Source organism: Desulfotomaculum copahuensis, assembly GCF_001655685.1.
Taxonomy (GTDB): Bacteria; Bacillota; Desulfotomaculia; order Desulfotomaculales; family Desulfovirgulaceae; genus Desulfotomaculum_G; species Desulfotomaculum_G copahuensis.
On sequence record NZ_LYVF01000158.1, the window covers coordinates 1 to 57,671 of the forward strand.

The following is a 57,671-nucleotide window of genomic DNA, read 5'->3' on the forward strand; positions in this document are numbered from 1 at the left end:
GCGGGGTACGGTCCGGTACCCGCCCCGCGGGTAAAAAAATTGAACTGCCAGGTATCATTATGAGCGTAATAAATGCCCGCCCCCCGCCGGCCCAACTGTCCGGCCGCGGCCGCCAGGGCGTTGATCGTCCGTACCGTCTGTCCGCCCTGGCGGTAACGCTGCAGGCCGAAGCCCACCCAGATGGCGGCCGGGCACCGGGAGACCAAAAGGCGGGCCAGTTGTCTGATATCCTCCTCCGCCACCCCGGTTTCCGCCGACGCCCAGGCTACTGTTACCTGTTCCAGAAGATATTTTTTCAATTCCGGCCAGCCGCAGGTGCGCCGGACAAGCAAATCCTCATTCAAAAGGCCTTCATCAACCAGACAGCGGATGGCGCCCAGAGCCAGCGCGCCGTCGGTGCCCGGCCGCACCCGCAGATACAGATCCGCCCGGGCGGCGGTGGCCGAAAGAAGCGGATCCACACAAACCACCAGCCCGCCCCGCTCTTTGGCCTGCTGAATGAAATGCCAGCTGTGCATGGAATTCCAGACCGGGTTGACACCCCAGAGAACGATCAGCCGGGAACAGCTCAAATCCTCGGGATCCGGACAGCGGGGGGAGCCGAAGTCATATTTCAAGGCATCCAGCCCGGCCGACCAGCAGGGGGAGCCGATGGCCCGGGTGGTATCGCCCAGGGAGGAAAAGAAACTTTCCACGGCATTATGCAACAGGCCAAAATTGCCTGAATATTTGTTCAAAGCAACCGCCAAAGTATTCCCGTAACATTCCTTCAATTGCAGGATCTGTCCGGCTATCTGCTCCAGCACCTCCTCCCAGCTGACACGCTGCCAGTTGCCAGAACCGCGCGGGTACTGGCGCAGGGGATAGAGCAGTCTTTCCGGACTGTATACCTGCTGCACATACGAGTAGGCCTTCGGGCAAAGACAGCTGCGGGAAAAACCGTGCCGGGGATCTCCGCTGATTTTTTTGAGCACGCCTTTTTCCACATAGGACAATATGCCGCAAGCATCATAACAATTGCGGGGACAGGCATGACGCCGGATGGTGTAGCGGCTTTCAGTCACATTTCCTCCCGCCTTCCGGCAGTAAAGTGGGAAAGCAAATTCAGCCGGATCAAAACCGCCGCCGTTAAACCAAAACCGGTATAACCGGCTTAATAATATTTTAACATTGAACTTTTCCCGTGACAAGCCCGGAAGGTTTTCCCGGTACCGACACAAGCTCACCCGGGACGGCTCCGGGATATGTGTTAGCATGAATATGAACAGGGGTCTGTCCCTGAAGCATGCTCATACCACCGGCCAATTGTCCGGTTTAACCCGGTTTTTCGCCATTCTTGCAAACTGCACCCGGCTTTCGGAGCAAAAGGCGTGTTTTAGCCGATCAGTCCGGCATACCATCCGGCATATCCCCGCCTGGGTGCCACTTGAATCTGATCGACGGCCGGGTCAGCCGGGGATCGGGAAATCCGCGGGGCGGTTTTGACAAACCGTATATTTCCTCCGGATATTCCTCCAGGTCGATCATTTCCAGCGCCCCCGTGACACAGGCCTCTACACAGGCCGGCTTGAGGCCCGCATCCAGCCGCTCGCAACAAAAACGGCACTTCTCCACCCTCTTTTTCTCCGCACTGAACCGGGGCGACCCGTAGGGGCAGGCGCTGACACACTGCCGGCAACCGCGGCAGCGTTTGACATCGTGTACCACAATACCGTCACGGCGTTTGTAGAAAGCCCCCTGCGGACAAACCCGCAGGCATTCGGGGTTGACGCAGTGATGACAGGAAACGGACAAAAAGAGCAGCCCGCCCTTGCCCGGCAAGGAGGCGACCCGCCGCCAGCGGGGCGGGTCATCTGCATTGTACCTGCCGGCATCCGCCGCCGCGCGCTCATTTTTGCAGGCCATTTCGCAAGCGCGACAGCCCAGGCAACGGTAAAGGTGAATTAAAAAACCCCGCTGCATAATCCACACCTCCCGGCTAACGAAGACCTGGTCAAGATGATTATATAACCGCCGGCGGCGGATGTCACGCTATAGTAAAGCCCGGGCCATGAATGGCAGTACGGCAAGTACATTCTTTCGGGCGGACGGAAGGCATGCCGCCTTTCCCGTACGCCCCGCCGGAGCGGGTACCACTTATCCTGGGTAACCGGGCCCGTAGATTGTAAATATTGTTAAACTGCTCAACCAACCACTAAAGAACCTTCTCCATGCTGTTTTACGGCGCCCCCCCGCCCGGTCACCCGCCCGCGCTCCAGCTTGATCACCCGGTCGCCTAGAAAGGCGGCTTCGTCCAGATCATGGGTGACCAGAATAAACGGTATCCCCCAGCGCCGTTGCAACGATTTCAAGTCGCCCCGCACTTTTAGCCGGGTTTCATGATCCAGTGCAGAGAGGGGTTCGTCCAGAAGCAGCAACTCCGGACCGGCCAGCAGCGCCCGGGCCAGGGCGGTGCGCTGCCGCTCGCCGCCGGAAATCTGCCCCGGGTAGCGTCCGGCCAGATGGGTGATCTGCAGCATTTCCAGCACTTCATGCAGTCCAACCTCCCCGGCCCGTCCGGTCCGGCCGCCCGTTATCCCGTAGGCGGCATTTTGTTCCACCGTCATGTGCGGGAACAGGGCATAATCCTGGAACACATAACCCACCCGCCGGCAACGGGGGGGCAGGTTTGTACGTGAGACGCTGGAATAAAGCACCCGGCCGTTTAGAATGATTTCCCCCTGCTGCGGTCTTTGCAAACCGGACAGGCACTGCAAAAGGGTGGTCTTCCCGGCCCCGGACGGTCCGAGCACGGCCAGAATTTCGTTTTCCACAGTCAGCTCAACCTGCAGCGTAAATACAGGCAATCTTTTTACCACATTAACGGCGAGCAAATTCTTCATCGGCAATCGTCCACCTTTTCAATCTGCGTTTGCTCCACAGATTGACCCAGAAGATAACAGCGAAACTGAGCACGGTCATTATGCCCACCAGCACCAGGGCGGTGCGGTTTTCGCCGGACTCGGTGGCCACGTAAATGGCCAGGGGCACCGTCTGGGTGCGGCCGGGGATGTTGCCGGCCACCATCAGGGTGGCTCCGAACTCCCCCAGGGCGCGGGCGAAGGCCATCACCACTCCGGCCACCAGCCCGGGCCAGGCCAGGGGCAGGCTGATCGTCCAGAAAACCCGCCACTCGCCGGCGCCCAGGGTACGGGCGGCATTTTCAATGTTTCTGTCCACCCCCTGGAAGGAAGCACGCACCGTCTGGTAAAGGAGGGGGAAGGCCACCACTGTGGAAGCGAGCACCGCCCCCCACCAGTTGAAGACCACCGACACACCCCACAAGTAATGCAGTAAGCGGCCCAGAGGACCCTCCTTGCCGAACAGGAGCAAAAGACCGAAACCGACCACCGTGGGCGGCAGGACCAGGGGCAGGGTAAGTACCGACTCCACCGCATCCTTGCCGGGAAAGTCGCGTCCGGCCATCAGCCTGGCCGCGAGCACCCCGGTGAAAAAAACAATCACCACTGCCAGCCCGGCCACCCGCAGGGATAATAGCACCGGCACCATTACTTCGTTACTGTACATTTTCCAACCACCACCATAACCCGTAACCGGCACCCGGACATACGGGAATCGCCGGAGGGGCAATCACCCCGGCAAATGTCAGTACCGGCCGGCCGTGCAAGGGCCGGTATTTTACCGCAATCTGATGCCTGACGCAAACAAATGGCTTCTGCACCGGCGGACGGTACTGACACAGATGGTCCCGGCGCTTCAGCCCGCCCGCATGGACAGATCGTGCAGGACATAGCTTCTTCCCGGACATAACATTGGTTTTCAGCCTTACCGGAGGGTAGAATATGCACCGGCAGGCCGGTTTTTCGCAAGTTTTACTTTTTCCCCGGCTTCAGGCCGTATTGCTCGAATACCTGCATCCCCGGGGGCGAGGCCAGGTAGTTTAAAAATTCCCGCGCGACGTCCTTTTGCCGGGCGTTTTTGACCACCGCCGCCGGATAGACGATGGGCTTGTGCAGGTTGTCCGGCACAGTCAGGGCCACCTTGATGTTTTTACCCATCATGGCGTCGGAACGGTAGACAAAACCGGCGTCCACATTACCCGTCTCCACATAAGTAAGCACCTGGCGCACATCGTTGGCCGTAACCAGTTTGGGCTGCAGTTTATCCCATAGCTTCAGGCTGTCCAGGGTTTCCTGGGCGTACTTGCCGGCCGGTACGGTCTTGGGCAGTCCCAGGCCGATTTTCTTCACCGCCGGTCCGGCCAAAGCGGAAAAATCTTTGATCTGCGGACCGTTTTGCGGTGTTACCAGTACCAGGTCATTGCTTAAAAGGTTCACCCGGGTGGCCGGATCGATCAGTCCCTCTTTGGCCAGCTGATCCATCTGGCTGGCACCGGCGGAAATAAACAGATCCACCGGTGCTCCCTGTTCGATCTGCTGTTGCAGCGCGCCGGAAGCTCCCAGGTTGTAGGTGATTTTTACATCCGGATGTGCCTTTTCGTAATCCGCCTTGATTTTACCGAGAGCGTCCTTCAGACTGATCGCCGCCGAAACGGTGACTTCCTTCTGCGCCCCCGCGCCCCGACCGGACTTTCCAGGCGTCTGGCCGCAGCCGGCCGCCAGGGCGGCCACCAGGAATAAAAGCAATACTCCCGCAGCCAACTTTTTCATCCTTTCCCACTCCATTTCTTATATAGAATTTGTTTTTACCGCCCGGTTCATTCCCGGGCAACAACATACACCATTTCCGCACACCCCGGCGATTTTTCCAACCCAAAAAGCCAGGCATGCGCGAAAAGGCACACCTGGCCGCTCTGGGTCACGTCATCGTAACACCATCTCCTTTCCGCACGGGAGGCGTACCGGTTTCCCCATACACCCTGTCGGCCCTGGCACCGTGGCGACTGCTTTAGGTAACCGGGCTCGGAGATCGATATTTTTTTTGTTTATTTCTCTTTCCAGGGAGGTTATTCCTTCCCGGACAAAAAAATTATTGTCTGCCGGCCGTTTAAAATCATTCCATGATAACTTTTTTCGCCACCGGGCAGGAAATAAATTGCCAGAAAAAGAAATAATAATGAATGCCGGGGCTCCAAAAAACCTGATCCCGGATCAAAAACGAATCAGCGCGGTTCCTTGAACACGAATTGTTTTATATTTCGAAAATGAGGTGGAAAATTTGGTTAAACTCTACGCTTTAAGCACCTGCCCCTGGTGCAAGAAAGTCAAGCAGCTGCTCAATGAGAAGGAGATCCCTTATGAATGCGTGGACGTGGATCTTTTAAAGGGAGCGGAACAGGAGCAGGCGCTGGTTGAAGTGGACCGGTTGACCGGTAAGAGGGCTTTCCCGGTCACAGTCATCAACGGCAAGGCAATCCAGGGTTACCGGGCGGATGAAATACTGGAGGCGGCACGGAATGAAAAGTAAGGTTTTTTGTCCGGTCTGCCGGGTGTCTTTCCTTGTTCAAGAACCGGTGCAGCCGGGGGATGCACTGATCTGCCCGGTCTGCGGCGCCAAGCTGGAGGTCACGGAAACCGGCGCAGAAATCAAGGCACGCCGCTTCCCGCAGGAACCGCTGGTGGAAATAACTGAACGGGTGGATACATTCGCCCGCTTGAAGAGCTACGTGTTCAATGAAAACAAGTCACTGGTGCTGGAAGGGCTGATGCAGAAGTTTGAAACATACGGCGACTTCTACTGCCCCTGCCGCTTTGACAATGTACCGGAAAACATCTGCCCCTGCCTGGAAACCCGCATGAACCAGGTACGCAAGGAAGGCAGTTGCCTCTGAGGGCTTTTTTACCTGCCGGAGTAAGTTTTACTCCGTTAACAACCAAAGAGGTTCTCTTTACCGGTCGGGTTGCCGCCATAACCCGGCCGGTTAAATTATTGCCGCAGGTTCACGAGGAAACTAATAAATTGGCGGGCGTACCGTTTCAGGCACCCCCGCCTTTTTATTCCGGCCATTCAGACAGGCCTGGTTACTTTACAGTGCAGGCGGCCGGCTGTCCGGCATCCCCCCGCTTTCCGTAAATCGCTCCACCTTGACGGCGGCCACCTTGTACTCGCCGGTTTTGCTGATTGGATCGAAGGCCGATACAGTCAGCACATTGGTCGGTGACTCTTTGTAGTGGAAGCTCATCCAGATCATCCCCGGCGGCACCCGGTCGGTCACCTGGACTTTGGTGAGCAGCGAACCGCGGCGGGAAGTCACCCGCACCCGCTCGCCCGTTGCCACACCCAGATGCGAGGCGTCGGCCGGGTTGAGCTGGGCCATCTCCTCGGGCCGGTAGGCGTCCAGGCCGGCCGAATGGCGGGTGGTGATATTGTAGTGATAGAGTATCCGCCCGGTGGAAAGCAGGAAAGGATACTCCGCGTCGGGCATTTCCGCCGGCGGCACATGGTCGATACCCTTGAACAGCCCCTTGCCGCGGGTGAACTTGTCGGCGTGCAGCACGCAGGTACCCGGATGTTCGCAGTCCGGACAGGGCCACTGAATACCGCAGGCATCAATGCGCTGATAGTTGATACCGGCATAACTGGGGGTCAGGGAGGCCATTTCGTCAAAAATATCCCCCGGCCAGCCGTAAGTCATTGGATAACCCATGCGGCCGGCCACTGCACAGATAATCTGCCAGTCGGCCCGGGTATCGCCGATCGGCTCGATGGCCTTGCGCACCCGCTGCACCCGCCGCTCCGAATTGGTAAAGGTACCGTCCTTCTCGGCAAAGCTGGCGCCGGGCAGGATGACGTCCGCATACCGGGCGGTCTCGGTCATGAAGATCTCCTGCACCACCAGGAAATCCAGGCTTTCCAGAGCGTGCCGGATGTGGTTGGCGTCCGGATCGGTGAGCACCGGATCCTCGCCCATGATGTACATGGCCTTCACTTTGCCCTCCACCGCCGCTTCCATCATGTCCGGAATGGTCAGGCCCACCTTGTCTGACAGGCTTACTCCCCAGGCCTTTTCAAACTTGGCCCGCGCATCGGGGTTGTTCACCGCCTGGTAGCCGGGGTAGACGTTGGGTAACGCACCCATGTCGCAGGCGCCCTGCACATTGTTCTGCCCCCGCTGCGGGTTCACCCCGGAACCGGGGCGCCCGATGTGCCCGGTGAGCATGGCCAGGTTGGCGGTGCTCATCACGTTAAACACGCCACAGACATGCTCGGTAATGCCCAGGGTGTAACAAATCAAGGCGTTGTAGCTGGTAGCATACAGCCGGGCTACGGCATACAGCGTCTCTACCGGTATACCGGTCATTGCCGCCACTTTTTCCGGAGTATAATTCTCCACTGTAGCTTTAAGTTCTTCAAAGCCTTCGGTGCGTTCCGCCACAAACTTCTTGTCGTAAAGATCCTCTTTGATAATAATGTGCATCAAGCCGTTGAGAAGCGGAATGTCCGTACCCGGCTTGAGCTGCAGCCAGTAGTCCGCCCGATCGGCCAGCTCAATGCGCCGGGGGTCGGCCACCACCAGTTTGGTGCCCTTTTCCACCGCCCGCATCATCATCGCCCCGGCCACCGGGTGCGCCTCGGTGGCATTGGCTCCGATGACAAACAATAGATCCGTCTGCTCAATGTCGGCAAAAGAGTTGGTCATCGCGCCGCTGCCGAAGGAAGTGGCCAGACCGGCCACTGTCGGCGCGTGTCAGGTACGGGCGCAGTGATCGACGTTATTGGTGCCGATCACCGCGCGCATGAACTTCTGCATCAGGTAGTTGTCCTCATTGGTGCAGCGGGCCGAGGACAAGGCTGCTAAAGCGTCGCTGCCGTATGCCGCCTTCACCTCGCCCAGTTTTTTGGCCACCAGATCCAGGGCTTCGTCCCAGCTGGCTTCGACGAACTCCCCGTTTTTCTTGATCAACGGGGTGGTCAGCCGGTCCGGGCTGTGGATGAAATCGGTGCCGAAACGTCCTTTGATGCACAGGTCGCGGCCGTTCACCGGGCTGTCCGGGTTCGAGGTGACGCCGATCACACGGCCGTCCTTGACGTTTAGATCAAAGTTGCAGCCCACGCCGCAGAAGGGACAGGTGGTACGTACTTTCTTCACTTCCCAGCGGCGGGCCTTGCCGAGCATGGCCTTTTCCACCAGTGCGCCGGTGGGGCAGACCGATACGCAGCTGCCGCAGAAGGTGCAGTCCGACTGGGACAGGGGCAGATCCATGGCCGGTGCGACTTTGGTGTTGAAGCCCCGGTAGGTGTAGTCGATGATGTGCCGGGCCTGTTTTTCCGCACAGGCGCGCACGCACTTGCCGCACAGGATGCACTTGTTCATATCCCGCACGATAAAGTGATTGTCGTCTTCAATGGGGAAGGCATGCTTGTCCCCGGGGAAGGCGCCGCCCCGCACCCCGTACAGGTAGGCGTAATCCTGCAGCCGGCAGTCGCCGTTTTTATGGCAGGTCAGACAATCTTCAGGGTGGTTGGCCAGCAACAATTCCAGAATGGTTTTGCGGGCTTCCACCACCGCCGGGGAAGCGGTTTGCACCACCATGCCCTCAGTGGCGGTGGTCACGCAGGAAGCCGGCAGGTTACGCATCTTTTCAATTTCCACCACGCACAAACGGCAGCCGCCCCAGGCCGAAAGCATCGGATCGTGGCACAAAGTCGGAATGGGGATGCCCGCCTGCCGGGCCGCATCCAGCACAGTGGTCCCGGCCGGCACCGTCACCAGGCGCCCGTCTATGGTTAAAGTAACATCAGCCACTTAACGTTCCCCCTTTATGCGTTATAATCAAATATCAACCGAATAACCGGAGCTCCGGATAAAGTCACCAAACAGCCGTGCTACGCCTTCTCCACCGCGCCGAACTTGCATTTCTGCATGCAGTTGCCGCACTTGATGCAGAGCGAGGCGTCGATGACGTGGGGCTGTTTCTTTTCGCCGCTGATCGCGCCGGCCGGGCAGGAACGGGCGCAGGCGCCGCAGCCGGTGCATTTTTCGGCATTGATGGTGTAAACCAGCAGCGCCGGACAGACGTGCGCCGGGCAGCGCTTGTCCCGGATGTGCGCCTCGTACTCGTCCCGGAAGTAGCGCAGGGTGGACAGGATCGGGTTCGGACAGGTCTGTCCCAGACCGCACAGGGCGGTGTTTTTGACTACCCGGGCCAGCCGCTCCAGCGTGTCGATATCTTCCATTTCACCCTTGCCCTCGCAAATGCGGGTGAGGATCTCGAGCATGCGCTTGGTGCCCTCCCGGCAGGGGGTGCACTTGCCGCAGGACTCGGCCTGGGTGAAGTTTAGGAAGAAACGGGCCACATCCACCATACAGGTGGTCTCGTCCATCACCACCAGGCCGCCGGAGCCCATGATGGCACCGGCCGCGGTCAGCGAGTCGTAGTCCACCGGCAGATCCAGCTGTTCGTCGGGCAGGCAGCCGCCGGAGGGACCACCGATCTGCACGGCTTTGAATTTCTTGCCACCCTGGATGCCGCCGCCCACGTCGAAAATGATCGAGCGCATGGTGATGCCCATGGGCACTTCCACCAGACCGGTGTTGTTCACTTTGCCGGTGAGGGCGAAGATTTTGGTGCCCTTGCTCTTTTCCGTACCCATAGACGCGTACCAGGCGCCGCCGTTGCGGATGATCTGAGGCACATTGGCGTAGGTTTCCACGTTGTTCAGGTTGGTGGGCTTGCCCCACAGCCCCTTTTGGGCCGGAAAGGGCGGCCGCACCCGGGGCATCCCGCGGTTGCCCTCAATCGAAGTGAGCAGGGCGGTTTCCTCGCCACAGACGAAAGCGCCGGCGCCGGCCTTGATCTTGACCCGGAAGTTGAAGCCGGAATTGAAAATATTTTCCCCCAAAATGCCGCATTCTTCGGCCTGGGCGATGGCAATCTTCAAACGCTGGATGGCCAGCGGGTATTCGGCGCGCACATAAATATAGCCTTCATCGGCGCCCACGGCGTAACCGCAGACCATCATGCCTTCCAGCACCGCATGCGGATCGCCTTCCAGCACGCTGCGGTCCATGAAAGCGCCCGGGTCGCCCTCGTCGGCATTGCAGACCACATATTTTTTGTCTCCCTCCGCCGCCCGCACGAAGCTCCACTTCATGCCGGTGGGGAAACCGGCGCCGCCGCGACCGCGCAGGCCGGAGGTTTTGACTTCTTCAATCACCTGTTCCGGGGTCATTTCAAACAAGGCTTTGGTCAAAGCCAGATAACCGTCGTTGGCGATATAATCGGCGATATTTTCCGGGTTGATGTGCCCGCAGTTGTGCAGCACCAGTCGCTTTTGCCGGGCGTAAAAGGGCACCGTTTCATAGGTCTGCGCCTTCTCACCGCTGATCGGATCGACATAAAGCAGCCGCTCCACCACCTGATTATTGATCAGGTGGCTTTCCACGATTTCCGGTACATCCGCCGCTTCCACCCGGGTATAAAAGATTTTCTGCGGTTCGATGATCATCAGCGGCCCCTGCTCGCAAAAGCCGTGGCAGCCGGTGATTTTAACCTTGATTTTATCTTCCAGTCCGTGTTCTTTGAGCGAAGCCTGCAGGGCATCCACCAGCCCGCGGGAACCGGACGAACTGCAGCCAGTTCCGGCACAGATCAGGATCTGACGCCGGCCGGAATCTTCGGACAGATGAATGGTATTTAAAACCTCCTGACGCTGCCGGCGGCAGTTTTCATCATCATGGCAAATCGGCCCCGTTTTGCGGCAGAGAATATAATCCTTGCAGGGGCTAGCCGGAGAATGGGTACACTGGTCGCAACACTTGTCCATCAAAGTCTGCACTGGTTTTACGCCCCCCTTACTCGTACTTTTCCAGAATTTCGGCCGCCCGGCCGGGTGTTAAACGGCCGTGTGTATCCTCATTGACCATCATCACCGGGGCCAGGCCGCAGGCGCCCAGGCAGGCCACTGTTTCCAGTGTGTAGCGCAGGTCCGCCGTGGTTTCGTTTTTACCCACACCCAGTTTCTCGGAAACCGATTCGAACACCCGCGCACCTCCCCGCACGTGGCAGGCCGTACCCTGGCAGACGCGGATGATATTCCGGCCGCGGGGCTTGAGGTGAAATTGGGCATAAAAAGTGGCCACGCCGAAAGTTTTGCTGAAAGGAATTCTCAACTCGCTGGAAATCCTTTGCATCACTTCCCCCGGCAGGTAGCCGTAAATCTCCTGCGCCTCCTGCAACAGCGGGATCAGCGCTCCCTTGACACCCCGGTAATGTGCAAAAACTTCAGCCAGGGCCTGCTGCCGTTTTTGTTCCTCCTGTTCGCATTGACACGCCAAAATGATAACCCCCTCTCATTTTCTCTCCCCGTTAAACAACTACATGACTCTGCAAACGCCAACCGGAAACCAACCCCCGGGAGGCAATACCGCCGGTGGTCAAACGGAACCGCCGCCCGGCCATGCCGGGATGCAAGCCGCCGCGCATGCGCTTGAGGCCCGGAGCCGGTTCACGTCACGCCGTCTTGGCGGTGCTGCCGGGACCACAGCGTTTAGCCGGCCGCTCCGCCCCGCGCGTCAATCACCCGTTTCTCGGTTGCCACCAGGTGCATTGGACAATCGTGGAGATCAGGATAAACCTCCGGCCGGATCTGCAACTCGAAGGCAGGTGCCAGGTAAACCGTATCCGGCCTGGTACGCGGCAGAAAGCGGTCGTAAAAACCACCGCCGTAACCCAACCGGTTGCCCTTGAGATCGAAAGCCACCCCCGGCACAATGACCAGGTCCAGCTCCGCCGGGTCCAGCGGCCTTAAACGGTCTGGCGCCGGCTCCAGGATGCCCCAGGTGCCGGGAATCAGATCCCCCGGGTAATCAAGCAGCAAGGACGGCGTCAACCGTTTGTTGGCCACATCGGTAACCGGCACGGCCACCCGTTTGCCGGCGGACAGGGCGGCCTGAATCAGTCCGGCCGTCTGCACTTCCTGGCGGAAATCCACATAGGCCATCAGCGTACGGCTGCGCCGGTACTCCTCCCGTTCCAGGATGCGCCGGACAACGGCCGCGCTCTTTTCCGCCACCTCCCGCGGGCTCAAACTTTGTCGTGCTTTCAAGACATCTTTTCTTATTTCGCTTTTGGTCACGAAAATTCCTCCAAAAGTCTGATTTTATTAACAAAATTCCTTTATCCTAACAGAATCAACGGTTGCGGAGCATCAAAAATCCACTTTGATCTTGTTTTGATCTTACAGTGTCTCTGTCCATCATTTCTATCATTTCTAAAAATTTAGTGTTTCCAAAACCATTACAGCTTCTTTCCGGCTGTCCGGCAGCAGATGGCTATACATATCAGTCATGGTTAAGGTTTCATGCCCCAGCCGCTCCAAAACCACATTTGGATAACTTCTCCCAGGCGCTGCTTCTTGTATAGCCGGATCAATACCGCTGTACGACCGTCCAGGAGGATGCGACGGGTACTCCGTTTTGTCTCAGGTTCATGGAACCCACTTTTTCCAGGCATCTCAGCCATAGTTTGCATAAATGATTTTCCCTCCCCGGACCGGGCAAAGGATAAGCAAGGTATTCTCCCCGTCCGGCTGATTTTCCTTGTTTTTTAAAAATCCCGGCTCACGAAACTTTTTAGACGCCCAAATATCTTACATTATTGCCAGTCGTCTTGAGTATGACTTACCTGTTCTACCGGGATAACGATTATTATTAATCTCTTTACCCACGCGATCTAGTGAAGAGCCTCCTAATCTGCCATCGGTATGATGGCAGAAGGTATCAACATCTTGCCGGAAGCCACACCGAAAGAGATTTGTCCGAAAAAAAAGCGACCCTGTTAAGGGCGCTGAAAGGTGAAACAACGTTATACCTGTGTTAAAAGTTTGTTTTTGGCTTGGAAATCCTCAAATACTTTTAATATCTGCGGATTATTTTTAAGAAAAGCCGTCAGATTTGCAAGTTTTTGTAGAGTATCTACGCCAATTGTATGTTCTATCTTCTCAGTTTCTTCCAGAATATTTTCAGTAACTCCGATTAATTTTAAGAATTCCTCTACCATCATATGCCTGTGCAGCAAAGCATCACCAACTTCTTTCCCCTTTTGACTTAAAGTGATAATTCCGTATTTTTCATAGTTCACGAGCCCCAACTCAGACATCCTTTGTATCATCCTGGTAGTTGACGGCGGCTGCACGTTAAGTGCGACTGCCAGATCATGGGTTCTGGTGTAACCCTTTTCAGCGGACAGACGGTAAATCATTTCCAGGTAGTCCTCCATAGAAGCGGTCAGCCTATTATCCTTATTCATATATCCCCGGAAGGTAAAAAAGCCCTTATCATCCAATTTCATCATCCACCTGTCGGACAGCATTTAAAAATATATGTCTTTTTTTTATAAATATGCTTCACCCTTTAAAATTTCTCTTCATACATTACAGAAGTAAAACAAAATTAGCCGCGGCTAATTTTGTTAGTTATGTAAAAGGGAAGGTGTTTTGACTTGCTCAGGGAGGCAAAAATTCAAGGGGCGTCAGCCCAAACAGTGGATGTTGGTTTCGGCAGGATTGTAACCTATGATCGCTCCCGGGTTTTCAACCGTTTAAGGCAATTTCTGATGTATCTCGGTCCTGCCTTTATTGTTAGTGTGGCCTATATTGATCCGGGCAACTTTGCCACCAATATCAGCGGCGGATCAAAATTTAATTACAGCCTTCTATGGGTTATCTTGTGGAGCAATTTAATGGCCATCTTTCTGCAGTCTATTTCCGCCAAACTTGGAATAGCCACAGGTGCCAATCTGCCGGAAATGTGCGCCAGACTTTTTACCCAAAAAACAAATTGGTTTTTTTGGATCGGCGCGGAGATTGCTGCAATGGCAACGGACCTGGCGGAATTTCTTGGCGGCGCTCTGGGTTTATACCTGTTGTTCAAGATCCCGCTAGTCTATGCTGGTGCCTTAACCGGCGTTTTAACCTTTTTCATCATTTTTCTGGAAAGATACGGCCAGAGGGTAGTTGAAGCCGTGATCACAGGAATGGTGGCGGTGATCACTGTTGCTTATACCATAGAATTATTCCTGGCGAAGCCGGATTGGGCACAGGTTGGACTGCATACACTGGTGCCTTCCCTTCCAAACGGCGAGGCAGTCTTAATTGCCGTAGGAATGTTGGGTGCCACGGTGATGCCCCATGTGATTTACCTTCATTCCCAGTTGGTGCAATGCCGTAAAACAATCCAGACGGATATACAGAAATTGAAACATTTTAAACTGGAGATGATGGATATAATTCTGGCCATGAACATTGCTTTTCTGGTTAATGCCGCAATGGTAGTGGTTTCGGCATCAGTGTTTTTTACCCGGAGTATGGCGGTGGAGTCAATTGAACAGGCCCACCAGTCCCTAACCCCTTTGCTTGGTTCCCTGTCCAGTGGCGCCTTTGCTATAGCCCTGCTGGCCTCCGGCCTTTCTTCATCGGCGGTTGGGACACTGGCCGGGCAGACTATCATGAAAGGCTTTGTTAACTTAAACATTCCCCTGACCGTCAGAAGGTTGGTAACGATGGTCCCGGCCATGGTTATAATAAGTTTGGGCATTGACCCTATAAAGGCGCTGGTCATGAGCCAGGTGGTTTTAAGTTTTGCCCTGCCGTTGGCCATCGTCCCCTTAATGTTGATAACAAAACGCAAAGATATCATGGGGGCACTTGTAAATAAGCCGCTAACAAATGTAATCGGCTGGGTCATAACTATGATTATTGTCTCAATCAATGCTGTTTTACTCTACCTGACATTCACGGGAAATGCTTAAAACAAAGGAACAGGTTAAACTATCCCCCGTCTAATAAGGTGGGATAGTTTAATTCTGCCCACTTTCCTCCGGTTGGCTGTATGCCGGCCGTTTTGTTGCCTGAGAGTGGCGTAGCGGGGCAAGCGCGGGCAAAATCCGAAAAGCGGCACGTTAACAAATAAGTGTTGCGGTTTCGCGAATAAAATATGAAAAAAGGAACCGGGAAGAATACCCCGGTTTTCCAAGCATATTACTTTGCATTTATTGATTTGAATCTGTGCCGCCGCCTTCCAGTTTCTGTTGCATGGCCTGCAACCTTTGCAGGATCTTATCGGCCTGCTGCTGTGTCATTTTCCCGCTGCTCACATTCTGCTGAATAGCCTGTTCTCTGAGTGTGAGCATTTTTTCCCGGAACTGCTGCATGCTCATCCCTTGTGCCTGGACAATATCTGCAAGCTTTTTACCGCCGTGCAATTGCGATTGCAGATCGCTTACGTTCATGCCCAGGGCCTGGGCAACCAGGTTGAGGTTGGCCTTGCCGCCGGGCCTTCCCGGACCGCGATGGCCGAAAAAGGGAAGCATTCCCGGATGCTTTTGCAGGTATGCTTCCATTTTGTTTGCCTGGTCCTGCGTGATGGCGCCCTGCTGAACGGCGTTGTCAATCATTTGCTGTTCCGTCTTGGTCATGGCGGCAGTCAGCGTGGACTGGTCAATTCCCAGGTTCGTTGCAAGACCGGAAACAAAAGTTTGGTAGAGATTGATTCCTGGTTTTGGAGCATTTGTTGCGGGCGCCGTCTGCGCGAAAGCGGATCCCGCAACGGCGGTCACGGCGAGTGCCGCCGTCACTATCCCGACAGCGATGCTCTTTTTGTTGATTTTGAACATTTAAGTCACCTCGTAATATTTTTTGTTGGGATGATTCGGGCCTGGCTCATGACTCCCTACATGATCCATCCCTCCTTCCGGTTTTCAAGGATTATTTTAGCCGCCATTTGTTTCAATGTCGTGGAAAAATCTTTTCTGAACCTTGAACTTTTTGTGAACAACCCCCAATAATTTATTCGCCACGTTGAAACCTCGTTGAAGGCTTTTCCGCCTCCGGAATTAACGGAGAAAAACGGGCAATAGTTGATTTCCCGGGCGTTCAAAATTCGTTCAAATAGCGATTCCCCCGCCCGCCGGTTTCCCTTTCCCCAAAAGAAAAGCGCGGTTTTCAACCGCGCTTCCAGTCGCCGGCCGGTATCAGCTGCACTGCATCATCAATTGCCGGCCGTCAACCTTGATTTTTCCGTTTTCCCGTATTCATCAAACAGGGCCGGCTTCGCCCAGCACCCGGTTCATATTCCGCACGGCGCACATTTTGCCGCACATGGTGCAGGAATCCTCGTTCTCCGGCCGGGACTCGGCGCGGTAACGCCGTGCCTTTTCCGGATCAACGGCCAGCGCAAACATTTTCTCCCAGTCCAGGTTGCGCCTGGCCTCGCTCATCTGATCATCCCACTGCCGCGCCCCTGCTATGCCTTTGGCCAGGTCGGCCGCATGTGCCGCGATGCGTGAGGCGATGATGCCCTCCTTCATATCCTCCAGGGTGGGCAGGCGCAGATGCTCGGCCGGCGTGACGTAGCACAGGAAGTCGGCGCCGTGAGCGGCCGCAATGGCGCCGCCGATGGCGCTGGTGATGTGGTCGTAGCCCGGCGCCACATCGGTCACCAGCGGGCCGAGGACATAAAAAGGCGCGCCGTGGCAGAGTTTCTTTTCCAGCAGCATGTTCGGGATGATTTCGTTGAGCGACATGTGGCCGGGACCTTCGATGATTACCTGCACATCTTTCTCCCAGGCTCTTTGGGTCAGTTCGCCCAGCACGATCAGTTCCTGGATCTGCGCCGCGTCGGTGGCGTCCTTGATACTGCCCGGCCGGCAGGCGTCACCCAGGCTGATCGTTACGTCATAACGCCGGCAGATCTCCAGTAGTTGATCGAAATATTCAAAAAACGGGTTTTCCCGGTCATTCAGTTCCATCCAGGCAAACAACAGGGAACCCCCGCGGGAGACAATATTGGTCAAGCGGGGATTTTTCTTGAACCGGGCCGCGGTCTCCCGGTTGATCCCGGCATGGATGGTCATAAAGTCCACGCCGTCTTCGGCGTGTTTTTCCACCACCGCGAGGAATTCGGCGGCCGAAATGTCCTGCAAATCCTTATCATAAAAGCCCACGGCGTCATACACCGGCACGGTCCCCACCGCCGCCGGGGAAATGTCAATCAGTTTCCGCCGGAATGACTCGGTCTTGCCATAGCAACTGAGATCCATGATCGCGTCTGTTTTCAACTCAATAGCCCGGCGCACTTTTTCCAGCTCTGTTTCCATGCTGCAGCAGTCCTGGGAAACGCCGAGGTTGACATTGATTTTTGTGCTCTGGCCCCGGCCGATGCCGCAGGGATCCAGGGAGGAGTGATTCCGGTTGGCCGGGATGACCACCTGGCCGGCCGCAACCAGCTCTCGCAGCGCTTCGGGGGGCATGTACTCCTTGCGCGCCACGGCCTCCATTTCTTTTGTGATCACGCCCCGGCGGGCGGCGTCCATCTGTGTGGTGTAATTCATAATTTCCCTCCTCATGGCCGGACTGCCCGTAAGGCGCCGGGCGCCGGCGGCGGTGATATATTCTGTGGCGTCACTACTGCCGCTGCAAAAAATAACTCAACACAATATCCGCTTGCTTGGCGGCGGCTATAACCACCCGCGGGGCCATCGGCGGACACAGGGGGGAAACTTCCGATTCCATATCCCCGACCAGATAAAAATTATCTCTGATCCGGCGGGTGACAATCCCGTCGCTGCCGCCCCATCCGGCCAAACCGGAAGCGGCGACCAGAAGCTTGCCGGAATACAGATAGGCTCCCACCACCATTTTTTTATCATCCGGCCGGTCCAGCGCCTCCACAACCGCATCGCAATGATCAAACAATGTTGATACATTGTTTTCAGCAATCTTTTCGGTCAAAACTTCTATTTCCAGCTCCGGATTGATCTGCAGCAGGTTTTCCTGCAACGCCAGCACCTTCAGCCGGCCCACCTGCTTGGCGAAAAAGAACTGCCGGTTCAGGTTGCTTTGCTCCACCCGGTCGAAGTCCACAATTTTAAACCTTTTAAATCCGCTGCGCACCAAAAACTGCGCGCAATTCGACCCCAGCCCCCCGGCGCCGGCCAGGCCGATCCTGACCCGGCTGATTTTTGCCAGGTTCTCCGCCCCGAGCAGGGAGGCCAGCGCCCTTTTAAAACCGTCCGGGGAAGTCGTTTCCTTGCCCATGCCTTTTGGCCTCCGTCCGTCAGAGCATCTGCCAGTCCTTGAAAACCGGCTGGTATCCCTGACTGTAAATCATGCCGGTCATTTCGGTCACGCCCCGTTCGTCCGAGATGTCGAACTGGCCGGTGGCGCCGTCCGCAGCGGTGCGGCCGCCCACCGCCGTGCACGACCCGGCCGACATTTTGGTCACCCCCAGTTTGACCAGGCGGTCACGCAGTTCCGCCCGCTCGCGGGTGGAGACGGTAATCCCGCCCCGGGGCATGAACAGGCGGAAGGCAAGGATGTACTGGACCAGATTTTTATCGGATACGTCGACTCGGGGCTGGAAGCCGCCCAGTTGCGGGCGCATGCGGGGCGGCGATATGCTCACTTCCACAGCCGGGTATTTGTTTTGCAGATAGTCGGCGTGCAGGCCGGTGAAGAAGGCTTCACTGCGCCACTCGTGCAGGCCGAGGAGCGCGCCCAGGTTTACCGCCCGCATGCCGGCCCGGCAGCCCCGTTCGGGCGCATCCAGACGGAAACGGTAGTTACGCTTCGGCCCGGCCGGGTGCAGTTCGGCATAGGCTTCTTCGTTGTAGGTTTCCTGGTAGATGGTCAGCCCGTCCACGCCGGCGGCGATCAGCGCAGCGTATTCTTCCTCTTCCAGGGGATAGACCTCGATGCTGATGGAGGTGAAGTATTTTTTTAATACTTCAACGCACTCCTGCATGTAGGAAACCGGCGACTCCCGCCTGGATTCGCCGGTCAGGATCAGGATGTGCTTCAATCCGGACGCGGCAATGACCCCGGCTTCGGCTTCCACTTCGGCCGGGGATAGTTTTTTCCGCTCCAGCCGGTTGTGCGCTTGAAACCCGCAGTACAGGCAATGGTTTACGCAATAGTTGGCCACGTACAGGGGGGTAAACAAAAAGATCACGCGGCCGAATTGCTGCACAGTGAGGCGGTGTGCTTTCAAAGCCATTTCCTCGAGAAAATTTTCCGCCCGCGGTGAAAGCAGCGCCAGGTAATCCAGTCCGGTCAAGCGGTCCTTGGCGATAATCCGCCTGATCTCCGGATCAGTGAGGCGGTCAAAAAAACGCTGGCAATCAAATTGCTTGTAGGAGCTGTATACTTCTTCGTAAAAACTCATTTGCGCCACCCTTTTCATTCATCCCTTAAGAATCCGGTCAGCGGTGAAGATGCGCTGGCATATTGCCGGGTTTCCCCCGGACCGGCCAGGTAAGCCGTCCGGCCGGCCTCCACTGCCCGGCCGAAGGCGCGGGCCATGGCCACCGGGTCGGATGCCGTGGCGATGGCCGTATTCACCAGCACCGCCGCGGCGCCCATCTCCATCGCCGCAGCTGCTTCGGAAGGACGGCCGATACCGGCGTCCACAATCACGGGCAGGGAAATTTCTTCGATCAAAATGCGGATCATTTCTTTTGTCCGCAGCCCGCGGTTGCTGCCGATCGGTGCGCCCAGCGGCATCACGGCCGCCGCTCCCGCCTCCGCCAGCCTCTTGGCCGCCATCAAATCGGGGCTCATGTAGGGCAGGACCGTAAAACCTTCGGCGGCCAGTATTTCAGTGGCCTTGATGGTCTCATAGTTGTCCGGCAGGAGGTATCTGTTGTCCGTGATCACCTCAATCTTCACCCAGTTGCCGCAACCGGCCGCTTTGGCCAGCCTGGCGATGCGCACGGCCTCTTCGGCGTTGCGGGCGCCGGAGGTGTTGGGCATCAGAATGCAATCCCCGGGTACATAAGCGGCAATGTTCTCTTCTTCAAAATCAAGATCTACCCTCCGAAGGGCTACCGTCACCACCTGCACTCCGGAAGCCGCCACCACCTCCGGGATCAACCGGTTGGAAGGAAATTTCCCGGTGCCTAAAAACAGGCGGCTGGATATTTCCCTGCCCCCGATCACCAAGGAATCAATCACCGGACCTACCCCCCTCCGACAAACTTCAAAATTTCCAACCTGTCATTTTCCTTTAAAATAATACTTGGCCACGCATCTTTTTTAGCTAATTGATTATTGTATTCGACAATAAGAGAACCTTGATTCCACTTTTTCCTTTTGACTAGATCATTGATAGTAATGCAACCGTTTGGAAGTTTTGTTATTTTTCCATTTAAAATAATGAACAAATATACCCACCTCCATTTTGGATATTGCATTATGTTTTGAATTGTCAGAATTATTTAAAGTCAATAATATTATAGGTAAATATATTTCCTTCTTACTCCCCCGCTATTCTTCCGGCGATTGTAAGCTCATAAACTACATCATTAACTGTTAAATGATATTTTCTAACTATCTTTTGATGTGGCAAGTTGGTGGAAACAGAAAATCCCTTACTCAAATCTGTTTGATTCTTAGCAAGAAAATTAGTAGTAACCCGGCCAGATTGAAAGTCTTGGTGTTGTAAAATCATTTGATGAAAAGGTATAGTTGTCTTAACTCCTTCTATAACAAAATCATTTAATGCCCTTTGCATGCGTGCAACGGCTTCCTGCCGGTCCCGGCCCCATGAGATGAGCTTGGCAATCATGGAATCATACAGGTTTGGGATGGTATACCCGGGGAAAACCGCACTCTCAACACGTACTCCGAAACCGGCAGGTGGCACATATTGCCTGATGGTCCCCGGGTTGGGCAAAAAGTTTTGCGCCGGATCTTCTGCGTTAATGCGGCATTCTATGGCTGCACCACGGATCTTTATATCATGCTGTTGAAAACTTAACGGTAAACCGGCGGCAATCCGAATTTGCTCTTTAACTATATCGACTCCTGTAACCATTTCTGTTACCGGGTGTTCAACCTGGATACGGGTATTCATCTCCATGAAATAAAATTTTTCATCAGCATCCAGGAGAAACTCCACAGTACCAACCCCGCGGTAGCCAACTTGCTTTGCCAGGCGGACAGCTACATCACCCATTTTCTGCGCTGTGGTAACACTTAAAACCGGGCAGGGTGCTTCTTCCAGAATTTTTTGATGCCGCCTTTGCAATGAACAATCTCTTTCCCCTAAAAAAACAACGTTACCGAAGTTGTCAGCCAGTAATTGAATTTCGACATGACGTGGCTCTGTAATATATTTTTCCAGGTAAACGCTCGAATCGCCAAAACAAGATTGCGCTTCTGTACAGGCGGACATAAAGGCCCGGGACAAATCTGTCACATTTTGTGCCAGGCGCATACCTCGTCCACCCCCACCAGCCGAGGCTTTAATCAGTAAAGGGTACCCCATTTGAGCTGCAATTGCCTCGGCTTCCGCAATGGTCGCCACAGCGCCACTGGAACCAGGCACTACGGGAACACCGGCCTTCTGAGCCGTTTCCTTGGCCTGTACTTTATCACCCATAAGTTTCATTACTTCAGGAGACGGCCCGATGAAAACCAGACCGGCATCTAGACAGGCACGGGCAAAAGCCGGGTTTTCAGCCAAAAAACCGTAACCAGGGTGGATGGCCTCAGCCCCCGTTTTTTTAGCGGCAAACACAATTTTTTCAATATTTAAGTATTCCCGGGGAGCGCCAAGGTTGTACGTTTCTGATGCTTTGCGGCAAGGTAGGCTTTCTTTATCAGCATCTGTATATGTCATGACGCTATCGATGCCCATTTCCTTGCAGGCATGAATAATCCTTAATGCTATTTCACCCCGGTTGGCAATTAATATCTTTTTAAACATAAAACCACCACCCACAATATTTGACCCTTTCCATCCGGAATCCAAACATCACATATGGAAAATAACCTGCAATGTTATGCTTCATTTATAATTGCAACTGTTTCAGCCCGTTAAACCCCGGCATCACTCATTTACTGCTTACTTGAAACATCCCTCACCGTCTGATCCCCGTGCCAGGCTGGAATATTTTTCATACCTTTCTTTGGCATCTATTTCTGCGTTTACAAATAATTGCCCGGCATTTTCCGGGAACTCTTGTTTAAGTGCGGCATAGCGAACCTCGCCTTCAATGAATTCTCTGAACGAACCAGTAGGCTCCTTGGAGTCGAGTATGAACGGGTTCTTTCCTTCTTTGGTCAAATCAGGATTATACCTGTAAAGATGCCAGTATCCCGCTTTTACTGCTTTATCCATTTCATGCTGGGACAGCCCCATACCGGCTTTTAACCCATGGTTGATACACGGCGAGTAGGCGATAATAAGAGATGGCCCTTGATAAGCCTCAGCTTCTTTGATCGCCTTGATAGTCTGGCCCCTATCGGCACCCATGGCAACCTGCGCTACATAAACGTAGCCATAGGTCATGGCCATCATGCCAAGATCTTTTTTCTTGGTCTTCTTGCCGGATGCCGCAAATTTTGCGACGGCGGCGGCAGGTGTAGCCTTTGAGGACTGTCCCCCGGTATTTGAGTAAACCTCAGTATCGAAAACCAAGATATTGACGTCCTCACCGGAGGCCAGCACATGATCCAACCCACCGTATCCGATGTCATATGCCCATCCGTCCCCACCGAAGATCCAGATGGATTGCTTTACCAAAAAGTGCTTTCTAGCAGCGATTTCATCGATAATCCGGTTCTGTCCGGTGACAAGAAGAGGCAGAATCCTGGCGGTTGCTATTTTGGAAGCCGCCGCGTCGTCCCTGACCGCCAGCCATTCCTGGAAGCCTTCTTTCAGACCGGACGGAATATCCAATGAAAGAGCTTCCTTCATTAAAATAGCAATATGATTCCTGATCTGCCTGATGGCAATAGCCACACCGTAACCGTGCTCGGCGTTGTCCTCAAAGAGGGAATTGGCCCAGGCCGGACCTTTACCTTCCTTGTTTGTGCAATACGGCATGGAGGGAGCGCTGCCGCCCCAAATTGAAGAACAACCGGTGGCGTTGGATATTATCATTCTTTCGCCAAACAATTGCGTAACCAGCTTTGCGTAGGGAGTTTCCCCGCAACCCTGGCATGCACCGGAGAATTCGAGCAGAGGCTGTGCAAACTGGCTTCCCTTAACAGTAAACAGATCCCACGCATCACGTTTTTCAGGAACCGTCATGGCGTAATCCCAGTTTACCGACTCCCGGGCAACCTGACTTTCCAACGATTCGAACTCAAGTGCCTTCTTTTTAGCCGGACACGTATTGATGCAACTGCCGCACCCCATACAATCAAGAGGGCTGATCTGAACGCGGAAGGACATCCCGGCAAGCCGCCTGCCGGCGGCGGGCACGGTTTCAAAAGAAGCCGGGGCATCACCGGTCTCCCGGTCGCTTAAAAGAACGGGCCTGATAGCAGCATGGGGGCAAACCAGGGAACACTGGTTGCATTGTATGCAGTTTTCTTTTATCCACCTGGGAATAAATGCCGCGACCCCTCTTTTTTCATACCTTGAAGTACCAAGCGGAAATCTTCCGTCCGGCACATCCTTAAAAGCACTGACGGGTAACTTGTCACCTTCCAGTCTGTTCATGGGCTGAAGGATGTTGCGGATGAAAGCGGGAACGTCTTTATCTACAGGTTTTTCGTCAACCGCAAACTCCCAAGCGGCAGGTACGGTAATTTTTACCAGTTCAGTGATTCCTTTATCAACTGATTCGCAATTCATATTGACCACATCTTCGCCTTTTCTGCTATATGCCTTTTCGATGGAATCTTTCAAGTGAAATATAGCCTGGTCCACGGGGATGATGTTGGTCAGCTTAAAGAAAGCAGATTGCATAATCATATTGGTCCGGTTCCCCAAACCGATATCTTTGGCTATTTGAGCCGCATTAATAGTATAAAAATTTATCCGGTGACCGGCTATATAGCGTTTCATCCCGGCCGGCAACTTTTCTTCCAGTGCTTCCGGTGACCAAGTGCAATTAAGCAGGAAAGTCCCGCCATCTTTCAGCCCTGCAAGTAGATCGAAGCTATCTACATATGATTGGTTGCTGCAGGAAATGAAATCCGCGTTGGTAATTAAATATGGACACTTAATCGGTTTATTTCCAAAGCGCAGGTGGGAAACGGTTATCCCGCCCGATTTTTTGGAATCGTAAGCAAAGTATGCTTGCGTATACATATCAGTGTTATCGCCAATAATCTCCACCGCTTGTTTATTCGCTCCCACCGTCCCGTCGGAGCCAAGTCCGAAAAACTTGCACTGGATAGTACCTTCCGGCGTGGTATCAACATTGGTTGAGCGCTCAAGAGAAAGATTGGTGACATCGTCTGTTATACCCAATGTAAATCTCATTTTAGGACTGACGCTCTTTAAATTTTCGTATACGGCTAAGATGTCCGCAGGAATGACATCTTTAGAGCCAAGGCCATAACGGCCCCCGGTGATGATTGGTTTTTCATCCCTGTTGTAAAAGACAGTCCGTACGTCCTGATAAAGTGGCTCCCCAAGGGCACCAGGTTCCTTGGTACGGTCCAGCACCGCAATTTTCTTGATTGTTCCGGGAAGGACATCAAAGAAATGCCTGGCTGAAAACGGCCTGTAAAGATGTACCTTGATCAAACCTACTTTTTCACCGGCACGGGTCAAATAATTTATAACCTCTTCGATTACATCACAAATCGAACCCATGGCAACGATCACATATTCTGCATCCGGCGCGCCATAGTAATTGAAAGGCAAATATTCCCTGCCGGTAATTTTACTGATTTCCTTCATATATCCTGCTACGATTTCCGGAACGCTATCGTAGTAAGAATTGCAAGCCTCCCTGGCCTGAAAGAAAATATCTGGATTTTGAGCTGTTCCCTTCATCACCGGGTGTTCCGGATTCAAGGCCCGCTCCCTAAAAGCCCTGACTGCATTGTAATCAAGTAAACCGGCTAGTTGCTCAAGCTCGATGACCTCAATTTTTTGCATCTCGTGAGATGTCCTGAAACCGTCGAAAAAATGCATGAACGGCACTCTTGACTTAATAGCCGCCAGGTGTGCAACGCCGGCCAGATCCATCACTTCCTGAACACTGGCGGAAGCCAGCATGGCAAAACCGGTTTGACGGCAGGCCATTACGTCGGAATGGTCCCCAAAAATGCTCAGAGCATGAGACGCGAGCGCCCTGGCAGTAACGTGAATTACTCCCGGTAGCAGTTCGCCGGCTATCTTGTACATATTGGGAATCATCAATAACAACCCTTGCGAGGCGGTATAGGTGGTGCTAAGCGCCCCCGCCGAAAGAGCACCGTGCAAGGCTCCTGCTGCGCCGGCCTCGGACTGCATTTCAACGACTTTCACTGTTTGACCGAAAAGGTTTTTCCTTCCCTGAGCGCTCCATTCATCAACATATTCCGCCATCGGCGAAGATGGTGTAATCGGAAAAATGGCAGCGCATTCCGTAAACGCATAAGATACATAGGCTGCCGCTTTGTTTCCGTCCATGGTCTTTAAATTACCTGGCATTATTGATCTCCTCCCAAATAAAGCTGGCACTGCTGGTGCCTTTTCTCAACAGTTATAAAGGAATATTGCCATGCTTTTTCCAAAGAGCCTGTTCCTTCTTTTCAGTAAAGACATCCAACGCATTAATTATGCGAACCCGGGTCTCCGCCGGATCAATAACATCATCAATGTGCATTTTGAAAGCTGCCTCATATGGGTTGGCGAACTTGGATTCATATTCTTTTATCTTTTCTTGCCTGAAAGCGTTTATATCCTGTGCAGCAGCGATTTCTTTTTTGAAAATTACCTTGACCGCCCCTTCCGCACCCATCACGGCTATTTCGGCCGTCGGCCAGGCCAGAACCAAATCCGCTCCCAGGTGTTTGCTGCACATGGCAATATAGGCGCCTCCGAATGCCTTACGGAGAATAACAGTGATTTTTGGCACAGTGGCTTCGGAATATGCATACAGAAGCTTAGCCCCGTGACGAATGATCCCTTTGTACTCCTCTTGAACCCCTGGCATATAACCAGGTATATCCACCAGGGTGATTAGAGGAATATTAAAAGCGTCACAAAAACGAACAAATCGCGCCGCCTTATCAGCACTATCGCTATCCAGCACACCGGCAAAAACTTGCGGCTGGTTTGCTACAATCCCAGCCGTCAGCCCTGCAAAGCGGGCAAAGCCGACAATGACATTGCGGGCAAACCCGGCCTTTACTTCAAGAAACTCACCATCATCGGTGATACGTTCAATGATTCTGTGCATATCGAAACCCCGCCTGGAACTGGCAGGCAATACCTTAATCAGTTCTTCATCCCGTTCGCAGAAATTTTCCCTGCCCGGAACCCGCGGAACACCGCTTCTATTGTTTTGTGGAATAAAGGTAATCAATTTACGGATCCCATCAAGGCAGGCCCGCTGGCTTTCTGCAAAAAAGTCGACGTTACCTGTTACCTGGGCATGAACATGGGCACCACCCAAATCATCCATGGAAATATCCTGCCCCATGACTTCTTTAATTACAGCCGGTCCGGTGATAAACATGTAGCCGGTTTTATCGACCTGGAACACAAAGTCAGTCATGGCCGGGGAATATACCGCCCCGCCGGCGCAAATGCCCATAATGGCAGTTATTTGCGGAACAACTCCCGAGTAACGGGTATTGCGATAAAATATCCCCCCATAACCTGCGAGTGCATCCGTCCCCTCTTGAATACGAGCCCCCGCCGAATCGCAAAGTCCGATAATAGGCGCTCCCGCCCTGGCTGCCATGTCCATGATGTTGGTAATTTTACGGGCGTGCGCCTCTCCCAGAGATCCTCCGAGGATCCTGAAATCCTGGGCATAAACGAAAACCCGCCGCTTGTGTATTTGTCCGTAGCCAGTGATCACACTGTCTCCCATGACGCCTTTTTTTTCCATGCCAAAGTCTGTACATCGGTGCCTGGCGAACATATTAACTTCAGTAAAAGTGCCTTCATCAAGCAACGCCAAGATCATAGTACGGGCATCCAGTCTTTCGATCCCCTGTTCCGATATAACCGCGCGACCCGTTGGATTAAGAGCCTTTTCCTTTAAAGAAATAAAATTATTCATAGCCTGCTGCATACCAACTGCCCCCATTGTAAACTTATTCAGATCGCCCGCTCCTGACCAACCCAGTAAGATTGGCGCAATGTTCTTTTCAGAATTTTTCCGGTTGCCGTACGGGGAAAATCCTTAACAAATTCTATAGAACGCGGCCGCTTGTAACCTGCCAACCTTTCTTTGCAATAGTTGATCAAATCCTCTTCGTTTACCTTTGCTTCATCCTTGAGCAAAACCAGAGCTTTGACTTCCTCGCCCCATTTTTCATGAGGCACGCCAATTACGGCAACTTCAGAAACAGCCGGATGTTTGCTCAGCACCTCTTCAATCTCCGCCGGATAAATATTCTCGCCACCACTGATAATCATGTCATTCTTACGATCGACCAGGAAATAGTAACCTTCATCATCGAAATAGGCCATATCACCTGCCGTCGCCCATTCGCCATCAATTGCCTCCTTTGTTTTAACCGGATCCTTATAATACCCAACAAAAGCTGAAGGCGCCTTAGCCCATAACACTCCTACTTCACCAGGATTACTTATTATCTTATTCTTCTCATTAACTAATTTAATTTCGATACCTGGATTAGGCTTACCAATACTACGCACCTTGCGCATTTGATCTTTATGACGCAAAGTGGTAAGTGCTCCCGTTTCCGTAGATCCATATCCCTCGCTAAACTTAACATTTTTAAAGAATTTAAGGGCATCTTCTTTTGTCTTGGACAAAAGCGGAGCTGATGAAGAACCCAAAGATGTCAGTGAGCTAATGTCATACTTACATTTTATCTCTTCGGGTAACTCCAAAATTTTAATGATCATTGTTGGTACCATTGAAGTTGTGGTCACCCTTTCCTTCTCAATGGTAGCCAAGACCTTCTCCGCATTAAACTTGCCGGAAGGAAATATCACATTTGTACCACCCATCCATAAGGTGATAAGTGTCGCCCAAATACTATTGGAATGACATATAGGCATAATAGCCAGCAAGACACGATCGCTCATATTCACTCCAGGACGGTTGGCATTACGCAATAGAGCGTTTTTAACCACCTCCAAAGTACCCCTGACCTGAATCATAGCGCCTTTAGGAAAACCGGTGGTGCCGGAGGTATATCCCAAATAAAATAGATCCGCTTCATTGCTATCAACCATTGGCTCATGATGCGGTTGGTCACGTAATAAGTTTTCATAACCATTCATATAGCGAGGCAATTGATTAATCGATCCAACAACAATACAATTATGTGGTTTTATTTTCGGCAATTTTTGAGGGCGCAAATCAAAAATAAATTCCTCACCAATGATCAGACCTTTAGCGTCAGAGTTATTAATAATATATTCTCTTTCTTCTGGTACAAGGCGAAAGTTAACTGGAACAGAAATAACACCAATTCTTGCAAGCCCATGATATATTTCCAAAAACTCGATACAATTATATAAGATAATTGCAACCTTATCACCACGACGAAAACCTTTGGCTAACATTGCCTGAGCAAACTTATTAGCGCGAGCGTTAAGTTCCGAATAAGTCACTCTATTATCTTCATAGACTGCTGCAACCTTATCAGGAAAACGCCATGAATTAATGCGCAAACCATCTGCTAGATTCATTCTCCAAACCCCCAATAATTAATTTTAAAACAGGTGATTTCTAAATATTTCTACAACTCAGACTGGCTTCACTATAGTGAAAGAATCATTAAACATTTGTTCCGCCAAGGTGTATGGGTCCACTTCTTTAGCCAATACGCGAGTGATTTCTTTTTCCATGTCATGGCGCTCACTCAGTGCATCCAGCACCATATTTTTCACACGCTCAACAAGTAACGATACCACCTCTTGTTTCAACCGTTCTTTAACAATCAACTTTAGCTTACCGCTAGATTTCAAATAACTATAATGCGTTGTAATAGCTTGCCAGAGTTCATCAACTCCCATATCATTTACTGTCATCGTTTTCACTAAAGGTGGCCTCCAGGAACTGCTGATATAGCCTGCATCAAGAACTGTACTAACTTCAATGAACGTCTTATCTGCTCCAGGCATATCCGCCTTGTTAATTGCAAATACATCTGCTATTTCCATAATTCCAGCTTTCATTGCCTGAATGCTATCCCCACCAGCTGGTGTCAGCACAACCAAAACTGTATGAGCGATATTCATAATATCTATTTCTGACTGACCCACTCCAACAGTCTCTAGAAAAAGAACCTTATAACCAAAGGCATCCATGACATTAAGTATGCCGCCTATATTTTTCGTTAATCCCCCCATACTCCCCCTGGAGGCCAAACTGCGCATAAATACGCCTTCGTCGATTATCCTATCCTGTATGCGTATCCGGTCACCTAATATGGCTCCACCACTGAACGGACTGCTTGGATCGACAGCAAGTATACCTACATTAATACCTATTTTCCGTAGTTTTTTAGTTAATGATCTAATCAATGAACTCTTACCAGCTCCCGGAGAACCAGTCACACCAATTATATAACTGTCTCCAGTATGGCAATGTAACCTCTGCAGCAACTCCCGTTTTTGGGGGTAATCATTCTCCACTATAGATATCGCTTTTGCCAGCGCCCGACGGTCACCTTTCAAAAAGCTAACTATTAAATCATTCAAGCAATACCACCCCCTCGCCACAGAAAGGTTACCTTTTTAGAACTTCACACTATTGCATGCCAGAAAATACTTTTTCGTTTCCAAAACCCCCAAAAGAGGTATTGCCTAAATAAGCCTTTTTACTTTTACTTCCTCAACAGCGAAATTTAAATACTCCTCCATTAACAGCTGACTGACCACAGAACAAATCAAAAACAAATTGATTTCTGTAGCTTTATCAGAAAATAAATTATCAACACGTATAGCCCTGCTTTCCATTACTTACTCCTCCATAAAATTATTATTCTATTACCAAAACAATCTCATCTGTATTAACACTTTGACCCTCAATAACATTAATAGCAGCAACTTTTCCATCTTTGGTCGCGGTGATTTCATTTTCTAATTTCATTGCTTCCAGTATCATTATGACATCACCTTTTTTTACGTTGTCCCCAACCTGAACTAGAATAGATATAATGATACCAGGTATGGGAACGTTTACCAGGCCGTTATTCTTATTTATTTTGACTGGCGTTGGCTTCACGGGTGTCAAAGTGCGAACCGGCGCCGACGCCGGCGACGATGACGTGCATATGTTATTGCGCCCGGTTGCTCCAATGCACCCTTCAGTAACTTCTTCCACAGCCACTGCATATTCGCTATCCTGAATGGTTACCTTAAATTTCCTCATCAACGACTCCTCCATTAAAAGAGAACCTGATCAGGACTGGTGCCTCTAACGCCTTAAATTGATAAACTATCATGCTATAGTTAACGCGAGTATGCCCACCAATCTGATTTGTAAGGCGGCACACCGCCCCAATTGGTACGGCACTTTGGAATCCGGCCGCTTTTAGTGCAATATGGACGTAATTCCCTGCCAAGAGTTCGTTCCAAAATACGACCCAACTCTAAAACCTGATCAATATCCACACCGGTATCAATTCCCATTTCGTCAAGCATTACCAGCAGGTCCTCTGTAGAACCATTACCCACTATATCACTAGGAGTATAATTGTGACCCGTGCCGATACCTGGTACGCCATCTACAATAAATGCCGGCTGACCGCCAAGTTGACCAAGAGACGCCTCCATGATCGTTACCCCTGCCATTAAAGCCGCCAGGTAGTTAGCCATAGCCATACCACGTGAATCATGAAAATGGGCCATATGAACGTTTTCCGCAGGAAACTTATCGCGTAAGCGAACATAAAAATCATAAACCCGGTCCGGTGATGCCTCGCCTGTTGTATCACACGGAGTTGCTTCATCAATCCCCATTTCAAGACCTCGTTCAATTAATTCAAAAGTTTTCTCAATTGGAACTAGCCCTTCAATTGGACATCCAAACACACATGCTATAGCCATATTTGCCTTAATGCCGGCACTATGCAGATATTTAATCCAATTAGGCATGGCAGCAAGGAACTCATCAATAGTTTTACCGGAATTTCGTAAACAATGAGAGTTGGAAGTCGAGATAGTGAATGCTAAAACATCTGGTCCATATCCTGATTCCTTTGCTTTAACCGCTCTTTCAATGGCTTTATCGCTCATACCATAACATTTATATGTTACACCTGGCACACGATTAATCCGTTTTAGCACTTCTTCAGCATCCTTAAATTGTGGCAAGTTTTTCGGATGACTAAAATTTGTTACTTCTACGCTTTTAAACCCTAACTCTGAGACACGATTAATAAAATATACTTTTGTTTCTGTTGGTATAAATCGATTCTCATGCTGAAATCCGTCCCGAGCCAATAGTTCAGTCAACGATACCTTTTGAGGTAAATTCATTTTCATTTCCGACATCCTCCTTTCATGGATTCTTATTACTTGAAAAAATGTTTTCGACAACTATTGTCCGAATATCCCTCCCTTCTTTAAACCTTAAATCTTTAAATATATTAAGCAAAGATCATACCAGAATTATATACACAAAAGATACTAAGATAGCTGACTCTGCAAGAACAATTTGAATGTTCCCAATTTTAGATGTATAATAGCATCAGTCATATTATGAGGGCCTTTTAATAATCATTGTCTTAATACGATGGACAAATTAATCTACTTGATGTTATGAATCATCGCCGATGCTAAATGGCATCTATATCTTATTTCTTATAAAAATACCTCCTGTTTGAGAAGTGAAAAATTTTAATTCATCGGCAATCTGATTAGGAACCATCCTCCAAAAGTAAAAGGTCTTCAGGAGAAACACCCCGCGGGATGTCATCCCCCTCTTGACACCATACCTTTTGCAAGCCAGCGTCTTTTAACAGTTCCAGCGCTTCATCTATATCCGTATCAGACACCTCTGACACGCTACGCATTCGGAAAACCGGTTGGTAGATGATCAGATTAACGTCTATTTTATTGTCCATATTCGCGAGACGTTTACCCATCCGTTCAATTTCTTGTCGTGATATGAAGGACGGATGATAGGGGATTGCTACTGCGAGATTAATTCTGTCATGGTAATTGTTAACAAGATACTTAACACCTTCCCATGCTGTTTCAAGATAGCGGTTGGCAAGATTTTTTTCTTTAATACCAGTAAGCTTCATAAAGGTAGACAGATCATCACCCTTCAAATCAGGGGAAATATCGGTCAGCCCAGCATCATATAACTCATCTATATAATCATTGGTAAGTAGAGAAGCATTAGTATCTAACTGGATGCGAATGTTAGAGTAAAGTTTCCTTAATTCTCTAATAAAATCAATCAACCACCGGCGGTTAAGCGTCGGTTCGCCGCCAGATATGCCAACCCGGGGATCTGTTTTGGAAGCAAGTATGTGCCTGGCCATTTGTACTGCTTCTATTGAAGTGACAGATCTGCCGGAAGAGGAAAAAGTAATATTCCAATTATGGCAAAAACCACATGAGAAATTGCAGCCATGTGTAAAAACCGATAGGCTGGCATGAAAATAATTTGGAAAAAATGATACCAAACGTAATGGTGGTTGTTTTTGTAAGGTTTCCTGATTAGTAAATATCACCATGTTTTCATTTACCGGGGTCAGACAACTTCGCATTAAGTTACCGTTAACCATCACCTCACAGGTAAAACAGCCACCGCTATTGCAATGATGCATATGGGATGATCTTTTTCCAACGAGCTCAAGGGCATCCCTTACGCTAATCCGGGCCGGAACAAAATATTGATTTCCATCCACGACAATACCATATAGTGTCCTGGTCTCCAAGTTATGCTTCAGCGAACGATCTCCCGCAGGGCACCCCTTAAGGCAGGTTCCACATCCAATACAATTTTTCTCTTTTTCCATCGGACATTGAACAAAGTACTTACAAAAGCCACACTTAAGACAATCGTTACCTGCAACTGCCTTATAATATTTCATCTCTATACCCATTCTATTTTCATGCCTCCTGCATTGGATGCAAAATCCCAATTTACACGTTGCCAAAAGGATTTTTCCATTTCAGGTAAGATATCTAGGGGATTGTCAATATTGAAATTTGCCTTAAAATAGTTGTGGTATTCCTCACGTCTAGGAATATTAAGTAATAGTTCATCAATTCTTGCCACTGGCACAAAACAATTTGCCTCAACATCATCCAATGCATTGATTACGGATCCCTTTCCAAAAATCAATGTGTGCTTCAGCGCGATATAAATGCTTTCAGGAAACTCAACATTGTTATAATAACTGGCACATGTTTCGATGATCAATTTTTTACTTAAATCTGTTGACATCTCTAATTGATCGATTTCGTTAGCATCCATATTTAGCCCCTCCGTAACCTTAAAGTTTTGGTCTTCGACCTTTAACAGATCGAAGACCATAAGCCATGCACGTCTATTTGAAAATCTTTTCCTTTGGAATGTATGGCCCAAACTCGCTTTCACCAAGGGGTTCCCATGAATCCGGGAACGGAATCTGCGGTTCATTCTTCAAGGCAGGGAACCAATTACTCAAGAAGCGCTGCCTTGCCGCTTTGCCGCGTGGAGGAAGTTCTTCATACGGAAGGTGAGCGTACATCAGGCAATAAGCCGGTCCCATGATGGCCTTGTTTACCAGATGCTGATCCATAATGCAGTTCATAATCACTGGTTGACCTTTTTCCGCGATAGCAAATGCCCGTTTGAGATCATTGCAGAAGTTTTCTTCCCGGTTACAAACCATACCATAGGCGCCTATGGATTCGGCAAATTTTTCAAACTGAATACCGATTGGTCGTTCCTCGCCCATTTGCATGTGACCCTGCCAGTCATTACCATACACATCCTGATCACCTAGCATATCCCAGTTCGGCCCGTACCAGACGTACTTCATCCCGGGCATCCAGCCGCCGTTATTAGTCACTAGAAAAACAATTGGCAGTTTGTGCCGCACGGCTACCTCCACATCCCAACCAGCATTCATCATACCGGAATCTCCCATAAGAGCCAGAATCGGCACCAATTCGCCCTTTTCCATATCCCCCAGGGCTGCGCCGATGGCCTGTCCGACGCCGTGTCCCACACCGGCCTGATCATTGGCTGTAATACAGGATGCCGGTCGGGTAAATTGCAAATAAGGCATGACAAAATCAGACATCGTATAGCCGTCGATCATTACTCTAACCTTGCTGTCATAAAGCTCTTCATTTACTTCCCTGATGATCTGCGCCATGTAACCGAAGTGCATAAAGTCGTTATTCTTGTAACGCGGATGTTCCGGTCCGTACTTATAGGCTTTATCTCTTCTTTTTATAGCTGCCTGGGCATTACTGTCGTGACATTTTTGTAACCATGCTTCACGTTCGGCGTCAAGTTGAACAGTCATATTACCGGCCTTAATATAGTCATTAAGCTGTTTAAACACGGTTTTGATGTTCCCCATCAGGACTTCCTTGGTATCCATGTATGTCCAGACCTGCTCCTGACAGTTAGAAATCTGAATGACAGACGGATAATCGGCGCCGTACCCATCAAAAAAACCAACTTTCAGACCGGCCGTAATCACCAGATCGATCTCTTTTTTAAACGGCGGCAACCCGCGATGTGAATTGAAATGCTTCTCAGAAATAATACCCCGGCCAAGCCTTCTTGAGGAAAAAGGCATTTTAGTCAAGTTAACGAACTCTTCAAGTTCAGGGCCGGCCTGATCCCAGACAGGCATGTCGCCAATAATCATGAATGGATGCTTGGCCTCAATAATAATCCGGGCGGCTTTGGTAACCGCATCGGGGTCGGCAGCACAAGTCAAAGGCTTCCGGGTATCCTCACCACGCCAATTTTCCAGATAATCGCTATGGTGCTTGAAGAATCCTCCCCAGTAATGCTGACGCATCTCATCGTTTTTGGAAAACAGTAGGTCGATGCCCAATTCAAACGCCACCGGTGCCTTGGGTGCTGCTTGAGCGATCTTGAAGCCCCGCGTTAAAAACTGTTTAACCTGCCAGGGATAGATAACGCGCGGACTCCATTTGGTCACATGTTCAAAGAATCGGTGGGCATAACTTTCTTGAATAGTGTTATAAAGGCCGTCATGTTCTACCTCTATGCCGCCGGCCAGATAAATTATGGGGGAATTTGACAACCAGGCCTGTTGTACAGCGGAAAAGGCGTTGCCGGCACCCGGTCCGACAGTTCCATAACATACACCGGGCTTTTGTGTCACCTGTGAGTAAGCCTCACCCGCATAAACGGCATTCTGCTCATGCGCAAATGTGATTGTTTTAATACCGATACGAGAAATCGCATCTACGAAATGCCAAATATGGCCTCCAGGTACACCAAATGCAATACTTACACCCTGTTCCCGAAGGATTTCCGCAATGTACTTGCCAACACTCGGATAGATCTCTCTTTGACCCAAAGGAACACTAAGTTTTTTTTGGCTTTCTTCATCGAACTCAATACCTAGTCTTGACATAACTCACACTCCTTTTGTAATCAAAATACTCCCCAGTTAAGACATGATTGATGTAATTATCTGACATTATCACCCCCTTTCCATATTTATTTTTAAAAATTTTATGTTTTTCAGATATCAACTGGAAGGAAATCATTGATATTTTGTCCAGCCTATTGGCGCGTTTCCAGAAATCCACAACCTAACATGCCGATATTCATCCCATATTGTTTTCAGGCAGCATTTATTTAGCTATTTAATATTTTCAAGGAGCATGGCCATACCCTGACCACCACCGATACATAATGCAACTAACCCGTAACGGTGGTTTTGCCGCTGCATTTCATGCATAATCGTGACCACCAGGCGTGCACCCGTGCAGCCGATGGGATGACCCAGTGATATGCCGCTGCCCAGCGGATTTGTTTTTTCCATGCTCAAATCCAATTCACGCATGCAGGCGATGGCCTGAGAGGCAAATGCTTCGTTCAATTCGATTACGTCTAGGTCGGCGGCGGTAATTCCCGCATGTTTTAAAGTCTTACGAACCGCCGGAATAGGACCGACTCCCATATAAGCAGGATCAACGCCGCCCGAAGCCCAGGATCTGACGGCCAACTTCGGCTTTACACCCAGTTCCGTCGCTTTTTCCCGGGACATAAGCACCACCGCAGCCGCTGCATCATTGATACCCGAGGCGTTGCCGGCAGTTACCGTACCGTCTTTGCGAAACACCGGCTTTAAACGGGCCATTTTTTCCATATTGGTGTCCATCGGGCGCTCATCGGTATCAAATATTAAAGCGTCGCCTTTGCGATTTGGAATTTCCACGGGAACGATCTCATCATTAAAAAGACTGTTGGCAATGGCCGCCCGCGCTCTCTGGTGGCTTAATAAGCCAATCGCGTCCTGTTCCTCCCGGGTTATACCATATCTCAAAGCCACATTTTCCGCCGTATTCCCCATATGGTAACCGTAAAAGATTTCCCACAGGCCGTCGTAAACCATCAAGTCCAGGCATTCCCCTTTGGCGGTGACATCCATACGGTAACCCCAACGGGCACGTGGTAGGGCATAAGGAGCCTGACTCATATTTTCCATACCGCCTGCTACCACCACATCAGCTTCGCCAAGCATTATGGCTTGCGCACCCAGGGCAATGGCCTTTAGACCCGAGGCACAAACCTTATTTACAGTGAATGCATTGGATTCCTTGGGGACTCCGGCATGCACAGACGCCTGCCGGGTCGTGTTTTGACCGCAGGCTGCCTGAAGGACGTGGCCCATAATAACTTCATCAACCTGTACCGGACACAGAGTCTCCTCCCAGTTGGAAACAGCCTTTTCCAATTCAACAATCGGTAGCCCCTTTAATGCATCTGGACCATAATTCAACAATTCCTCACCGGACTGAGGTCTTAAACCGGCCTTTTTGAGAGCTTCCCTGATTACCAGGCTGCCAAGAGAAATCGCCGGTACATCCTTTAACGTTCCGCCAAAGTTTCCGATAGCCGTCCTGACACCGCTTACGACAAATACTTCTTTCAATTAATATCGCCTCCCATTTTGTTTGAATTACCAGCAGACTAGTCATATATCAAAGCACATATAATAATTTGAAAATTTTAAGGCTTCGAATATTAAATTTACCCTTCAATCATTGCAAAGCAAGCTGTTCGAAATAAAAATTCCGAGACTTCACCATACAAAACAACAACAATATAAACAGAAAAGAAATCATTGGCCAAATTTTCTGATATCGGCAAGCATCATGTCAATGTAAATTATCATCATTGATGCATTGAGGGATCTCCTTTTTACTATTAGGATAATATTTATGCAGTTTTCTAACAATAGTTGACTGGTTTACTCCCAGTATTTGAGCTGCTTTATGCGTACTACGGCACTCATTATATACCTGTAAAATAAGATTCTTTTCAGTCTCCCTTAAAACATCATGAAGATTTAAATTCTTAAAAGATGAAATTACTTGTTTTTCATCAGAATTTAACAATTCATTATCAGTGTCAATTAAATCGTCACTGCTTAAAATTACCATTCGCTCAATAGTATTCTCCAACTCACGAATATTTCCAGGCCAATCATAATGAATTAGCTTTGATATTAATCGCGACGATATTTTTTTATTCAAACTATATTTACGATTAAACTTGTTCAGAAAGTGATGTATTAATGCAGGTATGTCATCACGGCGTTGCCGTAATGGAGGAATAAGTATAGATACAACATTTAACCTATAAAATAAATCTTGGCGAAACTTGCCTACTTTAATCATATCCTCCAAATCTCGATTTGTTGCTGCAATTACCCGTATATTTAATTTTATTGGTTTACGTCCACCTATACGATATATTTCCTGCTCCTGTAAAACACGTAGAAGCTTAGGCTGAATGTCTAAAGGAACTTCACCAATTTCATCTAAGAATATTGTGCCTCCGTTAGCCAACTCAAAAAAGCCGAATCGTCCATCCTTATAAGCACCTGTAAATGCACCACCTTCATAGCCAAAGAGTTCTGATTCGATAAGTTCATTGGGTATCGAGGCGCAATTTACTTTAACAAAAGGTCCTTTTGAGCGGTTGCTTGACTTATGAATAATCTCCGCTATAACCTCTTTGCCAACACCTGATTCACCTAATAAAAGGACAGTTGAATCTACCTGGGCAACCTTAATAGCCATTTCAATCTTGACACACATTTCCTTGCTCTGATAGACAACATCTTCTAATATTTTGTCAAGTCGATATTTTTCCATTTCCGATAAATACTTCATTGTCAAACCACGGGCTTCTTTCAATTGCTCACGTAAACAGTTAAGTTCGGTTAAATCCCTGACATTAGCGACTACTCTGTATATATTTCCTTCCTCATCATAAATCGGTGTTCCAGTCAATATTATTTCTTTGCCGGTATTTAACCTTAAGGCAACAGTTTCACTTTTTCTTGATTGCAATACTTTTAGAATAACTGATTCTGACAGATATCCCTTTTCAACAAGCCATTTAACAGACTTACCAATCAGGACTTCTTGGCTGATGCCCATTATCTCTAGATATGCATTATTTACTTTAAGTATTATCCCAGAACTATCTGCTACAACAATGCCATCAGCAGAAAAATCAATAATGGTATTCAATTCCTTATTAATTAATTGAACAGTTCTTAATTCGTCAGATATCATCTCCAACTCTGAAATATCCTGCAGAACACCAACACCGCCAATAACCTCTCCATTGTCAATTATAGGCGATTTATTAACTAAAACGCTTTTTCCACAAAGCACCATTTTTTGTGTAAATTGCGCCTTACAGTCTTGTATAACAGAAGTAAGGCTGCTATATGGAATAACATCATCAATTTGTTTGCCCAAGACATCTGATCTGCTTATATTAAAAAGATTTTCGGCCGCTTTATTAAAAACGATAATATTACTATTACTGTCAATTGCTATTATACTGTTATGAGTCGAATTAATAATGACCTTTAATTCTTTCATAGCATATTTTAGTTGAAGATAAAATGCATTTACCAGATCAGTTCTGGTCGCAATGCCAACCAATTCACCTGAGGAATTAACAACTGGTAGCCTACCAACTTGAATCTGCCAAGCTTCTTCAGGAGTCGCCTGCTCATTGATTGTAATTACATCTCGCTTCATTATATCATAAACAGGAATATTAATATCTCGCCCTAAGGCACGAAATGCATGGGACTTAGTGAATATCCCAACAAGCTTTTTTTGATCATTTAAAACCGGCAATCCATCGATACGGTGTTGAAGCATGATTTGTGTAGCCGTTTGTATAGTATCCCTATAATTGATCCAAACTGGATCTGATGTCATGATATCCTTAACTTTTAAATTCATGTCAGCACACTCCTTGTTACCTTTTAGTAACAAGTAAGCAAAATACATGCCAGATATTAATATCTGGAAAACAAGAAAAATTGGAAGCCACTAACCGGCTCCCGGTTACATATTGTTACAGTTCCATCTTCTTAATAAATGAACTATCAACCAATAGAGCCAAGTATTCTGCCGCTCGAGCTCTATAAGCGTCATTTAAGGTCATACTGCAACGCAATGTAACGCAATGTTATATTATAAAACTAATCCGCCATCGACACTTAATACGGCGCCATTTATATAAGACGCATCATCTGATGCCAGGAAAAGATATGCATTTGCGACGTCAAGCGGTTGACCTAGACGACCGAGCGGTGTTTTTTCAGCCATCATTTTTAAAACTTTTTCTGGGACCTTTGCCGTCATATCAGTCATAATAAAACCAGGTGCCACTGCATTAACAGTAATGCCCTTTTTACCCAATTCCTTAGCCCACGATCGTGTCATTCCTATAACTCCTGCCTTAGTGGCAGCATAATTAGTTTGTCCTATATTACCATATATGCCAACTACCGATGATGCGTTCAAAATTCTACCACTACCCTGACTAATCATTACAGGTGCAACGGCACGAGTACAGTTAAAAACTCCAGATAAATTAACTGCAATAACTTGTTCCCAATCCTCAGTTGATATTTTTGTTAAGAATGCATCTCTGGTTATACCAGCATTATTAACTAGAATATCAATCCGCCCATACATTTCGACTGTTTTATTAATCATCTGCTGAACCAAATGGATATCAATTACATTTACTTGAATAAAAGTAGCTTCTCCCAATGTCCTTCTTATTTCATTAACGGTATCCTCTCCTGCGGATGTATCGAAATCACCGATGACAATTTTAGCACCTTCTTTTGCAAATAACAGAGCAGTTTCTTTCCCTATGCCACGCGATCCGCCGGTAATAATTGCCACTTTTTCATTTAATCGCATATAAAATTCTCCTTGTTGTAATTATTCTTTTTGTTTTATGCACTGCATTTTAACACACAACTTACTATTTCTTCTCTAGTTGATCCACTTGGCAACACAGCATGATATCCAATCTCTTTTAGTTTTGATATATCTTTGGGTGGTATAACTCCACCGATAAGAAAGACTACATTTCCCCATAAGCCTTTGCTTTTTGCTACTTCCATCATTGCAGAGCCTAATTTTAAATGCGCTCCGGACAATGAACTAATCCCAACAACATCAACATCCTCATCAATTGCAGCGTTAATAGCTTCTTCAGGCGACGCATTACCAATATATACTATTTCCATCCCCGCTTCCCGCAACATACTGCTAACAGTAATAATTCCCCTATTATGCGTTTCAGGCCCCAAACAACACATAAGAATTTTTATTTTTTTTGAACTTTCCAAAAGTACACGCCTCCTGTACCCTAAAATTAATTGTTATAAACTAAAACAAACCTGGTCTCTTCCAAACACCAAATGCATCTTTGAATACTTTCCACTGCTCACCAACCGTACAACCAGAACGAGCGCAATTTAGCGTATACGGAACAATATTAATCCCAGATTTGCAGGCCTTATATAATTCATTGAGTGATTCTTGAACCTCAAGTGAATTTCTTTTCGCCTTAAACTTATTTAATCTCTCCAACTGTACCACTTCTGCTTCTTCAGGATACTTAAAGGCTTCGATATCTTTGCCATGAGTTGTCTTTTGCCAGTTATGTGCAACAATCTTTATTACGCCATTCTCCAGTTTCTTCTGTTCTTCATAAAAATAGTTATAAACTTTTTGCAAGATAAAGCCATCACTTATCGCTGCAACATAACCACCGTGCTCTTCTATTTCTGTTATCTCAGAGAGTATTTTTTCCTCAAGCTCCCTAGTCAAAGATTCAACATAATACGAGCCGCCAAGGGGATCAACAACAGAAGTAACTCCAGTTTCGTGTTCTATAATCTGTTGATTACGCAATGATAATAATGATGCTTCTTCAGAAGGAACTGCGTATGCCTCATCATACGAATCAACATGCAGTGATTGTACGCCTCCAAGTACAGCCGCCAATGCCTCATATGCCGACCTAATAATATTATTTAGTGGTTCCTCGCGCACGAGACTTATTCCAGAGGTTTGTACATGGCACCTCATCCACATTGATCTCGGCTTTTGAGCATGATATTTGTACTTCATTATTTTATACCAAAGTCTTCGGACAGCCCTAAGCAAGCTGATTTCTTCAAAGAAATCCATACCGACTGACCAGAAAAAGGCTAATCTCTCACCAACCCAATCAACATCATGTCCTCTTTTTTGCATTTCATCCAAAATTGCCATCGCGTGAGAAACTGCAACAGCCATTTGTGTAATACCTGAAGTTCCAAATTCCCGAAAATTATATCCGTTAAGAGTAATGAAATTCCACTTTGGAACATTCTCTCTAATAAATTCTATATTATCACATTCCACCCTGAAGCAATCTTCCGGAGGTATATATTCTGCAGCATTGCGCACTAACTCTTCCATAGTTACATCATTTTGTACGCTTCCCTTAAGTTGGTTCCATGGTATATCTCTGCGCTCAGAAAGTACTAAATACATTGGAAAGAGTATAGCTGTATTTGAGGGGTAATGTGTGACAATTGAAACAGTTTCCTTCGCCAAATCTATGCCATCAAACAATAAATCCCAGTCATCTACATGATTTACACTTACACCACAAGAACCGACAGATCCCTTTGACATTGGGTCATCACAATCATACATTTGAATGGTAGGCATATCAAATAAAAGATTAATACCTGTCGCCCCATGCTCTAAAAGAAACTTTATCCGAGAATTGGTATCTTCGGGCGCACCAAAACCAACCAACTGTCTTTGTGTAAAGGTGCGTCCTCTGTACATATTGCTATGGATGCCTCTGGTAAATGGTTCTTGACCCGGATTACCTAAATCGTTCATATAATCTAACTTGGAGACATTCAGAGGAGAATAAACCAATCCTCGGGGCGTTTCTGATCCGAGAACCGTTTTGGGTACTTCAAACCAATTTTCCCGGTTTTCTGTGCGAACTGAGGTGTTTTGCCATTTATCAAATTCCCCTCGAATTTCAGAAAGTGCCTCATTATCATATAAGGGTGCTTTTCTTTCATTGCAAAAGGATTCATTTAGTATTTGCCTGGTTGTTTTATTTGCAATTGAATTATTTGCTTCTGACATGTATACACTCCCTTTTCATAAGTACTTAAAACTTTGGTTTCTTTAAGAGTTAACTAAATTTACGTCTAAAATGATCGCTCAACCTCATTCCCCCTTTATTTTTTACTTTAGCAATGTCCGTACCAGAAGGTTGTTTTAAAAAGGCTTATTAGTGACATGCCATTTTTATTGAATTATTCGAATTTTCATTTATCATTGATGCCCGTAAGCATCGCTTACTCTATATTTATACTAATAATATCGTGGTTTTCTGTTATTATCAAAACGATTGTTTTATACGATGTACCATACCATCAATGATGTACTGGAGCATCTTTTTATGTATCATCTAAGTGAATATATGAAAAATAAATGAGCTGTCTAAATAAATTCTTTACAACGTACTTGTGATATTTTGCACTATTTTTAACGTAAAACATACGTACGGCATTATAATAATTGGAAATATGAGAATTTTATAAATTATCTTTTTTGCAGGAAAATATTTTTAGGTGTCGAATAAATTAACTCGGAAAGATTATTAAATAATTAACATTGTATCTTAATAGCACCATTTTATAGGTATAACGACTAAATAATGTTAATTGGGACTCAAATATTATCGTTATTCACTTTCAATACTTCTAGGGCTACATTGCACTATTTATTTGGAGGTGATTAATTTGAATAGTAATATTTTGTCATGGAAAGAGGCCTGGAAACGTTGTATTGATACCGGTTATGCAAATTGTTTTGATATGGATCCGCTTATTCAAAAATCCTGGTCCAGATGTCTTGAGAAAAACATGCAACCAAATAAGGTTAACAAAGAACATGTTCTAACAGAAACCACTTTACGAGAACGTATTGAGAGAAATTCCCTTCTATTAAAAGCAACACATTTTACCATTGAAAAGCATTATAGTTATCTTAAAGGTTCTAATAGTGTTGTTTTTTTAGTTGATCCAGATGGTTATATTATCTATGTTATTGGTGATTCAATGATCTTATATGAGACCAAACGCGTAAATCTAATCAAGGGCGCCAACTGGTCTGAACATATTCAAGGAACAAATGGTATTGGAACAGCTTTAATAGAAAATAAACCTGTAAGAATTGTGTCTGCCCAGCATTATTGTAGTCCGCTTCACTTTTTAAGCTGCTATGGTGCTCCTATTTATGACAGTCAGGGACGTATAGTTGCAGTGCTAGATATTACTATTCCTGCAAAACAGGATAATCCTTATATTTTACCTATGGTAACTGCTTTGGCTAATCTTATTCAGAATAATTATTTACTATTTCAACGGTGTGATGATCAAATCAAATCAGAAGCGAAATTTTCTATTTTACAGTCTCAATTTATAGATACAGTTAATAACATTGGCATTATCAATGGGCAATATTTTAAGCCCAATATTCTGAAAATTATGAATCATAAAGCTAACAGTCTTTTTGCAGATGAGGAAAGAAGAATATTTTTCTCATCATCTAAAAAAATGGAAAATAATGCCCAAGATTTCCCAGAATCAAATGATTTATCTTTTACTTCAATCATTGGACAAAGTCCGGCGATTCGAAGTTGTATTACTATCGCATCAAAAGCAGCGCGTTCTAACGCTACAGTTTTATTATTGGGGGAAACTGGAACCGGCAAAGAAGAGTTCGCCCGATGCATCCACCACGCGAGTTTACGTAACAGTGGTCCTTTTATCCCTATCAATTGCGCCGCCATTCCCCATTCATTGGCAGAAAGTGAATTATTTGGTTACGATGATGGTGCTTTTACTGGTGCCAAAAAGGGCGGTCAACCGGGTAAATTTGAACTTGCCAATCGGGGAACTATCTTTTTAGATGAAATAGGGGATATGCCGCTTTCTATACAGTCCACATTATTACGCGTTTTGCAAGACAGGTGCCTTCATAGGGTTGGCAGTTCCAATAGCATCAATGTAGATGTGCGTGTTATTGCAGCAACTAATAAAAACTTACAATTGGAAGTAGATGCCGGCAATTTTCGTCAGGATCTTTTTTACCGCTTAAATGTTATTAGCATCAATATTCCGCCATTACGTGAGCGCGATGATGATTTATTTTTAATAATACAGCACTTTTTGAATAAGTCAAACAAATACTTCCAACTATCACCTGCTGTTGAAAAGATTTTTAGGAATTATAGCTGGCCAGGAAACGTAAGAGAGTTGCATAATGTACTTGAACGAGTTATGAATCTGGCAGACGGTAACTATATTCTTCCGTCTCACTTACCACCGGATATTACGTCCAGAAAACAAAAGCAACTCGACTTGTCAAACTTAAAATCCATGGAGCATGTTATGATACGTAACGCATTACGTCAATGCCATGGAAATGTCTCTAAAGCTGCCGGTATACTTGGTATAAGCCGTAATACACTATACCGGAAGATTAAAAGACTCGGCATTGCTGAAGACATATAAACAGAGCTATCATATCCGCTTGGATATATGTCCACCACGGACTAACACTCTGCGGACGGACTCAGCCGGCAGGCAGGACAAGTGAACCCTTTACTGTCGAAAAATCGACGGTCAAAGGCTTACCGGCGGGTATAAAGCGAGTGAGTGGTATTCAATGCAGTATAAACGGAAAATGTTTTGTATGCCTGGTTCATAGTCATTAAAGGACCCCACTCGGAAACCGGCTCCGGCCGCCCCCGAGAAAGCGCTTTTCCCGCCTGCCGCCGCTGTACAAAAGAGCGGCGGTTCCTTTTTATGCCATCAATACAATTATATACATACCGATCGGCCGCTTTTTAGTACCCCGGAATTGTCACCTTCCCATCATGGGGAAATAAAATATTTTACGAGCCCTCAATGACTTAACAACTGCAATAACACAGGCGCAGGTAACCGGATTTGGCAGGTATAGGGAGGCAGAAAGTGATGAGCTATTCAGAAGCGATTATGGCGGATACGCCCACCGGTTGGAAAAATCTGAACAAGGAGGCCCGCTACACTTTAATTGCCGCAATCGGCGGCTGGATGTTCGACGCTTTTGATGTGATGCTGCTGGCTTTGCTGGCCACCCCGATTATGAAAGGTTTCGGCCTGACACCATCCCAGATGGCACTGGTTTTCTCCATCCAGTTGGGGGCTTCCGCCATCGGGGGAATAGTTATGGGCGCCCTGGCAGACTACATTGGACGCAAAAGCGCCCTGATGATCAATATCTTGATCTACGCCCTTTCCACCGGGGCGGTGGTATTCGCCAATTCATTGGGTATCCTGATGGTTCTGCGTTTTTTCACCGGTTTGGGCCTTGGTGGTGAATGGGCTTTAAGCATGACGCTGATTTCCGAATGGATCCCCACCCGGTTCCGCGGGCGGGCCGTTGCCCTGGGCAATGTGGGTTGGCCCCTTGGCACGCTCCTGGCAGCCGTTTTTGCACTTTTCCTGTATCCACTCATCGGCTGGAAGGCCACCTTTGCCGTGGCAGCTTTCCCGGCATTGCTGGTGCTTTGGATACGCCACTTTGTTCCGGAATCCAACTTCTGGCTGCTTTCAAAACACACGCAAAAAAAGGAAAAAAAGAAAAACAAGGTTTCCCTGTTGGAGATTTTCAGCGGCCGGTATGTACGGCATACTGTCCTGATTTTCCTGGGTATTTTATGCACCATGTTCGGCTACTGGATGTTCTGGACCTGGCTTCCCTCCTACCTGGTAAATACCCGCGGCTTCACATTATCACAATCCAGCTCATGGATGGTTGTTACCCAGGTTGGCGCCATTGCCGGCTACATGGTCAACGGCATCATTCAGGACAAATTGGGACGGCGTATTGCATTATCCCTTTTCTCTATTGGTGAGGCGGTCATGATCATTGTTTTTCTAACCCTGATCACAAACTCTCTCTTTATTTACGCCATCGTCCTGCTGCTCGGGTTTTTCACCGGCTACTGGGCCAGTTACGGTTCCATAGTCACGGAAAACTTCCCCACCAAGATCCGGGCCACCGCGGCCGGAGTAACCTATAATTCCGCCCGGGCAATCAATCTTATCGGACCGGTAATCATTACCTCGGTCGCAGCAGCGACCACTTGGAGCATAGCCCTGGCCATGCCGGCTTTTTTCGCCCTCCTGGCCGGCCTGATAGTTTGGACAATCCCGGAAACCAAAGATTGCGACATGTTATTAATGGATAAGGGTATCTAATATCACCGTGAAATTTCCCGGTAATAACGCAGAGTGTAGACCGAACTATTATTTCTGTATAGAGTTAAGATGACGCTGTTAAATCCAGGCGAATTCCTCTGAACGCACCATGGCAAAAATCCTCACCGGGGGCCGGTGGAACATTTTACCGGCCAACCGGTGAGGATTTATTTGGCGTATAGCAGGCGGAACGGGCACGGTTTTTATGACCGTGCCCGTTCCGTTTCCGGAGGGATACCTCACGATACCGGTTTATCTTCCTCAGCCATGGCCGCGATGAGTACGTTCTTAAACCGTTCCAGGGAAACGTCCCGTGCTTCCAGCGGTATACCCATCCAGTCGGAAAAATCGAGAATTTCCTCGACTTTTTCTTCCATGTACCGGTTGAACAACCCCACGCCGTCCAGCATAACCGCTCCCCCGGTATATTGCGGGAAATTTTCATTGGCATGCGCCTTGTCCCAGCCTTCAAATACATTATTGCGGTATTTCAGCCAGCCGGGGGTGCAGAACCAGATTTTACCGCCGGCCGCGATTTCATCCCTTTCCTCCGTGGAGGCCACCATGTCCACACAGTTGTGCACTATTGTGCGAGCAATGTAATAACCTTCTTCCCGCATCCCGTCAATTACCGTATCTATGGTCCGGAGCGGTTCCCTGACATTGATGTAGCAATAGGTGCCGCCGTAGACAATGATAATTTTCCGGGCGTACTTTTTCGCTTCACTCAACTGCTTGAGCAGTTGTTTTTCCAGTTCCAGCGGTTTCTGGTGCAGGCCGGGCGCGGTATAAATAATCTTGGCGGCATCCAGGAAACCGGTTTCCGCCAGGTGGTTCAGCTCCGGGCTCATTGTCCCGCAGGCCACAATGGCATATTCCTTGAAAGAAACGTCAGCGGACACAGCAATCCCACCTTCCGGTATATTTTCTATAATGGTATGCGTCATTTACGCTATGTCTTTCATATTACAATACCTCCGGTGGTGACTGCTGTCAATACTATAGTTGGCAGAAAATTTTGCGGCTGCGGATGATGTTCATTTTCTTTTTTTCTTCCGCCGTACTAATCCGCCGGCGGCGCCGCCGAGCATCCCCAGCAGGCCGAAATAAACAACGGCGAAAAGGGTGCCCCCGTTGAGCACCACGCCCAAGATGCCGTGCAAAACGGGCTCATGCAGGATGGTGGTGATTTTCCTGATCACTGTACCGGAACCGGGGGCACCACCGGTAAACAATACACCGCCGGCCACGCCGCTCAATAGGCCGGCCCAGGCGCCCGCCTCCAGGCCGCCGGCGATCAAACCGGCTATAAAGCCGGCTGCAGCCGGGCCATAGAGCGGAAAGAAAACAAACAACAGTACGGCCGGAATGCCGATGATTAACGCAATAACAAACATAGCCTGCACTCCTTAGCGCCGGGAATAGGTTTTGCCTGCGACGGAGCCCGGAACAGCGGGTTTTGTATACACCGGCGGGATATTTACCGGCACCGGCTCGCCGGACTGAAGCGGCGGCGACATGGCATTATCACCTCCCGGAGTGGCGCCGCTTTCCGGTGAACCGGCCGGGACGGTTTGCATCTGCTGGTTGCTTTCAGCGTGCGGGCTGTTGCCGCTCAAAAAATCGCCGTATTGTTTGATGCTTTCCCGGGTCACATCAGACGGGCCGCCGATATGATAGGCATAGACAAGGAACAATATACCCGCTGCAACTGCGAGCGTTTTCCAAAACAAGGCGGTCGGTAACCCCAAGATGCCCATCATTTTCCTGCGCCACAATAGCCGTCACCCTCTTTCCAACCAGCCGCCGCCGGCAGCCCTGGCGGCAATTTATTCCCCCGCCAGGCCGATCTCACCGGCCACCTTTTGCATTCCCTCGATTGTTCCGGCAATCAGTTCGTCCAGATCCATGCCCAACCTTTCCGCGCCGGCGGCAATAACGTCCCTGTTCGCGCCGGCCGCAAACCCTTTTTGCTTCCATTTCTTTTTCACTGATTTCACTGTCAGTTCTTTGATGCTTTTATCCGGCCTGACCAAAACCGCCGCCGTGATCAGGCCGGTTAATTCATCAATGGCATACAACACCTTTTCCATTTTTTCCACCGGTTCAACATCAGAGCAAATTCCCCAGCCGTGGCTCACGATCGCATGAATGTATTCTTCCGGCCACTGCCTGTCCGTCAATATTTCACGCACTTTTTGACAATGCTCTTCCGGGTACATTTCATAGTCCAGATCGTGCACCAAACCGATAATGCCCCATTTTTCCACGTCCGGTTCGCCAAATTGCTCCGCAAAATACCGCATCACCGCTTCCACGGCCAGGGCATGTTTGATCAAGCTGTCGTTTTGATTGTACTCCTTTAAAAGGGCCAGGGCTTCCGCCCGGTTGGGAACGCCATTATCCATCAACTGCGCCTTCTTTCGCCAAATTATAATCGTCATGCCTGCCGCCAATGCGGCGCCGGCGGACGGATCAGGCTGCCCGGGGACTCCTCCGCAAAGCTTTCTCATGTCACCAGAAGGTTGCCCGGCTTAACCCGGGTCTTATACCTTCCCCGAAAGCTACATCCCGGCGTTGGCCGGGATGCCCGGTACCGGACGATACCCTTTCATCCCGCCCCGCCGGGGGGTCGGGGGCAGGGTTCTATATAACCATTGGTCCGCCAGGCCGGCTCAAAGCCGGCGGCTTGCTATTCCTGCCGCGGCCTGCCCCAGGCTCCGCCAAAGACCAGCTCGCTCAGGGGTTTTCTGGGCCGGGGCTTGGGTTCCTGATCCGGGTAACCCAGAGGGGTGACGGCCACCACCCGCCACGGATCGGGAATATCAAATGCAGCCTTGATCATGCCCTCCTCGAAGATGCCCATCCAGCAGGTGCCCAAGCCCTGCGCGCAGGCGGCCAGCACCAGGTTTTGCAGGGCGATGCCGCAGTCCACCAGATAATAGGCCTGGCCGTCCCGCTCCCCGGAATCGGCGGGATTGGCCGCCAGGATCAGCGCCACCGGGGCGGAGGCGATGCCTTTTTTGCCCGGGTTGGAATCAGGCACGGCCGCCAGCAACTTTTCCTTTTCCGCCGGCGTATCGACCATGATCAGCCGCCAGCACTGCAGGTCCTTCCAGGAAGGAGCCAGCCTGAACGCCTCCAGCAGCGAAGCCAGTTTTTCCTTCTCCACGGGAGTTTCCCGGTATTTGCGGATGCTCCGCCGCGCCGCCACCACATCAAAGAATTCCATACGACCAATTCCTCCTTGCGTTTATAATATTATTCTTACAATTCCAGCCAGGCACCGCCCGCAAGTTGAAAAACGCTTCGCAAACGCCGGCTTCAGATGTATAATATTGATACGCCCTTGCTCAGCCAATACGGGGCTGCCGGCGGGTGAACCTTTCCAGGCTTGTCCAGGAAAAGGTTTACACCATATTATACCACAAAAACCGCCGCTGCACAGCCACCGCCGCGGCCGGACACCAAAGTCCTGGAAATACGCACCGGTGGACGTCCCGGCTGCGGGCGATTTGCCCGGCCACAATTTTGGGGAACGGTTTTAATACAATCGTTTCCGGAACCGCTATAATTGTCCTTAACCACCGCAAACACATGCTCAAGCTTTAAAAAACTGCAGAAAGGTGATCAGACAAAACAATGCTCACCCTGTCCAACTATTTTGTCATCGCCCTGTCCGCTCTGGCCGCCGGTGCGGTCAATTCCCTGGCCGGCGGCGGCACACTGATTTCATTTCCCACCCTGACGGCGCTGGGAATACCGGCTGTAGCAGCCAATATCACCAACACCGTGGCTCTGTGCCCCGGCTATCTGGGCGGCGCCCTGGCACAGGGCAGGGACCTGCAGGGGCAGAGGAAACGACTGTGGCTGTACATACCGGCGGGCATAGCCGGCGGGCTGCTCGGGGGTATCCTCCTGCAAATCACCTCGGAAGCACTTTTCCGTGAACTGGTGCCCTATTTGATTCTGCTCGCCACAGTGCTGCTGGCCGCCCAACCGCTGGTCCGGACCTGGTTGACCGGGCGGACGCAAGACGCCGCAACCAAACCGGGTTCGGACTGGTGGGGACTCGTCCCGGTGTGCATCGCTGCCGTTTACGGCGGATATTTCGGCGCCGGGTTGAGCATCATCGTACTGGCCGTTTTGGGACTCGCCGTCGACGACTCCCTGACCCGGCTCAATGCCTTGAAGCAGGTCATCGCCCTGGCAACCAACCTGGCCGCGGCTATCTTTTTCCTGTTTTCAGGTAAAGTGATCTGGCCGGTGGCGCTGGTGATGCTGACCGGAGCGCTGCTCGGCGGCGCGCTCGGCGGCAGGATGGCGGGTTGCGTGAAACCGGCCGTCTTGCGCTGGCTCGTGGTGGTGATCGGTTTGGTGGTGGCGGTAATTTATTTTATCCGCTAGCCAGGCGCCCCCCATATTGGCACGTTCCCCCCGTGCTCAGTGTGGTGACAGCAATATTTTTGCCCGCTAACGGATGGGAGCCGGATGTAAAGGAAGGGCGCCATTACTGAAGTAATTTCTGTTTTTTTGAGGTGCTTTGCCATGAGCGGAGTCACTGCCGGAAATATTCAAAATACCTCACCGGCCGGCGTTTCCCGGCTGGATGTTTTGCGGGTTTATCTAAAGATCGGTACCATTGGATTCGGCGGCGGGTATGCCGTGATGAACTTGATTCATGCCGAACTGGTGGAAAAACGCCAATGGCTGACGGAACAGCGGTATGAAAACATGCTCTCGCTGTCCGAAATGGCTCCGGGAGCGCTGACCGTCAATTTACTGGCCGGGGTGGCTTACCGTCTGGGGGGCGTGAAAACCATGCTCCTGGCCACGGCCGCTCTCATTCTGCCCTCATTTTTGCTCATTTTGCTCCTGGCCGGATTCTTTCTGGCCTGGCAGCATAACCCGCTGGTGGCCGGGGCATTGGAAGGACTGACCGCCGGTGTGGTCGGGCTGATGCTGGCGGTGGTCTGGGAACTGATCGAGAAATTCCCGAACCACTGGTACTATTACGCCACCGGCGCCGTCGCGCTTGTTTTGGGCTTCTTCCTCCATGTCAATCCGATCTGGCTGGTGATCCTGGGGGCCGCAGCCGGGGGTTTGAAATCATTGGCGTCAATCCTCTACCGCCGCTTGAAAACGGAACCCGGAAAGGATGTGGGGGCTTGACGCTCTATCTCAAGACTCTTTTCCTGCTGGCCTGGTCCTTTTTGAAAGTAGGTTTTTTCGGTTTCGGCGGCGGCTTCGCCATGATTCCCCTGATGCAGGACATCTCCGTCAACCAGTACCACTGGCTGACCCACTCCCAGTTCTCGGCGGCCATCGCCCTGGGTCAGATTACACCCGGTCCGGTGGCCATCGGCGCCACTTTCATCGGCTACAAAGTGGCCGGTTTCCCCGGGGCGCTGGTGGCCACGGTGGCGGTGTTCACCCCGTCGCTGGTAATCATGTGCCTGCTGGCCCGTTTTTATCTGGAAGTGCGCAAAAACCCGGTCACTCAGGGCGTAATGCACGGGGTGCTGCCGGTCATCGTCGCCCTGATCCTGACCGTCGCCATATCACTCGGCGAACCGGCTGTTCATTCCTTTTGGCAATCCATGGTGATCGCCCTGGTGGCCGTACTGGCCATAAAAAACAAGGTCAATTACGGCCTGCTCATTTTGGGCGCCATGGCGGCCGGGATCATTTTTTCCCTGCCCGGCATGCGTTTTTAATGCCCCGGCGCGCCCGCACACCGTCCGATAAAAATTCCTATACGATTCATTAAAAACACTGCAGGCTTAACTCTCCTCAAACCCAAAAGCCTTGAATTTCAGCGTACGGCAATTTTCCGTGACCACCTTTTCCACATCTTCCGGCACCCCGGGAGAGACTTTGGCGTGAATCTCCAGCGTAACCTCCAGCTCCGAGCCGTTCAACGTGCTCAAATGCTGAATGATTTCTTCGGCGATGCGTCCGGCGTCGCGGCCCACCCGGGCGGTGTTCAGTTTCACCGTACCGTAAAAGCGGCATGGACGCGACGGGGGAACGGGCTGAACGGGTATAACGCCATTTGTCCCCGTTCCCGGCGGCGGTACGGTTTGTCCGTCATCAGCAACATTGTCCGCTTTACCGTTATCCGGCGGATAACCATCGGCCGGCGTACCCGTGACAGTCCTTTCACTGGCTGCTTGATCCGCCTCGATCTGCGCCCTGGCCGTGTCCACCTTCACCAGCAGGCCGGAGTCGTAAATCTGTGCCGTGGTCATACCGGTATTCATTTGCAGGCCCAGGTATCGGCCGTTTTCATCGATCCCGGCAGCGTAGGCGAAAAAGTCCTCGCTGCAGATGCCGTCCCGGACGGCGTCAAGCAGCACCCGCTCGTTTTTAAGCCGCGGCAGGTAGCAGTAGCTGGACAGGTATGCCCAGAGTTTTTTGATCTCAATATCCGGCGCGTCTTTCCACAGATACTTGTCCAACTGCATTTTTAAAAGCACGGGCGACCATTGGCTGATTAAAAGTTCATCTCTGACCAATCTTTTACTCGCTCTGGTTATTATGCTGTCGTTACTGCCGTTGACCAATTTAATCGCTTCCCAGCTTACCGGCCCGGTGCCGTCCGGCTGACCGGGCACCAGCAGCCAGTGGTAAGTTTCTTTGATCCGGGCGTCTATGGTTTTGTCCATTTCAACAATCCGGGTGTCCACCTGCCTGCTCTGAAATGCATCCAGGTTGAGCTTTTCTTCCTCACGCTCTTTTTTTATGGATTGCCAGGCCAGGTACTGGCGCACGGCCTGCTCCAGTTCGGGCACCCGGTTTTTATCGGGAGCCAGGAAAACCAGCATGTTGCGGTAGATGCGGGGGCCGGCGCTGCGGGAGGTGAAAATCTCCAGCGCTTTGAGCATTGCCCTGCTGTCCCTGGCGTCCTTGCCGTGGGTGAATTCCGGACGCAGGATGACCAGTCGGGCGCTCTGCTCATCCGGCACGTCCGCGCCAGGGGAAGGAGAAGCCACATGCACCCCGGCCAGTTCACCGCGATCCTTTATTTTTTTCAGACGTCCCACGATTTCTTCTTCCACATAGCCCGGGTCGATGCGTTCCGCCCGGTCGGCGGCAATACGGTTGACACTGGGCCGGGTGTCGAACCAGTATCTTTTTTCATTGGTATATAAATACGTCAGCTGTTCCCCCAGCCGGCGCAGGGCGTCGCCGAAAGTGCCGGGGGATTCACCCGGCTGCACGCACCCCAGTTTGATGCGCACTTCCTCCAGACCCTGCTGGCGTGATTTTTGCCCCGGCGCGGCGGCGGCCGGCGCGCTGCCCATGAATATGGTGCGGGCCACCCGGCGGCAGGCCGAATAGCGGCCCAGATTGGGAATCTCCCGGTCCATGGCCAGCGGTCGGGAGCCGGTGCCGTCAATATCGGTGTCCAGCACCGCCGCCCAGCCGTCTTTTTCCGGCAGGTGACTGGTCAGTTCGTAACGTACGGCCTGGTCGTACAGGGGAACGGTGCCCGGCATGATCAGCAGGGAGCGGTCCTCCCTTTCCCATAATTCATGTATAACCGAAGCCATCAGGCGCAACACGCCCCGGGTGCGCTGGAACCGTTCCAGGGTGGACCAGTCGTTGTAGAGGCGGTCGAACAGCTCCGGATGAATGGGGTAGGCGCTTTTCAACCGGCGCTCGTAGGCGGCTTCACTGCATTCACGGGGAAATTCCCCTTTCTGCTGGTACAATTTCATGAAAGCGGCCAACACCGTATCCCGGGCGGCAAAGTCCAGATCCTGTCCGAATAGGCGCCGGCGCACAATCTCAAAGCTTTCATCCGCTTCGGCCGGTTTCCAGGACGATTCCACCCGGCCGAAGGTTTTCTGCAGGCGATCCAGAGCCTCCTGGCCGCCCTCGCCGCCAGTTTCGATGTCCGAGGCCGGGATGCTGGCCACCACCAGGGCGTTTTTGGAGCGCTTGGCCCCTTCGGTCAGCGCCTGGGCGAAGGTCATATTGGCTTCAAAGGAGCCGGCCGGCAGTATTTCCTGCAGTCTGTACAACTGGCGGACAAAGGCCACCCATTCGTCAATGAGCACCAGGGCCGGTCCGAAATGATCAAAGAGTTCTTTGAGCGAATCCGAACCGGGCGACACGCCGTCCCGATCCGCTTCCGCCACCAAGGCATAACCTTCCCGGCCGCCCAGCTGATGGGCGATTTCTCCCCAAAGGGTATGCACATGGGTACCGTCCGGCTTGACATGAACTTTGCTGGGAGAAAATGCGACGCCGTTGATTACCGCTCTGTTCGCCCGGGGGATCTTCTCCACCCCGGCGGCGTTAAGCACCGGTTCCAGTCCGGGCATGCCGGCCGCCGAAAGCCCGCCGCCGAAAAGATGATAGAGAGCCAGCATGGTGTGGGTTTTGCCGCCCCCGAAGGAAGTCTGCAGCTGGACCACCGGGTCGCCGTCCAGGCCGGAAAGCCTTTTCAGCGCCGTGGTCAAGAGCATGGAAATGCCCTCGGTTAAGAAGGTGCGGCGGAAAAATTCCTTCGGCTCGGCATACTCGTCATCCGCCTCACCATTGACCACCTTGGCCAGGTCGGCGGCGAATTCGGCCTTCTGATAACGGCCGGAAGCCACGTCCGGATGGGGGGTGATCACTTCCCGCCACGGTTTGAGTCCGGCCGTCGTACCCGTTTCGGTAACGGCCTGTATGGTTTTCTTCAATTTGCTTTTTGTTTCCGTTTCATACCGCTGGCGGAGCAGTTCATGGGCCAGTTTGTCCGTTTCCTGCGCTTCCTCGGCGGCCACGGCCTGCAGGAGCCGGGTCATGGTGTCCAAACCCCGGTAGGCATCGTCGGTGGTGAAGGGCTGCTGGTGCGCCCAGCGGTTGCGCACCTCCCGCAACTCGCTGACGTAATTGCGCCCGCTGTGGCCCAGCTTGTACTGGAACACGTCGTTCCAGTTGTTCCACATGACCATCAGCAAAGCTTGCACGTCCAGTGCACCCAGCCGTTCTTCCTCCGGTCCGTCCAGCTTCAAAGCCTCATCCACGCCCGGCGAACCGGACAGGGCGTAAAGAACGCCCTGCTTCCACCAGTTTTTACCCGTCAGCCGGGATTTCAGTTCCCTGGCGATGAATGGAGTCAGGCCGCAGCGCAGGAACTCCAGTCCGCGCCCCACCCGCTCGTGATTGCTGATGCTCATTTATCTTCACCCCCGCCGGCGGCGTAATCAAATTCAAGCGTCTGCTCTTTGCCTGTGCCCCCGGTTTTCAGTGTGCTCAGGCGGGACCAGGCCACCACCAGGCCGTTGTAGGCCAGGGCCTCGCCCGTCCAGCCGCGGCGTTCGCAGATGTTGTACAGCCGGTAGGCCAGATCCCGGGCCGCTTCGCCCACTCCGGACATGTTTTTGAGCAATGCGGCGGCCGCTACTTCGCTTTCCCCGTACAACTTACGGATGAGGTATTGGACGGCCTTCCAGACGGTGGGACGTTTTTCGGCGGCCGGCTGCCAGTCCGCCGGATATTCCTCCCGCTTCAACAACCTGACCCTGCCGCCCCGGGCGGTTAAAATGCCCGCTTCCTGTAAACCGGCCACACTGGTGTTCTTGGCTTTGGAAAGAGTTTCCGCCACGCCGAATGCCGCCTCATCCATGCCGAACTGCTCAAACCAGGCCAGTGCCCAGCGTGTTTCCCGGTCGAAGTCGCCTTCCTGCTCGGCCAAATATTCATCCAGCGCCTGGTTGATCAGGGCCAGGGCGGTGCGCACGGGCATTGGCGTGCCGTCGGACTCCAGGATCGATTTGTGCCGGGAGAAGATGGCCATGCCCGGGCCGATGGAGGCCTGGGCCATATCCACCGGAGCGATGTGACTTTTCTGCAGTTCTTTCAAGGCCGGCGGCAGTTCCCGGCGCAGGGCATTGAGAAACTCCCGCCGGGTGATGGCCGAAGCGTCTGCCGCCCGGGGCCGGCAGACCAGGACAATGGATGAGGCCAGGGCGTTGGTGCCAATGGATACGCTGCGTGCCGACCGTTCCGTACGCATCGGCCAGGTGCCGTTGATCTGAAATCCGGCCTCAATCAGGCTTGATAACATGGTTTCCCAGCCGGTGGAAGTAACGGCCGGTTCTCCACTGTCCCCATTCTCCCCGTTTTCCGCTTGTTTGAAGGCGTAGTAGATGGTAAAGGGATAATCATTGTTCGACTTCTGCCGCATCAGCTGAAAGGCTTTTTGCAGTCCGGCTCTGAAATGTTCTTCAGCCGCCTTTTTGCTTCCGCTGAAACGGTAGGGCGTAGCCACCAACTCCGGCTCCTTGGGCGTGAGCATGGTCCGGAAAAGATCCGGGTATACATTACCCAGACTGCGGCGCAGCCAGATGTAAAAGAAGTCGGACAGGTCGGCGTAGCCGATGTTATCGTAATAGGGCGGGTCGGTGGAAATGACCAGGCCATCGAATGTAGCAATGGATGAGGTCGCATCCAGTTGCCGGGCCTGTCCCTGCAAATTGGCCGGTAAAGACGAAATAACCTGCTGCACCCAGTTTATACAACCGAGCCAGTTGCCGGTGGAATCGCTGAATGGATTTCCCTCTACAAAATCCCAAATCATTGGAATAGCCTGGCGGGCAAAGGTATTGCGAATATTATCTCTCTCACTATTCCAGCTGCATATTGTTGACCAATAATCGGCCGCCTTGTCCACTGCCAGGGCCAGATAAGTTGCCACCGCGTCGGCATAAGCCGTGGCGCCGGCGCCGCCGTCGTGCAGCGGCACCCCGTCGTCGGGCAGACCGGCGGCTATGGCGTCGGCCAGCACTTTTTCCCGCGCCCCGCCCACCAGGTCGCTGAAGGTGGTCAGGGCCACCAACTGGCGGGGGGTAAAGAGGTCGGCAAAGGTTTTCATGCCATAGTTGGGGGTCTTAAAATCCCGGGGATTATGTGGTAAATCCGCCTCCGGCCGCCATTCCGGCACTGCCTGTTCAGCAATCTTCACCTGTTCATCTTCCGGGGCCAGATAAATCCGTTCC

Annotated in this window: 48 protein-coding genes and 1 riboswitch (1 of these 49 running past the window's edge); of the genes, 9 read left to right on the top strand and 39 right to left on the bottom strand. The window is 50.4% G+C overall.

Features of this window, described 5'->3' with window-relative positions; all coding sequences use genetic code 11:
- From A6M21_RS09135 to modA, 5 genes are all read right to left on the bottom strand, one after another.
- Positions 1-1,064 (bottom strand): molybdopterin-dependent oxidoreductase (locus A6M21_RS09135; protein ID WP_161486041.1); only part of this gene is annotated, 1,064 nt, incomplete at its 3' end.
- 319 nt (positions 1,065-1,383) lie between these two features.
- Entirely contained in the window at positions 1,384-1,962 is a 579-nt protein-coding gene (locus A6M21_RS09140; protein WP_066668044.1) for a 4Fe-4S dicluster domain-containing protein, read from the bottom strand.
- A 221-nt stretch (positions 1,963-2,183) separates the two neighbouring features.
- Positions 2,184-2,873, bottom strand: coding sequence for an ATP-binding cassette domain-containing protein (locus A6M21_RS09145; RefSeq protein ID WP_066668358.1), 690 nt, complete (start codon positions 2,871-2,873; stop codon positions 2,184-2,186).
- Entirely contained in the window at positions 2,860-3,567 is a 708-nt protein-coding gene (gene modB / locus A6M21_RS09150) for a molybdate ABC transporter permease subunit (RefSeq protein WP_066668046.1), read from the bottom strand. The genes A6M21_RS09145 and modB overlap by 14 nt, the downstream gene beginning before the upstream one ends.
- A gap of 305 nt (positions 3,568-3,872) precedes the next feature.
- Positions 3,873-4,670, bottom strand: coding sequence for a molybdate ABC transporter substrate-binding protein (modA, locus tag A6M21_RS09155; protein ID WP_066668360.1), 798 nt, complete (start codon positions 4,668-4,670; stop codon positions 3,873-3,875).
- Positions 4,671-4,822: 152 nt separating this feature from the next.
- Positions 4,823-4,940, bottom strand: a riboswitch (molybdenum cofactor riboswitch).
- Between the two features lies 1 nt (position 4,941).
- Here modA and A6M21_RS18410 point away from each other — a divergent pair.
- From A6M21_RS18410 to A6M21_RS09165, 3 genes are read left to right on the top strand one after another with little or no spacing between them, the layout of a single operon-like run.
- Positions 4,942-5,139 carry a hypothetical protein gene (locus A6M21_RS18410; RefSeq protein WP_151191876.1) on the top strand — a complete coding sequence of 66 codons (198 nt, stop codon included), beginning with the start codon at positions 4,942-4,944 and terminating at the stop codon, positions 5,137-5,139.
- A 39-nt stretch (positions 5,140-5,178) separates the two neighbouring features.
- Complete coding sequence (locus A6M21_RS09160) at positions 5,179-5,427, top strand: glutaredoxin family protein (RefSeq protein ID WP_066668048.1); 249 nt, start codon at positions 5,179-5,181, stop codon at positions 5,425-5,427.
- Entirely contained in the window at positions 5,417-5,791 is a 375-nt protein-coding gene (locus A6M21_RS09165) for a ferredoxin-thioredoxin reductase catalytic domain-containing protein (RefSeq protein WP_066668050.1), read from the top strand. Before A6M21_RS09160 ends, A6M21_RS09165 begins: the two co-directional genes overlap by 11 nt.
- Before the next feature lie 195 nt (positions 5,792-5,986).
- Here the strand turns inward: A6M21_RS09165 and fdhF are convergent, their stop codons facing one another.
- The 5 genes from fdhF to mntR all read right to left on the bottom strand — a co-directional run bounded on the left by fdhF (position 5,987) and on the right by mntR (position 13,247).
- Complete coding sequence (gene fdhF / locus A6M21_RS17920) at positions 5,987-8,707, bottom strand: formate dehydrogenase subunit alpha (RefSeq protein ID WP_078060538.1); 2,721 nt, start codon at positions 8,705-8,707, stop codon at positions 5,987-5,989.
- An 80-nt stretch (positions 8,708-8,787) separates the two neighbouring features.
- Positions 8,788-10,740 (bottom strand): NADH-quinone oxidoreductase subunit NuoF, encoded by a 1,953-nt coding sequence (gene nuoF, locus A6M21_RS09180; protein ID WP_066668060.1) that lies wholly within the window; start codon positions 10,738-10,740, stop codon positions 8,788-8,790.
- A gap of 16 nt (positions 10,741-10,756) precedes the next feature.
- A complete protein-coding gene (gene nuoE / locus A6M21_RS09185) occupies positions 10,757-11,239 on the bottom strand; it encodes an NADH-quinone oxidoreductase subunit NuoE (RefSeq protein WP_066668061.1) in 483 nt (160 codons plus the stop codon).
- A 212-nt stretch (positions 11,240-11,451) separates the two neighbouring features.
- On the bottom strand, positions 11,452-12,039 hold the full coding sequence (locus tag A6M21_RS09190; protein ID WP_066668062.1) for a 5-formyltetrahydrofolate cyclo-ligase: 588 nt from the start codon (positions 12,037-12,039) through the stop codon (positions 11,452-11,454).
- Between the two features lie 728 nt (positions 12,040-12,767).
- A complete protein-coding gene (mntR, locus tag A6M21_RS09200; RefSeq protein WP_151191877.1) occupies positions 12,768-13,247 on the bottom strand; it encodes a transcriptional regulator MntR in 480 nt (159 codons plus the stop codon).
- Positions 13,248-13,466: 219 nt separating this feature from the next.
- Between mntR and A6M21_RS09205 the strand changes: the two genes are divergently transcribed.
- Positions 13,467-14,711 (top strand): Nramp family divalent metal transporter, encoded by a 1,245-nt coding sequence (locus A6M21_RS09205; protein ID WP_242868816.1) that lies wholly within the window; start codon positions 13,467-13,469, stop codon positions 14,709-14,711.
- Between the two features lie 240 nt (positions 14,712-14,951).
- On the opposite strand, the gene A6M21_RS09210 is transcribed toward A6M21_RS09205, so the two are convergent.
- The 22 genes from A6M21_RS09210 to A6M21_RS09310 all read right to left on the bottom strand — a co-directional run bounded on the left by A6M21_RS09210 (position 14,952) and on the right by A6M21_RS09310 (position 42,502).
- The gene (locus A6M21_RS09210; protein WP_066668067.1) at positions 14,952-15,575 is read right to left on the bottom strand and encodes a DUF2680 domain-containing protein; all 624 of its coding nucleotides are present in this window, start codon (positions 15,573-15,575) and stop codon (positions 14,952-14,954) included.
- 420 nt (positions 15,576-15,995) lie between these two features.
- Positions 15,996-17,291, bottom strand: a complete 1,296-nt coding sequence (gene thiC, locus A6M21_RS09220) for a phosphomethylpyrimidine synthase ThiC (protein WP_066668069.1) — start codon at positions 17,289-17,291, stop codon at positions 15,996-15,998.
- A 73-nt stretch (positions 17,292-17,364) separates the two neighbouring features.
- Positions 17,365-17,997 carry a sulfur carrier protein ThiS adenylyltransferase ThiF gene (gene thiF, locus A6M21_RS09225; RefSeq protein ID WP_066668071.1) on the bottom strand — a complete coding sequence of 211 codons (633 nt, stop codon included), beginning with the start codon at positions 17,995-17,997 and terminating at the stop codon, positions 17,365-17,367.
- Positions 17,998-18,016: 19 nt separating this feature from the next.
- Positions 18,017-19,123, bottom strand: a complete 1,107-nt coding sequence (gene thiH, locus A6M21_RS09230; RefSeq protein WP_066668072.1) for a 2-iminoacetate synthase ThiH — start codon at positions 19,121-19,123, stop codon at positions 18,017-18,019.
- 14 nt (positions 19,124-19,137) lie between these two features.
- Positions 19,138-19,908, bottom strand: coding sequence for a HisA/HisF-related TIM barrel protein (locus A6M21_RS09235; protein ID WP_486599214.1), 771 nt, complete (start codon positions 19,906-19,908; stop codon positions 19,138-19,140).
- 8 nt (positions 19,909-19,916) lie between these two features.
- Positions 19,917-20,120: a sulfur carrier protein ThiS gene (thiS, locus tag A6M21_RS09240; RefSeq protein ID WP_066668074.1), complete on the bottom strand. Its 204-nt coding sequence runs from the start codon at positions 20,118-20,120 to the stop codon at positions 19,917-19,919.
- A 92-nt stretch (positions 20,121-20,212) separates the two neighbouring features.
- Positions 20,213-21,667, bottom strand: coding sequence for an acetyl-CoA carboxylase biotin carboxylase subunit (accC, locus tag A6M21_RS09245; protein WP_078060558.1), 1,455 nt, complete (start codon positions 21,665-21,667; stop codon positions 20,213-20,215).
- Between the two features lie 138 nt (positions 21,668-21,805).
- Positions 21,806-25,339 (bottom strand): pyruvate:ferredoxin (flavodoxin) oxidoreductase, encoded by a 3,534-nt coding sequence (gene nifJ / locus A6M21_RS09250; protein WP_066668076.1) that lies wholly within the window; start codon positions 25,337-25,339, stop codon positions 21,806-21,808.
- Positions 25,340-25,391: 52 nt separating this feature from the next.
- Positions 25,392-26,933 carry an acyl-CoA carboxylase subunit beta gene (locus A6M21_RS09255; RefSeq protein ID WP_066668077.1) on the bottom strand — a complete coding sequence of 514 codons (1,542 nt, stop codon included), beginning with the start codon at positions 26,931-26,933 and terminating at the stop codon, positions 25,392-25,394.
- 26 nt (positions 26,934-26,959) lie between these two features.
- Positions 26,960-28,528 carry a class I adenylate-forming enzyme family protein gene (locus A6M21_RS09260; RefSeq protein ID WP_066668078.1) on the bottom strand — a complete coding sequence of 523 codons (1,569 nt, stop codon included), beginning with the start codon at positions 28,526-28,528 and terminating at the stop codon, positions 26,960-26,962.
- 57 nt (positions 28,529-28,585) lie between these two features.
- The gene (meaB, locus tag A6M21_RS09265; RefSeq protein WP_066668079.1) at positions 28,586-29,542 is read right to left on the bottom strand and encodes a methylmalonyl Co-A mutase-associated GTPase MeaB; all 957 of its coding nucleotides are present in this window, start codon (positions 29,540-29,542) and stop codon (positions 28,586-28,588) included.
- Between the two features lie 105 nt (positions 29,543-29,647).
- On the bottom strand, positions 29,648-29,800 hold the full coding sequence (locus A6M21_RS18775) for a hypothetical protein (RefSeq protein ID WP_161486042.1): 153 nt from the start codon (positions 29,798-29,800) through the stop codon (positions 29,648-29,650).
- Positions 29,801-29,822: 22 nt separating this feature from the next.
- Positions 29,823-30,215, bottom strand: a complete 393-nt coding sequence (locus A6M21_RS09270; RefSeq protein ID WP_066668081.1) for a biotin/lipoyl-containing protein — start codon at positions 30,213-30,215, stop codon at positions 29,823-29,825.
- A gap of 80 nt (positions 30,216-30,295) precedes the next feature.
- Positions 30,296-31,330: a hydroxymethylglutaryl-CoA lyase gene (locus A6M21_RS17925; protein WP_161486043.1), complete on the bottom strand. Its 1,035-nt coding sequence runs from the start codon at positions 31,328-31,330 to the stop codon at positions 30,296-30,298.
- A 374-nt stretch (positions 31,331-31,704) separates the two neighbouring features.
- Positions 31,705-32,904 carry a radical SAM protein gene (locus A6M21_RS17930; protein WP_078060542.1) on the bottom strand — a complete coding sequence of 400 codons (1,200 nt, stop codon included), beginning with the start codon at positions 32,902-32,904 and terminating at the stop codon, positions 31,705-31,707.
- The gene (locus A6M21_RS09285; RefSeq protein ID WP_151191879.1) at positions 32,895-33,278 is read right to left on the bottom strand and encodes a hypothetical protein; all 384 of its coding nucleotides are present in this window, start codon (positions 33,276-33,278) and stop codon (positions 32,895-32,897) included. Before A6M21_RS09285 ends, A6M21_RS17930 begins: the two co-directional genes overlap by 10 nt.
- A 73-nt stretch (positions 33,279-33,351) precedes the next feature.
- Positions 33,352-35,412 carry a thiamine pyrophosphate-binding protein gene (locus A6M21_RS09290; protein ID WP_066668088.1) on the bottom strand — a complete coding sequence of 687 codons (2,061 nt, stop codon included), beginning with the start codon at positions 35,410-35,412 and terminating at the stop codon, positions 33,352-33,354.
- Between the two features lie 231 nt (positions 35,413-35,643).
- Complete coding sequence (locus tag A6M21_RS09295; RefSeq protein ID WP_066668090.1) at positions 35,644-36,939, bottom strand: acetyl-CoA C-acetyltransferase; 1,296 nt, start codon at positions 36,937-36,939, stop codon at positions 35,644-35,646.
- Between the two features lie 226 nt (positions 36,940-37,165).
- On the bottom strand, positions 37,166-39,280 hold the full coding sequence (locus A6M21_RS09300; protein WP_066668091.1) for a sigma 54-interacting transcriptional regulator: 2,115 nt from the start codon (positions 39,278-39,280) through the stop codon (positions 37,166-37,168).
- Positions 39,281-39,514: 234 nt separating this feature from the next.
- Entirely contained in the window at positions 39,515-40,255 is a 741-nt protein-coding gene (fabG, locus tag A6M21_RS09305; RefSeq protein WP_066668093.1) for a 3-oxoacyl-ACP reductase FabG, read from the bottom strand.
- Between the two features lie 35 nt (positions 40,256-40,290).
- A complete protein-coding gene (locus A6M21_RS17935) occupies positions 40,291-40,689 on the bottom strand; it encodes a cobalamin B12-binding domain-containing protein (RefSeq protein WP_078060544.1) in 399 nt (132 codons plus the stop codon).
- A gap of 40 nt (positions 40,690-40,729) precedes the next feature.
- The gene (locus tag A6M21_RS09310; RefSeq protein WP_066668096.1) at positions 40,730-42,502 is read right to left on the bottom strand and encodes an acyl-CoA mutase large subunit family protein; all 1,773 of its coding nucleotides are present in this window, start codon (positions 42,500-42,502) and stop codon (positions 40,730-40,732) included.
- Between the two features lie 662 nt (positions 42,503-43,164).
- Here A6M21_RS09310 and A6M21_RS09315 point away from each other — a divergent pair.
- Both A6M21_RS09315 and A6M21_RS09320 read left to right on the top strand, forming a co-directional pair.
- Positions 43,165-44,940, top strand: coding sequence for a sigma-54-dependent Fis family transcriptional regulator (locus A6M21_RS09315; protein ID WP_078060545.1), 1,776 nt, complete (start codon positions 43,165-43,167; stop codon positions 44,938-44,940).
- 465 nt (positions 44,941-45,405) lie between these two features.
- Positions 45,406-46,674, top strand: a complete 1,269-nt coding sequence (locus A6M21_RS09320; protein ID WP_066668099.1) for an MFS transporter — start codon at positions 45,406-45,408, stop codon at positions 46,672-46,674.
- 239 nt (positions 46,675-46,913) lie between these two features.
- Here A6M21_RS09320 and A6M21_RS09325 read toward each other — a convergent pair whose 3' ends face one another.
- From A6M21_RS09325 to A6M21_RS09345, 5 genes are all read right to left on the bottom strand, one after another.
- Positions 46,914-47,576, bottom strand: a complete 663-nt coding sequence (locus A6M21_RS09325) for a DUF1638 domain-containing protein (RefSeq protein WP_066668361.1) — start codon at positions 47,574-47,576, stop codon at positions 46,914-46,916.
- A gap of 135 nt (positions 47,577-47,711) precedes the next feature.
- Positions 47,712-48,071, bottom strand: a complete 360-nt coding sequence (locus A6M21_RS09330; protein ID WP_066668101.1) for a hypothetical protein — start codon at positions 48,069-48,071, stop codon at positions 47,712-47,714.
- Positions 48,072-48,083: 12 nt separating this feature from the next.
- On the bottom strand, positions 48,084-48,371 hold the full coding sequence (locus A6M21_RS09335; RefSeq protein WP_151191880.1) for a hypothetical protein: 288 nt from the start codon (positions 48,369-48,371) through the stop codon (positions 48,084-48,086).
- Positions 48,372-48,503: 132 nt separating this feature from the next.
- Entirely contained in the window at positions 48,504-49,082 is a 579-nt protein-coding gene (locus tag A6M21_RS09340; RefSeq protein ID WP_066668105.1) for an HD domain-containing protein, read from the bottom strand.
- 284 nt (positions 49,083-49,366) lie between these two features.
- Positions 49,367-49,906, bottom strand: a complete 540-nt coding sequence (locus tag A6M21_RS09345; RefSeq protein WP_066668107.1) for a nitroreductase family protein — start codon at positions 49,904-49,906, stop codon at positions 49,367-49,369.
- Positions 49,907-50,316: 410 nt separating this feature from the next.
- Between A6M21_RS09345 and A6M21_RS09355 the strand changes: the two genes are divergently transcribed.
- The 3 genes from A6M21_RS09355 (at position 50,317) to A6M21_RS09365 (ending at position 52,391) form a co-directional block, all read left to right on the top strand.
- Positions 50,317-51,081 carry a sulfite exporter TauE/SafE family protein gene (locus A6M21_RS09355; RefSeq protein WP_066668110.1) on the top strand — a complete coding sequence of 255 codons (765 nt, stop codon included), beginning with the start codon at positions 50,317-50,319 and terminating at the stop codon, positions 51,079-51,081.
- Between the two features lie 141 nt (positions 51,082-51,222).
- Positions 51,223-51,846 carry a chromate transporter gene (locus A6M21_RS09360; protein ID WP_066668112.1) on the top strand — a complete coding sequence of 208 codons (624 nt, stop codon included), beginning with the start codon at positions 51,223-51,225 and terminating at the stop codon, positions 51,844-51,846.
- Entirely contained in the window at positions 51,843-52,391 is a 549-nt protein-coding gene (locus A6M21_RS09365; RefSeq protein WP_066668114.1) for a chromate transporter, read from the top strand. Before A6M21_RS09360 ends, A6M21_RS09365 begins: the two co-directional genes overlap by 4 nt.
- A gap of 66 nt (positions 52,392-52,457) precedes the next feature.
- On the opposite strand, the gene A6M21_RS09370 is transcribed toward A6M21_RS09365, so the two are convergent.
- Together A6M21_RS09370 and A6M21_RS09375 are read right to left on the bottom strand one after the other, a co-directional pair.
- Entirely contained in the window at positions 52,458-55,850 is a 3,393-nt protein-coding gene (locus tag A6M21_RS09370; RefSeq protein WP_066668116.1) for a Swt1 family HEPN domain-containing protein, read from the bottom strand.
- A protein-coding gene (locus A6M21_RS09375; RefSeq protein ID WP_066668118.1) for a DUF1156 domain-containing protein crosses the window boundary here: on the bottom strand, positions 55,847-57,671 show its 3' portion. Its footprint extends 938 nt past the window's final position; 1,825 of the gene's 2,763 nt are visible here — the last part of the coding sequence; its start codon lies beyond the right edge, outside the window; the stop codon is at positions 55,847-55,849. Before A6M21_RS09375 ends, A6M21_RS09370 begins: the two co-directional genes overlap by 4 nt.

Coding starts and splice junctions, on each gene's coding strand:
- A6M21_RS09140 (WP_066668044.1), bottom strand. CDS start 1,962: ATGCAGCGGGGTTTTTTAATTCACCTTTACCGTTGCCTGGGCTGTCGC.
- modB (WP_066668046.1), bottom strand. CDS start 3,567: ATGTACAGTAACGAAGTAATGGTGCCGGTGCTATTATCCCTGCGGGTG.
- modA (WP_066668360.1), bottom strand. CDS start 4,670: ATGAAAAAGTTGGCTGCGGGAGTATTGCTTTTATTCCTGGTGGCCGCC.
- A6M21_RS09165 (WP_066668050.1), top strand. CDS start 5,417: ATGAAAAGTAAGGTTTTTTGTCCGGTCTGCCGGGTGTCTTTCCTTGTT.
- A6M21_RS09210 (WP_066668067.1), bottom strand. CDS start 15,575: ATGTTCAAAATCAACAAAAAGAGCATCGCTGTCGGGATAGTGACGGCG.
- thiC (WP_066668069.1), bottom strand. CDS start 17,291: ATGAATTACACCACACAGATGGACGCCGCCCGCCGGGGCGTGATCACA.
- thiF (WP_066668071.1), bottom strand. CDS start 17,997: ATGGGCAAGGAAACGACTTCCCCGGACGGTTTTAAAAGGGCGCTGGCC.
- thiH (WP_066668072.1), bottom strand. CDS start 19,123: ATGAGTTTTTACGAAGAAGTATACAGCTCCTACAAGCAATTTGATTGC.
- accC (WP_078060558.1), bottom strand. CDS start 21,667: ATGTTTAAAAAGATATTAATTGCCAACCGGGGTGAAATAGCATTAAGG.
- nifJ (WP_066668076.1), bottom strand. CDS start 25,339: ATGCCAGGTAATTTAAAGACCATGGACGGAAACAAAGCGGCAGCCTAT.
- A6M21_RS09255 (WP_066668077.1), bottom strand. CDS start 26,933: ATGCAGCAGGCTATGAATAATTTTATTTCTTTAAAGGAAAAGGCTCTT.
- A6M21_RS09260 (WP_066668078.1), bottom strand. CDS start 28,528: ATGAATCTAGCAGATGGTTTGCGCATTAATTCATGGCGTTTTCCTGAT.
- A6M21_RS18775 (WP_161486042.1), bottom strand. CDS start 29,800: ATGGAAAGCAGGGCTATACGTGTTGATAATTTATTTTCTGATAAAGCT.
- A6M21_RS09270 (WP_066668081.1), bottom strand. CDS start 30,215: ATGAGGAAATTTAAGGTAACCATTCAGGATAGCGAATATGCAGTGGCT.
- A6M21_RS17925 (WP_161486043.1), bottom strand. CDS start 31,330: ATGAAAATGAATTTACCTCAAAAGGTATCGTTGACTGAACTATTGGCT.
- A6M21_RS17930 (WP_078060542.1), bottom strand. CDS start 32,904: ATGGGTATAGAGATGAAATATTATAAGGCAGTTGCAGGTAACGATTGT.
- A6M21_RS09285 (WP_151191879.1), bottom strand. CDS start 33,278: ATGGATGCTAACGAAATCGATCAATTAGAGATGTCAACAGATTTAAGT.
- A6M21_RS09290 (WP_066668088.1), bottom strand. CDS start 35,412: ATGTCAAGACTAGGTATTGAGTTCGATGAAGAAAGCCAAAAAAAACTT.
- A6M21_RS09300 (WP_066668091.1), bottom strand. CDS start 39,280: ATGAATTTAAAAGTTAAGGATATCATGACATCAGATCCAGTTTGGATC.
- fabG (WP_066668093.1), bottom strand. CDS start 40,255: ATGCGATTAAATGAAAAAGTGGCAATTATTACCGGCGGATCGCGTGGC.
- A6M21_RS09310 (WP_066668096.1), bottom strand. CDS start 42,502: ATGTCAGAAGCAAATAATTCAATTGCAAATAAAACAACCAGGCAAATA.
- A6M21_RS09320 (WP_066668099.1), top strand. CDS start 45,406: ATGAGCTATTCAGAAGCGATTATGGCGGATACGCCCACCGGTTGGAAA.
- A6M21_RS09330 (WP_066668101.1), bottom strand. CDS start 48,071: ATGTTTGTTATTGCGTTAATCATCGGCATTCCGGCCGTACTGTTGTTT.
- A6M21_RS09340 (WP_066668105.1), bottom strand. CDS start 49,082: ATGGATAATGGCGTTCCCAACCGGGCGGAAGCCCTGGCCCTTTTAAAG.
- A6M21_RS09345 (WP_066668107.1), bottom strand. CDS start 49,906: ATGGAATTCTTTGATGTGGTGGCGGCGCGGCGGAGCATCCGCAAATAC.
- A6M21_RS09355 (WP_066668110.1), top strand. CDS start 50,317: ATGCTCACCCTGTCCAACTATTTTGTCATCGCCCTGTCCGCTCTGGCC.
- A6M21_RS09360 (WP_066668112.1), top strand. CDS start 51,223: ATGAGCGGAGTCACTGCCGGAAATATTCAAAATACCTCACCGGCCGGC.
- A6M21_RS09370 (WP_066668116.1), bottom strand. CDS start 55,850: ATGAGCATCAGCAATCACGAGCGGGTGGGGCGCGGACTGGAGTTCCTG.